This is a genomic window from Halorubrum sp. CSM-61, from assembly GCF_003781945.1.
Taxonomy (GTDB): Archaea; Halobacteriota; Halobacteria; order Halobacteriales; family Haloferacaceae; genus Halorubrum.
Genome location: NZ_RJJW01000004.1, coordinates 278,126 through 332,134, shown reverse-complemented (window position 1 = coordinate 332,134; position 54,009 = coordinate 278,126). Strand labels below are relative to the sequence as shown.

Genomic DNA, 54,009 nt, shown 5'->3' with positions numbered 1-54,009 from the left:
CGCTGCTCACCGTCACCACGTCGACGAGACCGGTCATGAAAACGGGTTCCGCGCCCGCGCTCTTAAAAACGCCGTCCGGCGACGCCCCGGCTCACGCTTCGACGATCTCGCGGAGGTCGCTCCCGTAGACGCCGACGGCAACCGCCAGCGTCGCGAGCGCGCCGACCGGGATCACGGCGAGCCAGCCCGACGTGCTCCCGACGCCGAACCGCGTCGCCACGCCGACGGAGACCCACAGGCTCGCGGCCGCGGCGAGCGCGAGGAGCCCGCCGGTGACGCGCCGGTCCTCCCGGCCGAACGCGACCCCCGCCGTCGCGCTGGCCGCGGCGAGGAGGTGAAAGCCGATCGCGAGCGGCCACGCCCGGATCGACGCCGGGAGCGCCCCGAACGGGCGCGGCTGCTCGAGGAAGTACGCCCACACCGGGTAGCCGCCGGCGGCGGCACCCGAGCCGGACGTACTCAGGAACCCCCAGAGGCTCACGACCGTGAGGTCGTCGCCGGGGAGCACGGCCATCGGGACAGCGAGGAGAGCGACGACGAGGAGCCACTCGCCCCGGCGGGTGACGCGGGCGACGCGACCGGAGCCACCGGAGCGTCGGGAGCGACCGGCGCGGTCGCTCGACTCCGGTCGGCGCTCCTTCGTCGCCTCCGATCCGGGCTCTCCGACCATGCGATCGCCTCGACGGGCCGGGGGTAAGTATCGTCCGGAGGCGGTCTCGGGTCCGGGGGACGGCAACGCTCTTTGTGTCGGGGGTCGCTTGCTTCGGTATGCGAGTCACCGTCGTCGGAAGCGGCTACGTCGGAACGACCCTCGCGGCCTGCCTCGCGGACGCGGGTCACGACGTGACCGCCGTCGATATCGATCCGGACGTGGTCGCGGCGATAAACGACGGGCGCGCGGCCATCCACGAGCCCGGCCTCGACGACCTGCTGGCGGAGCACGCGGGCGACCGCCTCCGCGCCACGACCGAATACGACGGCGTCCCCGACGCCGACGTGACGTTCCTCGCGATCGGCACCCCGTCGAACGAGGACGGGAGCATCGACCTCGGGGGGCTCACCGCGGCGGCGGAGATGACCGGCGAGGCGCTGGCGGGAGCGGGAAACGGCTCGAGTGCGGGAGACGGCTCGGGTACGAGCCCCGACGACCGCCACCTCGTCGTCGTCAAGAGCACGATCACGCCGCCGGGGGTCGAGCGGGTCCGCGAGGCCTTCTTCGAGGGCGCGGGCGACGCGGCCGACGGCGTCGAGCTCGCGACCAACCCGGAGTTCCTTCGGGAGGGGACCGCCGTCGACGACTTCCGGCACCCGGACAAGGTCGTGTTCGGCACCGACTCCGAGTGGGCGACGGAGCGGCTGGAGGCCCTGTACGAGCCGCTGCTCGCCGCGACCGACGCGGACGCGCCGGTCATCCGGACCGACCCCGAGACGGCCGTGATGATCAAGTACGCCAACAACGCGTTCCTCGCGTCGAAGATCTCGCTGGCGAACGACCTCGGAAACGTCTGCAAGCGGTTCGGGATCGACGCCTACGAGGTGATGGACGCGGTCGGACTCGACGATCGGATCGGGGCGCAGTTCCTGCGCTCGGGGGTGGGATGGGGGGGATCCTGCTTCCCGAAAGACGTCGACGCCATCCGCGCCGCGGCCCGCGAGGCCGGCTACGAGCCCGCGCTCCTCGACGCCGCGGTCGCGGTGAACGACGGCCAGCCGGAGCGCATGCTGGAGCTGCTCGACGCCCACGCCGACGTCTCGGGCGAGCGGGTCGCGGTGCTCGGGCTCGCCTTTAAACCGGGTACCGACGACGTCCGGAACTCCCGCGCGATTCCGGTCATCGAGGGGCTGCAGGCGCGGGGCGCCGACGTGGTGGGGTACGACCCCGTCGCGACCGAGAACATCCGGGAGCGGTTCCCCGAAGTCGAGTACGCTGACTCCGCCGCGGCCGCGCTCGACGGGGCGACCGCGGCCCTCGTCGTCACCGACTGGGACGAGTTCGCGGCGCTCGACGACGCGTTCGACGCGATGGCCGGTGCGGCGACGGAGGGGCCGGTCGTGATAGACGGGCGCCGGGTGATCGAGCGGCGCGAGGGGCTCACCTACGAGGGGCTCACCTGGTAGCCGGGGTTGTTCGTCCGTCTCCTCCCAATTTATATAGCCTGAGTGAAATAACCGAGTATGGCGGCCCTCCAAGCCCTCCGTCCGGCAGCCAGTGGCGTCGTTCGCAACCCCGTTCTGGTCCTCGTCACGGCCCTGTACGGGCTCTTTCAGCTCCCGAACCTGCTCGTGGAGTCGACCAGTCCGGTGCTCGCGGCGGCGATCTCGCTCGTCACGTTCGGCGCGATGGTCCTCTTCCTGCCGTTCTTCCAGGGCGGCGTGCTCGGGATGGCCGACGAGGCGGTCGCGGGCAAGACGCGTCTCGGTACGCTGATCGCGGTCGGGAAGGCGAACTACGTCCCGCTGCTCCTGGGCTACTTCGTCCTGCTGGCGATAAACGTGGTGTTCGGGTTCGTCGCGTTCATGGGCGTGGTCATCGTGGTCATCGGCGGGTCGGTCGCCGGGATGGACGGCGGAACGGGGGCCGGGATGGACGGCGGCACCGGCGCGGGCGTCGACGCGTCGGCTCTCGGCTTCGACCCCACGCTGCTTGCGGTCGTGGGCATCGTCGCGGTCGGACTGGTCTTGGCGTACCTCCTCGTCACCTTTTTCGTCCAGTTTTACGCCCACGCCGTCGTCTTAGACGACACCGAACTCGTCGACGGGTTCCGCCGCAGCGCGGGACTGGTCCGGTCGAACCTCCTCAGCGCGTTCGGCTACACCGTGCTGCTCGCGGTCGGCAGCGTGATCGTCGGCGTAGTGGCCGCGGCCGGGTCGCTCGTCTTCGGCCCGCAACGGCCCGCCGGCTCCCCGTTCGCGGAGGCCGTCTCGATCGAACCGACCCTGGCGATCGTCGCCGCGATCGCGATCGGCTACGTCCTCCTGACCGGGGTGGCCGGCGCGTTCTACGCGACCTACTCGGTCGCGTTCTACCGGGAGATTAGCGGGACCCGGGACGCGGCGAGCGCGAACTGACGCCGCCGGAATCTCGCCGCCCGAGACCGACTTTTTAAGCGATCACGAAGTAAATCCGATCTCGAACTCACGATGTCGCCCTCCGTCCCCGCCGCCCTCCGGTCGGTTCCCCCGTTCGATCGTCTCGCGCGGCTCGACCAACAGCAGTGGCTCAAGGTTCGGATCGCGCTCGCGACCGGGCTGGTGATCGCGCTCCCGTTCGCGTTCGCGTACACGTTCGTCTTCCTGATCAACGCGGTCGGACTCCCCCTCTTGGAGTGGGCGAACGAGCGACCCTACACGGGGGAGTTCTACGTCGACCCCGTCTTCCTCGCGGTCGTCGTGCTCGGCGGCCTCGCGCTCCAGTACCGGTACGGCCCCCGGACCGTGGTGCGCTCCGTCGGCGGGCGCCGGGTCTCCGCGGACGAGCGCCCCGAGCTCCACGCCGCGGTCACCCGCCTCGCGGCTCAGACCGACGTGCCGAAGCCGGACGTGGCCGTCGCGCGCACGGAGCTCCCGAACGCCTTCGCGGTGGGAGGACGCGAGAACGGCACCGTCGTCGTCACGACCGCGCTGCTGGAGACGCTCGACGACGACGAGCGCGACGCCGTGCTGGCCCACGAGCTCGCGCACCTCAAAAACCGCGACGCGAGCCTGATGACGGTCGCGTGGGTGTTGCCGACGGTCACCTACTACCTCGCCGTGCTCGCGTTCTACGTGCTGTACGGCCTGTTCAGGTTCCTCGGTGCGGGCGGCGGGTCGGGCGGCGACCGCGACGGGCGGGCGCTCGCGGTCGGGATCGTCGTGATCACCGTGAGCGCGCTCGTCACGCTCACCGTCTCCGCGATGTTCTGGTTCGGGAGCGTGCTGATCCACCGCGTGCTCTCGCGGTATCGCGAGCACGCCGCCGACCGCGCGGCCGCCGAGATCACCGGGTCGCCGGCGGCGCTCGCGAGCGCGCTCGACGCCCTCGACGAGTCGATGCCGGACGTGCCGGAGCGCGACCTCCGCGAGTTCGACGGCGGCGCGGAGGCGCTGTACGTCGCGCCCCTCGAGAGCCGCGCGTTCGGCGACAAGGAGTTAGTCAGTACCGACGTGTTCCCGGAGACGCATCCGCCGACCGGCGAGCGGATCGACCGGCTCCGCGAGATGGCGGGCGAGAAGGCGGGTGGGTCGGCGTGACCGATCGGAATCCGGCGAGGGGCGCCACCCGCCGGCGGTTCCTCGCGGCGGCCGGGTCCGGAGTCGCCGGCGCGCTCGCCGGCTGCGGCTACCGCCCCGGCGGGGGCGACCTCGCGTGGGAGTCGTCGCTCGACACCGGCGGACTCCTCGGACCCGGAGCGACGCGGTTCGCGGTCGCGCCGGACCGGCTGTTCGCGGTCCGGAACCAGTCCGGGCGCACGTACGACTTCGACGCGGAGACGTGGCGGAACGTCGAGAACGCGAGCGTGACCGCGGTCGACGGGTCGGGGACGACGCGGCTCGACGCCGAGACGGAGCGGCAGGCGGTCGCCCCGCCGGCCGTGACCGAGACGTCGGTGGTCGTCCCGGTCGAGGGCGGTCGAGTCACCGCGATCGACCGCGAGGCGGCGGGGTTCGACCCCGGCGCGCGGGAACCGACCGGCGGGACCGAAAGCGAGGAGGCCGAAGCTGACGACGTTCGCTGGCGGGCCGACGTCGTCGAAAGCGAGGGTGGCGAGTCGAACGAACCGGAAGGGGCGAACGAGTCGACGAGCTCGCCCGGAATCGACGGCGTCCGCGCGAGCGCCCGACTCGTCGTCGCGGTCGCCGAGACGGACTTGGTCGCGCTCGACGCCGAGACGGGCGATCCGGCCTTTCGGGTCACCGGGGCTTGGCCGGACGGGGACGGCTCGGCCGACCGCATTGCGGTCGACGGCGACGACGTGTGGGCCGGCGTCGCGGCGACCGGCTCGGAGGGGAGATCGGAAGGCGGATCGAACGACGGCGGCACCGTTTTCGCTCGCTTCGGATCGACCGGAGAACGACGGGTCACGCGCTCGCTCTCGGCCGATGCGGACTGGCTCGCCGTCGCCGGCGATACGATCGTGATGGGCGAGGCGGGCGACCGACTCGTCGGCTACGACCGCGACCTCGCCCGCCGATTCGAACTCCACGAGGGATCGCTGCCGGGCCGACCGCAGGTCGTCTCCGCCGACGGAAGTCGGTTCTACTACTCGACCGGCGGGACGGTGCGGGCGGTCGACGCGGCCGCCGGCGAACTCTCGTGGGAGCGTTCCGACCTTCCCGGCGGCCCGGTAGCGGTCGACCAGGAGGGGATGTACGTCGCCGAGAACGGGTCCGGTTTCGGGACGGAGAGCCAATCCCGGACCGTCGCCGTCGGCGCGGACGGGGAGGACCGCTGGCGGGCCCCGCTCCCCGAGGGCGTCGGCGTCGACGAGCTGTTCGCGGTCGGCGGCCGGCTGATCGTCGTCGACGACGGGGAGCTGTACGGGCTCCACGCGACGCCGGGCGAGCGATGGTCGCTGGTGGGGTAGCCCCGGCGGCGTGCCCCCGTAGAGACGGGCCTCATTCAGCCGATCTCCGCCCGAAACGGACGAGCGCTGGAAGGTCTTTGTCGACTGATTCCCGGTCTGTAGAAGCCGATCGAGGGGTTGCGATGACCGTCTACTCGGGAGACTCCGCCCGGTACTCTTTCAACAGTCGAACGAGCGGCTCCGCCTCGGAGAACTTCGGGCCCTTGGAGACGACCTCCGTCTCGGCGTCCCACTCGACGTATCCGGCGTCGGCCAGTTTGGGAACGTGCGTGTGGTACAGCGCTATTCGGTCCCTCTCGTGGGGAAACCGCCGTTCGAGGGCGGAGAGACTCGTCTCGCCGGCGTCGATCAGCGTCACGAGGATACGGCGCCTCGTGCGGCTCTTGAGCGTGTCCATCATGGTGTCGATGGCCTCCGGAGAGACGGCGTTCCCCTCGATCGCGTCGATACGCGTCTCCCGGAACGACGGCTCGTCTCGGCGGGCCAGCGTGTACTCCACCCACTGACTGTACAGCTCGACGAGCGCCTTCTCCTTGTCGTTGATCGGTTCGTCGCGGGGAGCGGTGTCCGCGAAACAGAGCGTCCCGTAGAGTTCCTCTCCGACCGAGACCGTCGTCCCGAGATAGCTTCCCAGCCCGAACGTCTCGTACGCCGGATCGCCTCCCCACCCTTCGGCGCGCGCGTCGTTGACGGCCGTCGTTCCTTCCGGGTCCGCGATGGTCTTCCGACAGTAGCTCTTCGAGAGCGGAACGGCGGTGTCCGATTCGAGGATCTCGTGGGAGCCGTGCACGGTCTCGAAGCGTTCCGTCTCGGCGTCGAGATCGATACGCGACAGGAACCCGTAGCGCAGGCCGAACTCTTTGGTTTCCGTTTCGAGCAGGCGTTCGAGCCTGGCTCTCGGATCGACGTTGGGTGCCAGCAGCGTCCGCCAGAGGCGCTGGAGATACGCCAACTCGTCGTCCGATTCGGACGTACAGATGTGATGTGTCATTGAACGGGTGGGGCCACGCCGGGCGGCGTGCGCTTTCCGACCGACTGTGACGGAGATTATATTTCCTAATGACATTTAATATGCAGTGCGTAATCGGGAGTCGGCGACTCGCCCTGCGGGAGCGTCCCTCACGGAATCGCCGGCGCACCGGCTCGGCCCGACCCCCTAGGCGTTCAGGAGGCTGTCGCCGTCGAAGTCGTCGTCGTGTTCGACGTCCATCAGATCGAGGATCGTCGGGGTCACGTCGAAGAGGTTCGACCCGTCGACGTCGAGGTCGGCGTCGGTCGAGTACAGCAGCGAGTTCTCGAACTTGTGCATCCCGTTGCGGGGCCCCTCGGTGAAGACCGCCTTCTTGCCGCTGAAACCGGACTTCAGGTCGAAGCCGTCCGCGGGGATGACGACGAGGTCGGGCGCGATCTCGTCGTGGTCGCCGTCGAAGACGGTCTCGCCTTTCACGATCCGCTTGCACACCCGCCGGCCGTCGGGGCCGGTGAGCGACTCGAGGTCGTCGACGAGCTCCTCGCGGACCGCCTCGTACTCCGACTCGGGGACGACGCCCTCCGGCTCGCGGCCCTCGAGGTTGAGGTAGAAGCGGCCGGGGATGAGCGAGTACGCGCGGGTGTCGTCGTCGATGTCGGTCAGGGAGTCGTGGTCGTCGTCCTCGTAGGAGAGCCACCCCTCGTCGGCGAGGAACTGGTTGCAGTTCACCTCCCACTCCAGCTCGGTGAACCCGTGGTCGGAGGCGACGATCAGGGTCGTGTCGTCGTCGAGCCCGTCGCGGATCTCGCCGATGTACTCGTCGAGGGTCCGGTAGAAGTCGAGGAAGTCGTCCTTGTGCTCCCCGTCGTTCTCGTAGTCGCCGAACAGGAAGTGGTTGACCCGGTCGGTGCTCATGAAGACGCCGAAGAAGAGGTCCCAGTCGTCCTGATCGAGGTAGTGGGTGAACACCTCGTGGCGGGCGTCGAGCGTCGCGTGCGCGTTCTCGATGAACTCGGTCTTGTCGTCGTCGTGGCCGAGCTTCGCGTTCACGTCGATCTTGTAGTTATGGTCCTCCAGCACCTGCCGGACCGACTCGTCGCTCGCGGCCGCGTCGAGCCCCGGCGAGAGGAACCCGGAGACCTGTCGCTGGATCCGGCTCGACGGCGGGAACGTGACGGGGACGTTGAGCACGGTCGCGTCGCGGCCGCCGTCGGTGACGCGGTCCCACAGCCGCGTCGCCGACACGTGTTTCCCCATCGGGACGTACGTCTCGTAGGAGTCGACCTCGCGGTCTTGGAAGCCGTACACGCCGGTCTCGCCGGGGTTCTCCCCCGTCGTGAGGCTCGGCCAGCACGCGCTCGACTCGGGCGGCACGATGCTCTCCAAGCGACCCGCCGAGCCCGACGCGGCGATGTCGGTCAGGTTCTCGAAGACGTCGGGGTGATCCTGCACGAGGTCGTACGGTACGCCGTCGATGCCGAGGAAGACCACGCGCTCGTCGTCGCCGCCGCGCAGCCGATCGAACAGTCCCATGCTCGGGGAGTGACTTCGAATCGACATATCCCTTGTGCTCTGGCGAGTACCGCCGCGATCCGCCGGTCGCGGTGAGTCGCGCTCCGTCTCCGTTCGCGGCGATTCCGGCCGGAGTCCGCACGCGCTGGCAAGTCACCGCCGAGGCAGAAGGCCTATTTCCCCTCCGGGAGACGTATTCGGCGTATGACCGACGACTTCCCGGCGAGCGTCGACGTCGACTACACCGACGGCGAAGACGAGGATCCGGCGGACTACCCGTCGCTACAACACAAGATCGAGAAGGCGATCGATGTCACGCGGCGCGGCCTCGAGCAGTACGACAACCCGGCCGTGATGTGGACTGGCGGGAAAGACTCCACGCTGACGCTGTACTTCATCAACCAGGTCGCCGAAGAGTTCGGCTACGAGAAGCCGACCGCGGTGTTCATCGACCACTTCCAGCACTTCGACGACATCACCGACTTCGTCGAGCGCTGGGGCGACGAGTGGGACATCGAGCTCGTGTACGCCCGCAACGAGGACGTGGGCGCGTACGTCGACGAGCACGGCCTCGAACCCGGCGACGACGTCCCGGTCTCCGCGCTGAACGAGCAGAACCAGCACCACATCCGCGACATCCTCGAGTACGAGGAGGACACGTTCCCGTTCCTCTTGGACACGTACGTCGGGAACCACCTGCTGAAGACGGTCGCGCTCAACAACGCCCTCGAAGCGCACGACATCGACGGCGTGATCTCGGGCGTTCGGTGGGACGAGCAGGAGGCGCGCGCCGACGAGACGTTCTTCTCGCCGCGTCACGACCCGGACCTGTTCCCGCCGCACGACCGCATCCAGCCCATCCTGCAGTTCGCCGAGGCCGACGTGTGGGACGCCTTCTGGAACTACGTCGTCCCCGACACGGTCGAAGCGTTCCCCGACGAGGGGTACGTCCCGCAGGCCGACGACGACCTGCCCGAGGGCGTCACGCAGGAGGACGTGCCGATCTCGCCGAAGTACTTCGCCGGGTTCCGCTCGCTCGGGAGCGAGGTCAGCACGGAGAAGACGACCGAGGAGCCCGCGTGGCTCCAGAACCTCGAGGACACGACCGAGCGCGCCGGCCGCGCCCAGGACAAGGAGGACCTGATGGAGCGCCTGCGCGACCTCGGCTACATGTGATCGGCGGGAGCGACCGAACTCGCTGACCGACCGATTTTTTACAACTCCAGTCCGCGGATCGAAACGCTCCCCTCGTCGCCCTCGCTCTCCTCCACTCGCCCGATCACGCGCCCGTCGGTCTCGTCGGCCAGCGATTCGGCCGCGTCGGGGTCGACGGCGGCGACGAAGCCGGTCCCCATGTTGAACGTCCGGTGCATCTCCTCGTCGGAGACGCCCCCCTCCGACTGCACGAACTCGAAGACGGGCTGGGGGTCGAACGCGTCGTCGACGACGTACCGGTTCGCGCCGAGCCGCGTCAGGTTGGTCCACCCGCCGCCGGTGACGTGGGCCGCGCCGCGCACGCCGTGTGCGCGCATCGGGTCGAGCAGGCCGGTGTAGATCCGGGTCGGCTCCAGTAACGCTTCGCCGACCGTCTCGTACCCCTCGAACGGGCACGGGTCGGTGTACGCGTGCTCGCGGGTCGCGGCCTCGCGCGCGAGCGTGAGCCCGTTCGAGTGGATCCCGGAGGAGCGCCAGCCGACGAGGGCGTCGCCCGGCTCGGCAGCGCCGTCGAAGACGGCGTCCTTCGCGGCGAGCCCGGCGCAGGTACCGGCCAGGTCGAGGCCGCGGATCACGTCCGGCATCACCGCGGTCTCGCCGCCGACGAGCTCCATGTCGGCGAGCTCGGCGCCGCGCGCGAGCCCCTCGCCGACCTGCTCGGCGAACCGCTCGTCCGGCTCGTCGACCGCGAGGTAGTCGACGAACGCCACCGGTCGCACCCCGGCGGCGACCAGGTCGTTGACGTTCATCGCGATGCAGTCGATCCCGACCGTCGAGTAGTCGCCGAGCGCCTCGGCGACGAGGAGCTTGGTCCCGACCCCGTCGGTCGCTAACGCGAGGTAGCGGTCGCCGATGTCGAGCAGGCCGGCGTAGTCGCCCTCGCCCTCGCCGACCGCACCGATCAGCGCCGCGGTCGCCGCCTCGCTGGCGTCGATGTCGACGCCGGCGTCGGCGTACGTGAGCTCGTCGCCGTCGTCGCTCGTCGGTTCCCCGGCGTCCCCGCTCGCGTCTCCGTCGTCTCCGGCGTCGCCCTCGGTCATGTGTGTCGAGGGACGCCCGCGGAGCAAAAGCGCACCGTTCCGGCGGAGGCGGTGGTGACCGAGGGCGTCCGACAACGCCCGCCTCAGAACGGCCCGCCGAAGCCGAGTCCGAGGACGAACACGAGCCCGACGGTCAGCAGGACCGAGAGGGCGAAGAAGCCGGCCCACACGCCCTTGCTCCACGTCATCACGGTCTTCCCGTCGAGGGGACCGTACGGGATCAGGTTGAACGCGGCGAGGAAGACGTTGATCGCGATCCCGCGGGAGCCGATCAGGGTGATCACCGGGCTCCCGACGACCGGGCCGAGAAGCAGCGCCGGCAGGAAGACGAGCGTGAGCAGGAGGTTGACGACCGGCCCCGCCAGCGCGATGTGGCCGTGCTCCTCGGGCGTCAGACGGCCGCGGTGGTGGACCGCGCCGGGCGCGGCGAAGATGAAGCCCAAAAGCGAGCTCATCACGGCGAGGAACAGCATGCTGTTGTCGGCCCGGAACTCGGCCACCTGGTCGTAGTGGACCGCGACGACCTTGTGGGCGATCTCGTGGAGGAGGAACGCGACGCCCGCGGTGAGCAGGCCGACCAGGAGCGGCGGGACGACCCCCGCCGCCAGCAGCCGATCGAAGCCGGCGGTGCCGTTCACGAAGAAGAACGTGAACGCCACGCCGAGCGCGAGCCACGCGACCAGCAGGTCGCGGATCTCGGTCCCGCTGAAGTAGAGGCCGGCGATCCGGCGGCCCCGAAGGGTTCCGCTCATGCGTGCACCTCGCCGGCGCGCCGGGTTATGCCCACCGTAACGCGACGGGTCGCGCCTCTCACCGCAACGCGCCGACTCATGCTCCACCCGTGACCGCGTTCCGGATCAGCTCCGCGCCGGTGCGTGCGCCCTCGATCATGAGCCGGCCCACCTCGTCAACGCCGCCCACGTCGCCGAACATCGCGGGGATGACGTACACCGCGAACAGGAAGCTCGCGACGATGCTGCCGATGTTCGTCATCGCGACCACGACGATGAGCTTGAACAGGGGCACGTCGAGCATCGACGAGACGAGAGCCGACGGCGACAGCGTCTCGTCGCCGAGGAGCTCGTTGAGCCGCCCGATGTCGCCGACGTTCACCGTCAGGCTCCGGAGCTCGACGTAGCCGGTGAACCAGCCGGGCGCGAGCACCGGGTTGATCGACGTCATCCACGCGACGGCGCCGCCGACCCCGGCCGAGGTCCAGCGCGCGCCCGCGAGCTTCGCGAAGGCGAACGCGAACGCGCCGTTGATCAGGAACCACGCGCCGAACAGCCGGAACAGGAACGCGTTCTCCACGCCGGCGAGCGCGAGCAGGACGAAGAAGCCCACGAACGCGACGGTGATCGCGTAGCCGACCGCCTTCTTCCACGGGAGCCCGCGCCCGCGCTCCTTCCCGACGAGGTCCTCCATCGGCGGGAGCGAGGCGGGGTCGGCGAGGTACCCTTCGATCCCCTCGCGGTGGCCCGCGCCGACCACGGCGACCACGTCGTGTCCGGCCTCGCGGAGGGCGACGAGCCGGTGGGCGATGAAGGCGTCGCGCTCGTCGATGAGCGCCTCCGCGCCGCCCGGGGAGAACTGCCGGAACTCCTCCATCATCATCGTCACCACGTCGGTGTCGGTCAGGTCCTCCATCCCGAGCTCCTCGATCCCGCCGTGTTCGGGTTCGCCGGTGCCCCGACCGAGAACGCTCATCGCGAGCGACGCGAGGGCGCCGAGCGTCAGGCCGAGCGAGATCCCGAGTCCGAGGCTGCCGACCGCCGTCACGGCGAACCCGCCGAGGTACGCCGCGACGAGTCCGTCGAGCGCGCCGACCGCGGCGGCGGCGATCCCGGCCGCGACGCCCAGCCCCGCCGCGGCGAAGAGGCGGCCGTCGGGCGAGAGCGCGAGCTTCCCGACCTGATCGACGGCGATCGCGACCCCGACCGCGGCGAGCACGCCGCCGGTGACGCTCGTCAGCAGCGCGTCGGTGACGCCGACGCTGCCGCCGAAGAGGCCGATCACCGGGCCGGCGAGGATCCCGACGAACAGCCCGACCAACACCCCGACCACGCGGGAGTCGGTGACGCCGAACGCGAGCCCGCCGACCATCCGCAGCTTCTCCGTGACCGACATCCGGGCCCAGAAGCGCTGGATCGTCGTCTGGATGTCCCGGTCGACTAACGCCACGTCGATGCCGAGCCCCTCGGCGACGTCGATGGCGGCCCGCATGTCGGCGCCGGGCTCGATGTCGAACCGGTCGCCGAGCTGGGTCTGGACGTACGAGAGCATCCAGTACGCGAGGAACTGGAAGACGGTGTTACCCCGCAGCAGGTCGCTCGCGTCGAGGTCGTCGGGGCTCTCGCCGTTCAGCTGGCGGTACCGCCCCTCGTCGAGTTCGACGGCGACCACGTCGGGCCGCTCGCGCTCGATCGTCTCCTCGACCTCGTCGACCGACCGCTCGGAGACGTGTGCGGTCCCGACGACCGTCACCGAGCCGGGGCCGTCGCCGCGGGGACCCGCTTCGACCGCGCCGCTCGCAGGGGCATCCTCGTCGGCGGTCGCCGCCGAGTCGCCGACCGCTGGCGACGAATCGCTCGCCGTCGGGGGCGGGGACGCGCCGTCGGATCCCCCTGGCGTCTCTGTCATTGCCACGACGTACTTCGTCGCCGCGTTTAGGGTTTGTGAGTCGGTGACCCCGCGTCGGCGCCTCGGCGATCCAACAAATTTGTATCCTCACGGGTCACAGAGACGAGTATGTCGCGGCTGTTGCCCTCCCTCCCCGACGCGACCCCCGAGGACCGCGAGCCCCGGGTGGTCGGCGTCGACGACGACGACGCGGACGAGCTCATCGCCGCCCTCGGCTCCGAGACGGCGCGCGAGATCCTCACGCGGCTCCACGACGAGCCGGCGACCAAATCGGAGCTCGCCGACGCCGTCGACACCTCGCTCCAGAACGTCCAGTACCACCTCTCGAAGCTCGACGGCGCCGACCTCGTCGACGTGGTCGACACCACCTACTCCGAGAAGGGCCGGGAGATGGACGTGTACGCCGCCGCCGACGAGCCGCTCGTCCTGTTCGCCGGCGGCTCGGAGGCGTCGAGCGGGATCAAGTCGGCCCTGCTGCGGCTGCTCGGCGGCTACGGGATCATCGGACTGGCGGCGGTCGCGGCCCAACGGATCCTCTCCGTCGCGGGACCCACGGCGAGCGTAACGAGAACTACGGACGGGGGCGCCGGCGGCGACGGCGGCGACGCCGCGACCGAAGACGCCGCGGACGGGCCCTCCGCCGAGACGGCGCCCGAGACCGACGGCGGCGGCGGGATCGACGGCACCGTCGAGTACGTCGTCGACCCGCTGGCGGACTACGCCGTCTCGCTGCTCGAGCCCGGCGTCGTCTTCTTCCTCGGCGCCGCGCTCGTGTTCACGGTCGCCTGGGCGTACTGGTACTGGGGCGACGGCTGACGGAGCGGCCGGGCCGGAGCGGCGGCGAGACGCCGCCACCGTTCAGGTGGGACAGCTATTCATGCCGCCGTCGCCACGATCCGGTATGGAACACGAAGCCGAGGTCGTCGGGGTCGGAGCGGGCTCCGCACCCGGCGGCGACGTGCCGGCGGTCATCCTGTCCGCGCGCGGCGAGTACGTCCCGATCTTCGTCAGCGCCGACCAGGCGCAGTCGATCGGGATGGCGCTCGAGGGCGAGCCGTTCGACCGCCCGCTGACCCACGACCTCCTCGTCGAGGTCCTCACGGAGTTCGGGGGCGCGATCGACCGCGTCCGGATCGACGATCTCCGGGACGGAACCTTCTACGCGAAGGTGGACGCGGAGCGCTACGAGGACGGCGAGCCGGAGGGGTTCGTCTTCGACGCGCGCCCCTCCGACGCGCTCGCGCTCGCGGTTCGGATCGACTGTCCGATCGTCGTCTCCGACGAGGTGATCGACGAGGCGGGGCGTTCGCAGGACTCCGTCCAGTTCGACGACGGCCCGCAGGAAGGGAGCTGAGGTCCGCCCACAACTTGCCAACGGCCGCCGGTCAGGGGGTTGAAGTCGCCCGCCGTTCCACCGACGGCATGGACGAGACGTCGACGGTCGCGGAGTCGTACACCGAGATGACCGAACTACTCTTACCGAACGACACGAACAACCTCGGGCGAGCGCTCGGGGGCGCGGTCCTCCACTGGATGGACATCTGCGGCGCCATCGCCGGGATGCGCTTCTCGAACAGGCAGGTCGTCACCGCCTCGATGGACCACGTCGACTTCATCTCCTCCATCGAGATGGGCGAGGTCGCCGTCATCGAGGGGTACGTGTTCAACGTGGGGACGACGAGCCTCGACGTGAAGGTCGACGTGCGCGCGGAGGACCCCCGGACCGACGAGGAGCGCCGCACGACGACCTCCTACTTCACGTTCGTCGCGCTCGACGACGAGGGCAACCCGGCGAGCGTCCCGGAGCTGACCTGCCCGTCGCCGGAGGAAGAGGCGCTGCGCGACGAGGCGATCGAGGGGCGCCGCGAACAGCTCACCGACATCGTCGAGCGGTATAACTTATAAATCGGCGACCACCTCGACCGAGCCGCCGGTCCATGCGACCGCGGCCTCGTGCGCCTCGCGGACCAGCGCGGCGAACTCGTCGAGGGAACCGGACTCCCCGACGGCGGCGAGGTGGCTCCCGCAGTCGCAGTCGGAGGCGCCAAATCCGTCGACCGGGCCCGCCGGGAGCCGGTCGGCGACCGCGCACTCCGCGTCGGCGCCGACGCTCCGGACGACGCGGTCGATCCGAACGTCAGGGTGACCGAGCAGGTGGTCGACGTGCCAGTGGCGCACGTCGTGCTCGCCGCGTGCGGTCCGGCGGTGGCGGTCGACGCGAGAGAACCCCCCGGCGCCGAGCGCGCTGCCCGTGTAGGCGTAGCCGCCGGGTTCGAACCGGTGTTCGCCGAGCGCGCCGACCTCGATCGTCGCGGGCGCGGCGAGTTCGACGAGGAGGGTGTAGGTGCCCCCCTCCGGATCGTCCGAACCAGCCACTGCACCGTTCCCGCTCACGGCAGCGCCTCCGGCGGATCGCTCGCCGCGCCGCGGAGGTCGGCGACGAGTTCGCTCGCGGCGTCGGTCAGTTCGGAGGCGTCGTGCACGTCGGCGGGGTCGCGGTCGCGCCCGGACAGGGCCCCCACGACGCCGGCGATCCGGTCGTAGTTGTCGCGGACGAGCCCGCCGACGATCCCGGGGGTGCCGGCGCGGTCGGCGAGCTCCTCGGCCGCCGAGCGGCCGGCGTACACCCGTCCCTCACCGGGGTCGACGAGCACCATCGCGAACGGGCGCGAGCCGAACTGCGCGTCGAGGAACGGGCCCACGGGATCGGCCGCCCACGGCACCGCGGCGACCCCGTCCAACCGCCGGAGCGCGACGGCCGCCACCGAGCAGTAGGGACAGTCGCCGTCGAAGATCAGCACCGGCGCGTCGGGGTCGGTGTCCATACGTACGGGTACGCGCTCCGGCGGCTTAAGCGACTGGCTGCAGGGGCTGCGGTATAAAAGGAATCGGTCGGGCGGGCGTCCCGGGGAGTTAGTGCGAGTGGCCGAGCGCGTCCTCGAGCGACTGCCCGAAGCGCTCCTCGAACAGCTCCGCGGCGGTGTCGTTCATCTCCGCGATGTCGTCGGGCACCTCGCCCTCGCTGTGGTGGGCGATGACGTGGGCCTGCTGGGCCATCGCCTGCACCACGACGTCGCTGACGACGCGGGTCGGCTCCTCGCCCTGCTGGCTGAGCACGTCGACGAGGCCGGCGGGCAGTTCGAAGGACTCCTCGTTACCGTCGGGGTCGGTGACCGTGTAGGTCTCGGTGTCTCCCATACCCGTCGGAAGGGGGCCGTACATAAGGGTCTGTGGAAACCGGTGCAGGCGGGCGCGGCGTTCGCGGGCGCTTCGGACCCCCCGTCGACCCGCCCTCATCCGTGCGCGGAGATCGCCTTCACGGAGAAGCCGGAGCCGACGATGGTCGCGAGGTACACCGCGATGGCCGTGACGACGATCGACCCGCCCGAGGGGAGACCGAGGCCGATCGAGACGGCGAAGCCGCCGATCACCGACAGCTGACCGAAGATCACCGAGAGGTACATCGTCTCGCGGAAGCTCCGGGCGATCTGAGAGGCGGCCGCGACGGGAACGACTAACATCGCGGCGACGAGGATGACGCCGAGCACCTGCATCGCGCCGACGACGACGACCGCAGTCAACACCACGAGCAGGGTGTTGTAGCCGGTGACGTTGAGCTGTGCGACCCGCGCGGCCTGCTCGTCGAAAGTGATGAACAGGAGCTGTTTGTACGTCAACGCCACGCCCGCGACGACGATCAGCGAGAGTACGCTCATCAGCCGTGCTCCGTCCGGCGTGACGACCGCGAGGTTCCCGAACAGGTACCCCCGGATGTTGACGCCGGTGAGCCCGTCGCCGTAGCTGATGATCAGCGTGCCGACCGCGAAGCTCCCGCTGAGCATGATCGCGATCGGCACGTCGCCGTAGGCGTCGGTGCGCTCGGTGAGCCACTGGACAACGAGCGCGCCGACGATACCGACGACGAGCGCGACTAACAGTAGCGAGCCGTCCCAGCCGGTCGAGGAGGTGACGAGGATGCCGATCGCGACGCCGGCGAACGCGGTGTGCGCGAGCGTCTCGCCGATGAGCGCCATCTCGCGGTGGACGAGGAAGGAGCCGACCAGCGGAGCGACGACGCCGACGAGCACGCCGGTCGCCATCGACTGCCACATGATCGGGTGCCGGAACACGTTCGTGCCGAACGCGGCGTCCATCCCGCGCCCGAGCGAGCGGAACGCGGCGTACAGGTCGCTCGCCACCGGGAGGTCCTGTGCCCAGTAGAGCAGGACGAACCCGAGCATGGCGACCGCGACGAGGCCCGTGACCCCGATCCCGGCGAGCTCCGCGGTCCGGCGGAGCCCTCGATCCTGACGGCTCCCGCGGTCGGAAGGGGTGTGCTCTCGGTCGTCAGTCGCCGATCCCTCGCTCATCAGTGGTGGTGGTGGACGACCTGTCCGGCCGTGCCGTACGCCTCCGCGAGGGCGTCGCTCTCGACGAACGACTCCGTGTCCCCGTGGTGGTACAGTTCGGTGTTGACGCAGGCGATGCGGTTCGCGCGGTCGGTGACGACGCCGATGTCGTGTTCGATGAGGATGATGGTGATCCCCTCGCCGTTCAGCTCGTCGAGGAGGGCGTAGAAGGCGTCGCGGGACTCGGCGTCGACCCCGACCGTCGGCTCGTCGAGCGCGAGCAGGTCGGCGTCGCTGGCGAGGGCGCGCGCGATGTACGCCCGCTGTTTCTGGCCGCCCGACAGCTCCGAGACGAGCCGGTCGGCGAGCTCGCCGATGCCGACCGTCTCGATCGCGTCGGCGACGGCGGCGCGGTCGGCCCGGGAGAGCCGCCCTCGCCCGGCGTGCGCGAACCGACCCATGGTGACGCACTCGCGGACGGTGACGGGCATCGCCCCGCCCCGGCTCGTCGCCTTCTGCGAGACGTAGCCGATCCGGCCGCCGTCGTCGAACTCGTCGACCGGGCGGCCGAACAGCTCGACGGACCCCTCGTCGGGCTCGTGGAGCCCGAGCATGAGGTGGAGCAGGGTGGTCTTCCCGGAGCCGTTCGGCCCGACGAGCCCGAGGAAATCGCCCTCCTCGACCGTCAGGGAGACGTCTCTCACGGCGACGGTGTCGCCGTAGGAGAACGTCACGCCGTCGAGGTCAACGATTTCGGTCACTGCGTGTGTCCGATCTGGGTCGCCCGAACGTTTAGCTCTTTTAGTCCGTCGCCGCGCCGCCGGGTCGGTCGACCGCCCGACCCGTGAGCCGGTGCCCGCGCCGCTCACTGCGCCCCGAACGCCCGCTCGAAGGCGGGGACGTTGACCTCGGTCATCTGTTCGAGGTAGCCGTACCCGGCGTCGTTCCACTCCCGCGTCGTCCCCCCGGCGGGCGTGACGGGGAGCGCCTCGGTGGCGTCGCTGTTCTCGACGATCGACTCGGCGAGCGTGGGCGACTCGAAGCGGTCGTACAGCACCGCGTCGATCCCCTCCGCGTTCACGAGCTCGATGGTGTCGGCGATCTCGTTCTGCGTCGGCTCGTTCTGCGGCGAGACGCCCACCGGCGAGTGGAGCCGAAGTCCGTAGCGCGCCTCTAAGTACTGAAACGAGTTGTGACCGGCCATGACCGCCACGTCGCGCGTGGCCTCGTCGGCGATCGACTGGAAGGCGGCGTCGACCGCCTCGAGCTCCTCGACGTACGCGGCCGCGTTGTCGGCGTAGTCGTCGGCGTTGTCGGGGTCCGCCTCGCTCAGTCCCGCCGCGATCGTGTCGACGACGTCGGCGGCGAGTACCGGGTCGACCCAAACGTGGGGATCGTACTGGGTGTCGTCGTGGCTGTGGTTTTCTTCCTCGTCGTGGCTGTGGTTTTCTTCCTCGTCGTGGCTGTGGTTTTCTTCCTCGTCGTGGCTGTGGTTTTCTTCCTCGTCGTGGCTGTGGTTTTCTTCCTCGTCGTGGCTGTGGTTTTCTTCCTCGTCGTGGCTGTGGTTTTCTTCCTCGTCGTGGCCGTCCTCCGGCTCGTGCGAGTGGTCCCAGTCGAGCAGGTCGTCTTCCAGTCCGGCGAGCCCGTCGATCACCGCGACCGTGTCGTAGTCGTCTTCGAGCGTCCCGGCCAGATCTTGGGCCCATCGGAACTCCGAGTTATCGAGGTAGACGAACGCGTCCGTCGACGCCACGTCCGCGGCGAGGTTCCCGTCGGGCGTCCACCCGTGGCCGAGCTGTCCCACGTCAACCGGGTCCTCGAAGGTCGCGTGGTCGCCGGCGATCTGGTTCGCCCAGTCAGTCAGGGTGAAGAAGGCGCCGTAACCGGCGTCGAACTCCCCCGATTCGCCGGTCGCGGCGTCGGAACACCCGGCCAGCGACGCCGCCGTTCCCGCGACCGCGAGTCCCGCACCGCGACGCAACACCGACCGCCGTGAGTGAGTCATACCGATCGATACCGCCGATTAACAGAAAAAGGTTGTTATTTCACAACTCTATCTTAATAACTTATGGTGCAAAGAGCGCCCTCGGTTAACAACTCGGCGCTCGGGAGTCCGACTGCGGGCGTTTCCGCTCACTCGGTGAGGTCGACGACCGTCGCGTCGGCGAGGGCCGCGAGCGTCTCCGGATCGATCGGGAAGAGCGCGCTCGGCGTCCCCGCCGCGCCGTGGACGGTGTCGTACTCCGTGAGCGTCGGGTCGAGGACGGTCGGGAGCGCGGCGTCGTGACAGATCGGCGGGACGCCGCCGATGCTCCAGCCGACGACCTCACGGATCCGCTCGGGGTCCGCCATCGAGGCCGAGGTCGCGTCGAACCGCTCCGCGACCGCGTCCAGATCGAGCCGGTTCGCGCCGCTCGTGATCGCCGCGACGAGCCGGTCTTCGTCGGCTCCGTCCGCGTGGCCGGCTCCGGCCTCGCCGCCCGAGAGCGACACCACGATCGTGGAGGCGATCGCGGCGGTGTCACAGCCGACGGCGTCGGCCGCGGCGGCCGCGGTCTCCGTCCCCGCGTCGAACTCCAGTACGTCGAGGTCGACACCGTATCGGTCCTGTGCCCGTTCCGCGAACTCCGCCGCGCGCTCGTGCATGACGAGGAAGAGGCTCGCGGCCGGGTATGAAGCTCTCGGCCGCGGCACGTATGGCGACCGATCGGAAGGCGGTCGCACCGACATCCCGCCTGCGAACCGGGCTGTCGACGCCCTACCGCGTCCGCAGCTCGTCTTTGTCCTTGATCACGCGGGCGTCGCCCTCGCCGGAGGTGACCTCGTTGACGAGGTCGTACAGGTCGTTCTGGAGTCCGGCGGGGAAGGTTAACACGCCCACCCACGAGCCGTCGTTCTGCCACTCCTCACGTTCGAGGTCGCCGAACTCGCGGATCTGGGCCTGCCCGGAGCCCGCGTAGTCGGCGGGGAGCTGGACCGCCATCGTCACCTCCTCGAAGCGGATCGGAATGACGGGGCGAAGGGCCTCGAGCGCGTCGTCGACCTGGTTCTCGACCGGCTCCATCGGGTCGACCTGAAAGCCCGCCTCTTCGAGCGCGCGCTCGATACGCTCGGGCGGGTGCGGCGAGTCGTCCATCTGCGGGTTCACCGCGTTACGCGTGATGGTGGTGACGAGCTGGTTGTGCTTCCGCTCCATCATCTCCTCGCGCTGCTCGGCGGTGATCTGGATCTCCCCGCGCTCGACGACCTCGGGGATGATCTCCAGCGCGTCCGTGGTGCCGAACACGGTCTCCAAGTCCTCCTCCGCCGGACGGTCGCCGCGGGACGCGTTCTCGAACACGTCCTCGGCGGCGATCACGTCCTCCAAGTCGCCCTCGAACTCCCCCCGCTTCATCGCGAGCGCGGCGTCGGGGTCGATCAGCACCTCGAACCGTTCGCCGTGCGACTCCAGTCGGGCCGTCACGGCCTCGTCGAGCGATATCATACCCCCCGCTACCACCCCTACGGTGAAAAAGCCTCCCGCGACGCGCCGCGAGTCCAATCGTCCCGTTCGGTCCCCGCCCTCCCGTGCGCCCCGAGCCCGCCGATCAGTCCCCCGCGGAGGGACGCTCGTCCGTCCACTCGTCTCGACAGGCCTGCGAACAGAACTGTCGGTGCACCGCGCCGTCGCCGTCGACCCACGTCACCGTCCGGCGATCGGTGCCGAGCGCCGGCCCCCCACAGGTCGCACAGCGCGGCGCGGACTCCTCGTCGACGTCCTCCTCGAGGTCGGAAGTCGGATCTACCATACCCGTCCGTACACCTCCGGACACTTGAACCTGCGAAGGGCGGCAGTTCTGGCCGAGCGCTCGAGCTCACCGACCGACGGGGCGGCCGTCGCCTCCGTCACTCCGTCGTCCCCCGTCGCTCCGTCCGCGTCCCCGCCGTCTCGCCGTCGACGCCGCGGTCCGCGAGGGGTGTTCGACCGCGAGCTCCGCGTTCGCCGGCGGGTCGGTCAGCGTTCGCTCGCGGCCGTCGGGCCACCGGACGTGCGCCCGGACCGGGGTCGCCCCGCCGAGCCCGAAGTGCGCCACCGGCTCCGTCTGACAGAGGCAGCCGCCGCCGGCGTCGACGGTGCGCCGCTGGACGCCGTCGGCCGTTTCGAGCCGGACCACGGCGCCCCGCGCGGGAGCCCCGTGACGGGTGGTCGGGCGGACGCGGACCCACCCGGCCGTCGCCGCCGCCGGGTCCTTGTACACCGATATCGGTTGCGCCGCGACCTCGCCGTGGACCACGATCAGCTCGAGGACGCCGTCGCCGTCGACGTCGGCCGCGACCGCACCGGTACCGAACCCGTCCGGCTCGGCCGCCGGGCCCGGATCGACCCGGTGCCAGCGCGCCCCGTCGTCATCGGTTTCTTCCCCGTTCTCGCCGCCGCGCGCGAAGAGCCGATTGGGCTCCCCCGAGGCGTTGAAGAACAGCTCCTCGCGGCCGTCGTTGTCGAAGTCGGCGGCGACGACCGTCCGGACGCGCCCCGTGTCCCGGAGTGCGGGCGGCGCGGCGTCGACGAACCCGCCGTCGGGCGCTCGGCGGAGGAGGCGGTTCGGCCCGCCCTCGTTGCCGACCGCGAACGCGAACCGGCCGCCCTCGTCGACGAGGGCGGCCCCGCGCGTGTCGCCCGCCGGGTCCGAGAGCGCCGCGTCGCCGTCGGCGGCGTCGTAGTGGCCGCCGTCGTTCCGGAACAGCCGGTTCGGCCCGCGCTCGACGCCCGCGAACAGGTCGCCCTCGCCCGAGCAGTGCGGGACCGCGAGCAGCGACCGACACCCGCCGTCGACCTCCAGCCCGACCGCGTCGGCCATGTCCGTGATCTCCCCGTCGTCGCCGAGCTCGTAGAAGGAGAGGGGGGCGGCGTACCCGGAGACGGCGACGCCGTAGCGTCCGGTCCCGAGGCGGTCGAGCGCGGCGACCGACCGCCCCGCGCGCACGGCGAGTCGGTCGGCGTTCACGTCGAGCGCGAACAGGTCGGTCCAGCGGTAGCGCTCGGACTCGAGCCGATTCAAGAGGAGGTCCGGGTCGCCGCCGCCGTCGACGCCCTTGGTACAGTTGTGAACGTACACCTCCTCGCAGCCGTCGGCGTCGAGGTCGGCCGCGCACACGCCCATCCCGTGTCGCGTCCCGTCGGCGACGATGCCGCAGGCCGTGTCGGCGAAGCGGTCGCCGTCGCGGGCGTACAGTCGGTTGGGCTCTCCGTACCCCGCGACGAACACGAGCGGTCCCTCCCGGCCGGGCGTCACCGCGACGCCGTAGCCCCGAACCGGGTCGTCGTCCGCGACGAGGTCGGACCGCTCCGTGAACATGGCCGTCCGTCACCGCTCGGAGAATAAGAACTCACGGGTCCGCTTGGAGGCGGGTTTATAAGCGAGCTTGCGATCGAGCGGGGTCGACGGCGACCGACGGCGCGGGAGCGCCGGCCACTTATAAACCGGCGCGCTCCGGCTAGCCGAGCACGAACACGAACAGCGCGATCCCGGCCGCGAGCGTCAAGAAGAGGACGCTCCGGCCGATGCCGGTCCGGATCTCGACGTCGACGCCGGCGCGCCCGAGCGTCTCCCGCGGATGCATCCCGATCCACTCGACGGTCGCGATCGCGTGCATCACCCAACGGTCGACGGCGGCCCACAGCTCGGTGACGCCCCAGATCGACCCGCGAGCGAGGTAGAACGCGGCGGGATACGTCACGGCGTCGACGTCCCGCATGTGGTGGGCGAGCCAGCCGAGCGGGCGCTTCAGCGCGAAGAAGCCGACGAAGCCGGCCCCCATCAGCCACGCCGACTCGGTCAGGTGGCTCGCGCTGTAGGGGTTGAAGTAGAACTCCTCGCCGAGGATGATCTCGGTGAACGGCATCAGCTCGATCAGCTGGTAGTAGAACACCCCGAAGAAGACGCAGGCCCCGCCGGCCAGCACCATCCCGGCGGTCTGGAACGCGGTGGCGTCCTTCGGCGACAGCGTCGCCGAGCCGTGGAAGAACACGTAGTAGCCGAGCTTGATAAAGGACATGAACGTCCCCACGCCGCCGAGGATGAGCAGCCACCAGAGTAACCCCTCCCCGAACAGCAACTCGAAGTTGTGGACCTCGTGGGCGGAGTCGATCACCATCCCCTTCGAGATGAACCCGTTGAACCCCGGGACGGCGGTAATCGAGGCCGCGCCGACGAGGTACACGAGGAACGTGACGGGCATCACCCGCCAGAGCCCGCCCATGTCCCTGATGTCCTCGACGTCGGTCCGGTAAATGACGACGCCGACCGCCATGAACAGGAGGCTCTTGTAGAGGACGTTGTTGAACAGGTGGGCGAACCCGCCGGTGACGGCGAACTCGCCGACGTACGTCGCGAGCCCGAGCCCGGCGAGCATGTAGCCGACCTGCGCCTGGATGTGGTACGACAGCAGGCGGCGCGGGTCGTACTGTAACAGCGCGAAAAAGGCGCCGTAGACGGCCATGAATCCGCCGAGGTACGCGAGCCACATGCCGCCCTCGGGGAACGCGCGGTACATCACGTACACCGCGGTCTTCGTCGTGAACACCGAGAGGAACACCGACGCCGCGACGTGCGGGCGCGGGTAGGTGTCCGGCAGCCACGTGTGCAGGAAGATGAACCCGCAGTTGACGCCGATCCCGATCGCCGCGAGCAGCGTCGCGGAGGCGTCGATTCCGGTCGTCGACGAGAACAGGAATATCTCGGCGGCCGGCACGCTCCCGAGCATCGCGGCGCCGTGGACGACGACAGCGCCGAGCAGGACCGTCCCGCCGATCCCGTGGAACAGCGCGTAGCGGTAGCCGGCCCGCACCGCCGCCCCGCCGTACTGCCACACCAGCAGCGTCGAGGTGACGGCCATCAGCTCCCAGAAGAAGATCAGGGTGAGCCAGTCGCCGGCGTAGATCGTCCCGACCGTCGAGGAGACGTAGATCAGCGCGAACGCGGTCACCCACGTCGGCGCCTCGGTGCCGTACGCGTACAGCACCGCCGCGGTCGCGAGGAAGCCGACGACGACCCCCATCAAAAGCGAGAACTGGTCGACGTTGAACCACACCACGTCGAAGCCGAGGAACTGCGTCGCGAGGTGCGCGCCCGTCCCCCCGTCGCCGAGCAGGACGGCCTGCACGAACGTGAACGCGGTCGCGAGCGCGGCGGCCGCGTGGCCGGACCGACGCGGGAGCGCGAGCACGGCGAGCGCGGCGACGGCGAGCAGCACGTACGGCGGCACCGAGGTGAGGACCGGGTTCACGGCCGCATCACCCCCTCGGGGAGCCGCGTGTCGACGATGAGCTCGATCAGCTCCAGGAAGCCCATCTCGTAGGGTATCACGCCGAGCAGCACCGCGAGGCTCATCGCGGTGAGGATCGGGGCGAGCGTGAACCACGTCGACTCGCGCCCGAGGAGGGCGTCGAGCCCCGCGATGTGCTCCCAGCCGCCCGGCGGCGGTCCGCCGGCGTGGCCGTGGTCGTCGTGGGTGTCGTGGTCTGCGTGGTTCATGTGATCGCCGTCGTGGTCGTCATGGGTCGTGTCGTCGCCGTGGTCGTCACGGTCCGTGTGGTCGTCAGCTCCGTCATCGTCGTCGCCGCTTCCCACGCCGAACGGCACGTCAGCGTCGGAGGGGCGCGAGTCGACCGCGTAATCGCCGGTGTCGACGCGCTCCGCGGGCTCGGAGAAGTCCCGATCGCTCGTGTCGAAGTCCGGTCGGACCACCCCGTCCTCGTCGGTCGGGAGGTCGTCCGTCTCCGCGTCGGGGATGTCGGAGTCGTCCGGGACCTCGGCGTCGTCGCCGGCGGACTCCGCGTCCCCGGCGTCGACCGCCGAGTCGCCCTCGGCGCTCTCGACGACCTCGTCGACGTCGTCCGCGTCTTCGTCTCCGCCTTCGTCGTCATCGCTACCGCCCTCGGGACGGCCACCGTCTGTCGCCGCCAGGGTCGACCGCGACTCCCCGCCCATCCGGAAGTCGACGAGCGGCTTCGCGTCGTGGGCGTCCTCCGCCTCGAAGAAGGCGGTGTAGATCACCGGCCAGAAGTACGCGACGTTGAGCACGCCCGAGAGCAGCAGCGCCCCGACGAGGTAGTAGGCCACCGGCGTCAGCTCGGCGCCCATCTGAATCCCGCCGATCAGCATGTAGTACTTGCTCACGAAGCCGGCGAGCAGCGGTATCCCCGCCATCCCGAGCGAGGCGACCGTAAAGGCCCCCATCGTCAGGGGCATCCGCTTGCCGATCCCCGCCATCTCGGAGATGTAGTCGGTGTGCGTCGAGACGTGGAGGTTCCCCGCACAGAAGAACAGGGTGAGCTTCATGAACGCGTGCGCCGGGATGTGCAGTAGCGCGCCGACGAGCCCGTACCAGCCGAACAGCCCGAGCCCGAGGATGATGTAGCTCAACTGGCTCACCGTCGAGTAGGCGAGCCGCTGTTTCAGGTGGTCCTTCCGTAAGGCGATGATCGAGGCCGCCGTCAACGTGATCGCTCCGATCGTCGAGAGGACGAGCCCGGCCGAGAAGCCGAGCGGGAGCGAGAGGTCGAAGACGAGCTCCGGGCCGAACACGTCGAGGACGACGCGCGAGACGCCGAACGCGCCGGACTTGACGACCGCGACCGCGTGGAGCAGTCCGGAGACGGGCGTCGGCGCGACCATCGCCTCGGGGAGCCACTGGTGCAGCGGCATGATGCCTGCCTTCACGCCGAACCCGATCGCGAGGAGGAAGAAGGCGAGCATCGCGAGGCCGGGGTCGGCGTTGGCGAGTTCCTCGATGCCGCCGGCGGTGAAGTCGACGTTGCCGGCGATCAGGTAGACGAGGGCGGTCCCCGCCAAGACGAGCACGCCGCCGCCGAACATCGTGTACGCGAGGTACTTCCGGCCCGCCGCGCGGGCCTCGTCGGTCTCGTCGTGGGCGACGAGCGGATACGTCGCGATCGAGAGGATCTCGTAGAACACGAAGATCGTCACGAGGTTGCCCGCGAACGCGATCCCCATCGTCGCCGACAGCGACACCGCGAACGCGGCGAAGTACCGCGTCTGGTTCACCTCGTCGTTGCCGCGCATGTAGCCGATACTGTAGAAGGACGTGACGATCCACAGCCCGCTCGCGAGGAACGCGAACAGCATCCCGAGCGAGTCCGCGCGCAGGACGAACTCGATGCCGGGCAGGAACGCGCCGAGCGACCACTCGAAGACGGCCCCGTCGAGGACCGCCGGCAGCATCGAGGCGACGATCGCGAACTTCGCGACCGCCGCCGCGATCGTCCACCCCTCGCGGACGTTCGGGGAACGGTGCGACGCGACGATGAAGAACGCCGCGACGAACGAGACGAGGACCGCCAGTAGGGGGCGTAGATCGGTTATGGGTACGTCAGTCATGCGAACACCTCCGTGAGGAACGGGTCGAACCACTCGAACAGCGCGTAGCCGCCGAAGCCGAGCGCGACCGTCGTCAGCGCAGCGAGGATCAGGATCGCGAGCGGCGCCGAGGACACGCGGTCCGGGACGAACCGCGACCGCGGCGCGTCGACGACGGGCGTGAGGGGACCGTCGCTCTCGGCCTCGGACCCGCTGGCGACGCCCTCCGCCGACGATTCGCGACCGCCGTCGGCCGCGACGCCGGCGTGGTCGCCGTCGTCGTGACCGGCGGCGCCGTGCTCGTCACCCTCGCCGTGCCCGTCCGGAATTCCGACGCCGGCGAAGTAGAACCGCTCTATCACCCGGGCGACGTACGACAGCGTGAACAGCGTGCTGACGAAGATCACGGCCGCAATCGCGATTCCGGCGGACCCGCCGCCCATGCTGGACTCGACCGCGCCGACGCCGATGTACCACTTCCCGAGGAAGCCGATCGACGGCGGGATTCCGACGAGGCCGAGTCCGAGCAGAACGATCGCTCCGGCCGTGTAGGGGGCGGACCGGGCCGCGCTCGCGAGGTCGTCGAGCTCTCGGGCGCCGTAGCCGAGCGCCAGCAGGCCGGCCCCTAAGAAGAGGCCGAACTTCAGCAGGCCGTGGCCGATCAGGTGGACGATCCCGCCGAGCAGCGCGGTCTCGTTGGCGAGCGCGACCGCGGCGACGATCATCCCGAACTGCGCGACCGAGGAGTACGCGAACATCCGCTTGAGGTCGGACTGCACCGCCGCGAGCGCCGAGCCCGCGAGGATCGACGCGCCGGCGACGGTCAGCATGACCGTCGTGATCGCGTCGTTGGCCGCGAGGAAGTCGACCGTGAAGACGGTGTACGACACCCGGATCAGCGCGTACGCGCTCGCGGTCGACACCAGCGCCGCGACGATCGTCGTCACCGCGTCGGGCGCGCGCTGGTACGCGTCCGGCTGCCACGCGTGGATCGGGAACACGGCGATCTTCAGCCCGAGCCCCGCGACGATCAGCGCGTAGCTCGCGCGGATCAGCGGGTCGGCGTAGCTCGCCTGCTCGACGATCTGCACCTGCATGTCGAGCATGTTCAGCGTCCCCGTCGCGAGGAAGGCGTAGCCGACGCCGAGCAGGTACAGCGAGGCGCCGACCGTCCCAACCACGAGGTACTTCAGCGAGGCGTACGCGCTCGCTCCGGATCGGTCGGCCGCGATGAGCGCGTACGTCGATATCCCGACGATCTCGAGGAAGACGAACATGTTGAACAGGTCGCCCGTGAGGACGAGCCCGGTGAGCCCGCCGACCAAGAGCAGGTACCCGCTGTAAAACGAGTTGCCGCGCGGTCCGGCCACCCGCGCGAACGGGAGCGTCGCCAGCGAGACGGCGGCGACTAAGACGAGCACCGCGACCGACAGCTCGTCGGCCACCAGCTCGATCCCGATCGGCGGCTCGTACGTTCCGAGCGCGTGCGAGAACGCTCCGTCGCGGGCCACCTCGAGGCCGATCGCGGCCGTGAGTCCGGCGAGAACCGTCGTCGCGGCCGCCGCGACCGGCCACCCCGCGCGCTCGTACTTCAGCCCGAGCGCGATCGGGAGCGTCGCCGCGACGATCGGGACGGCGACGGCGACCGGGAGGAGCACGTCACTCATCGGTCTCACCCCGGTCTGTGCCGCCGATCGCCGGCCGCTGAGGGAGCGACCCCTCGTCGCGCAGCAGCTCTCGGAGCACGTCGGTCCGGAGCGTCCCGTACTCGTCGTAGATGCGGATACAGAGCGCGAGCCCCACCGCGGTGAGGCTCACGCCGACGACGATGGCGGTGAGCACGATCACGTGCGGGAGCGGGCTGACGAACGTCCCCGTCTCGGCCGCGCCCTCGGGAACGATCGGGATCGCGCCGCCCTCGACGTACGCCGAGGTGATGAACAGCAGGAATATCGCCGTCTGGAACAGGTTGAGTCCGATTATCTTCTTCACGAGGTGGGGGTTGGCGATCATCATATAGATCCCGATACACAACAGCAGCGCGAACGCGACGTACGAGTGTCTCGTCGTCAACACGTCGAACGCGGATGCGGTCGCGGTCCCGGACGCGAGGGCGGAGGCGAGGACGGGAACGGAGCCGGCCGCGGCGTCGAGCGCGACCGTCATCGGTCACCCCCGGCGTCGGCCGCCCCCTCTTCGAGGGACCCGGTCTCGTCGATCGACCCGCCCTCGTCGGGGGCGCCGCCTCCGAATCCGCCGCCCTCGGAGCCGAACCCGTTCGCGAGCAGGAAGAACAGCCCCATGAGCACGCCGGCCACGATGGGGGCGATCCCGATCACTTCCACGCCCTCCATCCCGTACTTGACGGGGTCGAGGATCGGGATCGGGAGGAGGTCGTACTGGAGGAACGCCCCGCCGAGCGCGACCGGGACGAGCCCGATGCCGGCGAACGCGAGCGCGCCGCCGACAGCGAGCGCGACGACGACGGTGTTCGCGAGCCAGTCGCGCGTCGCCTCGATGCCGAACGCGAACGCGATCATGAACACCACGGCGGCCACGATCGCGCCGCCCTGGAACCCGCCGCCGGGCGAGCCGCTCCCGTGGAAGGTGATGAAGAGGCCGAAGGTGAACGCGAACGGCGCGACCACCTTCACGGTCGGCATGATCACTTGGCTCTCGGTGTAGGGGACTCCCTGTCGGTCCTCGGAGTCGAGCCGCCCCGTTCGCGGGACGGCGCGGTGCGACGGGAGGCCGGACTCCGCGTCGCCCACGTCGTCTTCCGTGGGGTCGTCTCGGTCGTCTGCCGGCGCCTCGGACGGATCGTCGATGGCTGTGTCGGTCATGTCGGTGTCGTCGACGCGGTCGCTCATGCGAACACCTCCCGGTGTAACACGATCAGCGCCGCGATCCCGCCGGCGAAGACGACGACCGCCTCGCCGAACGTGTCGAACCCACGGAACGCCGCCAGCACGGCCATCACGGTGTTCTCCACGTGGGTCTGCGCGTACGTCTCCGTCAGGTACCACTGGGTCACCTCCGGGTTCGACCAGACCGGCGCGTCGGGCGAGCCGATCGCCGGGATGTCGCCCATTGTGAGCAGCAGCCCGGCGAACAGGAACCCGGCGGCCCCCGCGGCGGGGAGGTTCACCGACTCGAAGACGGCGTCGTGGTCGATCCGGGTCGTCTTCGCGAGCGTCAACAGCAGGAGAACGGTCGTCACGCCGGCGGAGATCGCGGCCTCCGTCAGCGCCACGTCGGGGGCGCGGTAGAACGTGTACAGCGCGGCCATCCCGAGGCTGTACGCCCCGAAGACGATGACCGCCGCGAGCACGTCCCGGGCGAACGCGGTCGCGAGCGCCGTGAGCACGACGAACGCGAGCAGACTCGCCTCGATCGCGGTGACCTGCGCGACGATCGGGGAGAGCGGGGCGACGGAGGCGACGGAGCCGGTCGCGAGGGCGACAGCGCCCGTCATCGGCGCTCGTCCCCCTCGGTCCACGGCACGGTTCCCTCCTCGAAGGCGGCCCGAGCGATCGCGTGGGCCGCCGTCGGGTTCGTCACGAAGATGAAAAACAGCAGGAGCACGCTCTTGACCCCGGCCGCCTCCCACCCGATCGCGAGCGCGACCGCGGCCAGCCCGAAGCCGGCGCCGAGCGTGTCGGCCTGCGAGGCGGTGTGCGCCCGCGAGTACACGTCGGGGAGCCGGAGGACGCCCGTCATCGAGACGAACGAGAAGAACAGCCCGAGCAGCGTGAAGGCGACGACGAGCGCCACGCGGGCGGTCCCGAGCGCCTCCATCACAGCACGCCACCCCGCTCGACGGTGAACTTCGAGATGGCGATGGCCATAAGGAAGTTCAACAGCGCGTACACCAAGGCGATGTCGAGGAACGTCGGCTCAGAGAGCGCGGCGCTCAGGATGGCGAGGATGACGACGGTGTTCGTCCCGAGGACGTTCACCGCGAGCACCCGGTCCTGCATCGTCGGTCCCCTCACGGCGCGGTAGAGCATCCCGATCGCGAGCACGGTGAAGCCCGCGGCCGCGAGAAGCAGGAAGTCGCCGACCGTGTAGCCGGCGACGAGCGCGGCGTCGACGACGCTCATCCGTCGGTCACCTCGGTCGGTTCGCGGTCCTCGCGGTCTTCCTCGCCGGGGTCGGCCTGCGAGTCGCCGTCTCCTACGGATCCCTCGACGCCGCCGTCGGCGGCGGCGATCGGCAGCTCCTCGGTCGCGTCGGGACCCTGCAAGATCGCGCAGTCGTCGCGCTCGCGCGGCGTCGGGAGCCGCGCGGACGCCCGCCCGTAGTAGACGAACCGCGTCCATCGCTCCAGAGAGCCGTCGAAGAGCCCGTCGCGGGCCGACGGGATGAGCGAGTGGACGTACAGGTCGCTGTCGCGGGCGCGGACCGTCAGCGTTCCCGGCGTCAGCGTGATCGAGTTCGCGAGCGTCATCAGCGGGAGCCCGCTGCCGACGATCACGCGCATCCGGTTCATCGTCGGCTCGATCGGGAGCCGCGGGTCCAGTATCACCCGCGCGACCTCCACGTTCGCCTTGACGATCTCGAAGAGGAGGACGGGGACGTAGATGATCCCGCGGACCACCCGCATCGGCGTTCGCGGAATCGCGGGCTCGACGTCGATGCTGACCCGCGAGAGGGTGATCGAGACGATCGCCGCGGTCGCGATCCCGGTCACCCAGTCGAACCAGTAGAAGGGGTCGCCCAGGATCAGGTAGAAGGCCAGCGAGAAGCCGAACATCGCGACGGACCGCTTCCCGGTCGCCTCGCTTCGGAGCCGCTCGCGCCGGGTCGGGCGCGTCACCGGCGCCGTCTCGACGGCCAGCGAGGTGTTCGACAGCGCGAACTCCAGCGGCTGGAGCAGGGTGGTGTTACCGACGGGGCTGTACTCCGGATCGAGCAGCACCGCGTCGGCCCCGTGTTCCGCCGCGTAGGCGGCGAGCACCCGGACGTAGTCGTCCGGTCCGAACAGGTACTCGTCGCCGCCGATCAGCTCCGTGGTGACCGTCACCGGCGGACGCTCCCCGTCGAGGTCGTCCAAGTCGGAGTCCGCCCACGCCTCGGCGCGTTCGAGCACGCGTTCCGCCGACGCCGCGCGGTCCTCGGCGCCGGGGTCGCCGTCGCGCCACGACGCGATCTCCACGAGGTGGACCGTCGAGAACCCGTCCTCGACCGCCGCCTCGATCGCGTACGCGACCGTCTGGCGGAGGGTCGGCGTCGGTTCGACGGGCACGACGAGCCCGCCGGTCGGAGCGGACGGCGACTCCCGTCCCGGGCCGTCGCCGAGGCCGGACGGGTCGCCGGGACCGGCGTCGTCGGTCTCGTCACCGGTGGGCTCGCCGTCGGCGGTGTCGCTACCGGCGTCGGTGTCAGCCACCTACCACACCTCCGACGGGGCCGAGTTTCGCCGTCTCTATGCACATGTGTATCTCTGTCCCGATCCTTTCTCTACCGCCTCAAAACAGTTTGTATCCGCGACGGTTTCGAGGTGAACGAGGGGGAAAGGGGCCGTCGCCGCGGACCGGCTCGGTCGCTACGCCGACCGCCCGATCTCCGCGGCCAGCCGGTCGGCGATCCGCCCCGCGACCGCGTCCTTCGAGCCGACGGCCTCCTCCGGTTCGGTCCCCGCCTCGCCGACGAGGAGGACGCGGGTCTCGTCGCCGCCCATCACGCTCGCGTCGTTGGCGACGACGAACGCGAGCCCGACCCGGTCGCGGATCCGCTCGGCCTCCGCGACCATCGCGTCGTCGTCGCCGGAGGTCTCGGCCTTGAACCCGACGATCGGGAGGTCCGGGTACGCCTCGCGCACCGAGTCGATCAGCTTCGGCGTCGGCTCCAGCTCGACCGACAGCGGCGACCCCGACCGGATCTTCTCGTCGACCGCGTCGGCGGTGAAATCGGAGATGGCCGCCGCGGAGACCAGCGCGTCCGCGGTGGCCGCGGTCCGGCGACACGCCGCCATCATCTCCGCCGCGGTCTCGACCGCGACCACGTCGGCGTAGGGGACCTCCGGGCCGTCCTGCACCAGCGTCACGGTCGCGCCCCGGACGTACAGCGCCCGGGCGACCGCCCGGCCGGTCTTGCCCGACGCCCGGTTCGTCAAGATTCGGATCGGGTCGATCCGCTCTTTCGTCGCGCCCGCGGTGACCACGACGTGGGTCCCCGCGAGCGACTGCGGCGTCGTCGCCCGAGCGACCTGCGTCACGACGTCCTCCTCCGCGGCGATCTTCGCCTTCCCCTCCTCGATCCGGGGGTCGGCGAACCGAACGCCCCACGCCTCCAGCCGATCGAGCGCCTCCAGTACGCCCGGGTGGTCGTACATCGGCTCGTGCATCGCCGGCGCCATCACGACCGGCACGTCCGCGCCGAGCGCGGTCGTCGCGCAGGTCGTGACCGGGGTGTCGTCGATCGCGGCCGCGACCTTCCCCGCGGTGTTCGCGGTCGCCGGCGCTAAAAGGAGCACGTCGGCCCAGCCGTCCCGCCCGCACAGCTCGACGTGTTCGACGCTCCCGGTGATCTCGGTGACGACGGGTTCGTCGGTCGCGAAGTCGACCGCCCACGGGTGGACGATGTTCGTCGCCGCCGGGGACATGACGGCGCGGACGCTCGCGCCGTGGCGACGCAGCTCGTGGGCGAGTTCGACGACCTTCACCGCCGCGATGCTCCCCGAGACGCCGAGCGCGACGTTGACCCCCTGTAGCATTACCGAGAGGGTTCCGGCCCCGGCGGCTTATAAGGTGATGTTGCGGAACGCTCTCGCCGTCGGCGAGCAGACAAGCAGTTACTCCGCGATCTCGACGGTGATCTCGTCGCGCTCGACGGCCAGCTTGAACGTCGGCACGGTCCGGTAGACGACCTCGACGACGTTCTTCCGTTCGAGGCTCCGGAGGGCGCGCCGCACCTCGTCGACGTCGGGATCGAGGTCGAACGCCTCGCGGACCGCGTTGAGCACGGCCACGACCGACTGCGACCGCTCGTCGGGGCCCGCCACGACCTCGAACACCCGGGCCTCCAGCTCGGGGACGCGGATCGTCTCCGGCGCGCCGCCCTTGGCGACGGCGTCGGCCTCGATCCCGGGCTCGACGTCGACGAGGTCGTTCGCCTCGGCGGTCGACCGGATCAGGCTGTCGTCGTCGCGGTAGTAGTACTCCTTGAGGTGGTTCTCGAGGTACTGGTGGACCTCGCTGCCGCTGTCGAGCCCCCACGCGTCCTGCAGCTCGCCGTTCTTCGTCGGCTGGAGGCGGACGATGTCGGCGAGCCGGCTCCGCTCCTCGTCGGTCAGCGTCATACGTCCCCGTTCACCGGGGCAGGTATGGACGTTCCGGATCGCTGTCCGAGACGAGGGACCAGTCGTTCGACCCGATCGATCTGTCCGGTCGATCTCCCGGTCCGCGTTAGGAGTTCGTCGACTCGTCGTCCGAGGCGTCGGCCGTCTCCGACGCGTCCCCGAACTCGTCGTCGACGCCCCACCGCTCCTCGATCGAGTGGCCCTGCGAATCGGCCGCGTCGATCTCGGTGGACTCGGCCGCGGACTCGTCGGCCTCCCCGGCGGCGGCCGCCGAATCGGGGTCCGGTTTCGCCCCCGAAACCCGGTCCGCGACGAGCTCCGAGAGCGGGTCGACGGTCACGGTCAGCCGCGCGACGACGAAGGCGAGCGGGACGAGCGACGCGAGCAGGAACGCGGCGTCGTACGTCCACTCGAACCCGTCGAGGAGGGGGACGACCGCGCCGGCGAGCCCGCGGTGCGCGACCAGCACGGCCGCGAGCACGACGAGCCAGTAGGCCAACGCGGCCCCGTTCTCGGCGATGCGCTCGACGCGGTTTCCGGCGTCGGTCCGGTGGAGGGCGGCGCGCGTCAGCGCGGCGACCTTCGGCGCGGCGAACAGGAGGAGGGCGACGACCGCGACCGTCACCACGGCGCTGGCGACCGCGGCGAAGGTGACCGGCGTCAGCGGGACCAAGCGGTCGACGCCCGGCAGCAGCGTGAACAGGTACAACACGCCCACCAGCGCGAGCGCCCCGACGGCGATGCGACTGGCGGAGCGAACGGCGTCCCGATCGAACGCGTCCGTCGTCGATTCGGTTTCGGTCATGGTGCGCCCGGAGCGAGGGGCGGGAGGGACATAACCGACCGAGACGCTCAACGCGGTTTCACGCGGATTAAGAGCCGCCGGCAGCGACCTTCAGCTGGCGTCCTCGACCGCGCTCGCGGCGCGGATCACGGTCTCCTCGTCGAACTTCGGGCCGACCAGCTGGAGGCCGACCGGGAGCCCGTCCGCCTCGCCCGCAGGGACCGAGATCGCGGGGAGGTTCGCGAGGTTCGCCGGCGTCGTGTTCGCGTCCGCGAGGTACATCCGGAGCGGGTCGTCGAGGCTCTCGCCGAGCTCGAAGGGGAGCACCGGCATCGTCGGCGACGCGATCACGTCCACGTCCGCGAACGCCTCCTCGAAGTCCCGTCGGACCCACGCGCGGGCGTCTTGGGCCTTCTCGTAGTACTCGTCGTGGTAGCCCGCCGAGAGCGCGTACGTGCCGAGCAGGATCCGACGCTTGACCTCCGCGCCGAAGCCCTCCTCGCGCGTCTCGGCGAACGACTCGTTCCAGTTGCCGTCCGACTCGGCGCGGTTCCCGTACCGCACGCCGTCGAAGCGCGCGAGGTTCGAGGAGGCCTCCGCCATCGCGATGACGTAGTAGGCCTGTACCGCGTGCTCGACCGAGGGGAGGGAGATCTCGGCCGTCTCCGCGCCCTGATCTTCGAGGTCCGCGATCGCGGCCTCGACCGTCTCTACGACGCGCTCGTCGGCGCCCTCGAACAGCTCGGTGGGAATTCCGATCGTGAGTCCGTCGACGTCGCCGTCGGCGGCCGCGGCGTAGCTCGCGTCGGGGTCCGCGCCCTCGACCTCGCTCGGGTCGCGGGTGGTCCCGTCGCGCGGGTCCGGGCCCGCGATCGCGTCGAGCGCGGCGGCCGCCTCCTCGACGGTGCCCGCGATCGGCCCGATCTGCTCGAGCGAGTTCGCGTACGCGATCAGTCCGTACCGCGAGACGAGCCCGTAGGTCGGCTTGATCCCGACGACGCCGCAGAACGCGGCCGGACACCGCACCGAGCCGCCCGTGTCGGAGCCGAGCGCGACGTCGGCCTCGCCCGCGGCGACCGCCGCCGCCGACCCGCCGGAGGAGCCGCCGGGCACTCGCTCCGGGTCGACCGGGTTCTTCGTGGGGCCGAACGCGGAGGTCTCCGTGGTCGTCCCCATCCCGAACTCGTCCATGTTCGTCTTGCCGACGATCGTCGCGCCCGCGTCGAGCAGGCGGTCGACGACCGTCGCGGAGTACGGCGGGACGTAGTCGGCGAGCATCTCGGAGCCGCAGGTCGTCCGGATCCCCTCGGTGGAGATGTTGTCCTTGACGGCGACCGCGGTTCCCGCGAGGGGGCCGTCGGCGTCCCCGCCCTCGGCGTCGCCCTCGATCGTCTCCTCCGTGATGAAGGCGTTGTGGTCGACCGCCATCACGACACCTTCGGTCCGACGAAGTAGCCGTCCTCCGTCTCCTCGGCGTTCGACAGCGCCTCCTCCTGTGAGAGCCCCTCCTCGACTTCATCGGGACGCATCACGTTGACGAGCTCCTCTTCCCGATCCGTCTCGGGCACCTCGTCGAGCGCCTCGAAGTACTCCAAGATGTCGCCGAACTGGGCGGCGAACGTCTCGACCTCGTCGTCGGCGAGGCGCACCCGGGCCAGGTCGGCGACGTGACGAACCTCCTCGGCGTCGACGGCGGCGGCGTCGGAATCGGCGGGCGCGTCGGCGTCGCCCCCCTCATCCGCACCCGCGTCGCCCGTCGACTCGGACGTATCGCTCATACGTCGAGGTGTCGCGCTCCGGGAGTAAGGGTTTCGGAACGTCGCATCGGACGGCGTCGACCTGCGAAAAGCGGCGGCGTCACTCCTCGCCGGCCCGAACCGTCACCACCGGCACGTCCGACAGCCGGACGACCTTCTCCGTGACGCTGCCGAGCAGGTACCGCTCGACGCCGGTCCGGCCGCGGGTCCCCATCACGACGAGGCCGACGTCGTTCTCGTCGGCGTATTCGAGGATGGTCTCGTGGGGAGTACCCGACTCGACGGCGGTCGTCGTTTCGACGTCGCCGACCGACGCGCTCGCCTCCTCGACGAGCGTCTCGCCGTGCTCCACCATCGCGTCCCGCCGGTCGTTGGCGTCGTCGTACCCGCCGACCGTGCCCGCTCTCGCCTCCTCCATCGGGTCCTCGCTCAGCGCCGAGCCGTCCTCGGCGAGGAACCCGCCGCCCGTGCCGATCTCGACGTGCCGCGAGTCGACGACGCACAGCACGTGAACCGTCGCGTCGAACGCCGACGCGAGTTCGCGAACGTGTTCCGCCGCGGCTTTCGACCCGTCGCTCCCGTCCGTCGGATACAGTATCTGATCGTACATCGTAACACCGAACTGAAATTTCGGGAGGCAACGGTAAAAATACACCGCAGAGGTGCGATATCGGCCGATGCGGGCGCCGAACGGGTGCCGATCGGTGGCGTCCCGCTTTACAGCAGGTCGTTCGAGACGAGCCGGTCGACCGCCTCGCGGAGGCGCTTCTCGCTCGCGGCGTAGGAGATCCGCGCGTGGCCCGGAGCATTGAACGCGCTGCCGGGGACGCAGGCGACGGACGCCTCCTCGATGGCGGCCTCGCACCACGCCTGGTCGTCCTCGTCGACGGGGATCATCATGTAGAAGGCGCCGTCGCCCACGTCGACGTCGACGCCGTGCTCGTCGAACAGGTCGACGAGGAGGTCGCGCCGGTCGCGGAACGCGTCGCGCATCTCCGAGACCGACTCGTCGGTGTTCTCCAGCGCCTCGACGCCCGCGCGCTGGACGAAGTTGACCGCGCAGGAGACCGAGTGGGAGTGGAGCTTACCGGCCTGTCCGACGAACTCCTCGGTCGCGTGGAGGTAACCGAGCCGCCAGCCGGTCATCGAGTACGCCTTCGAGAAGCCGTTGATCGTGACCGTCCGGTCCGCCATCCCGTCGAGGCTCGCCAGCGAGACGTGCTCGGCGTCGTAGGTGATCTGCTCGTAGATCTCGTCGGAGATCACGGCGACGTCGTGTTCGACCGCGAGGTCGCGGACGCCCTCCAAGGCGGTCTCCGAGAAGACGGCGCCCGTGGGGTTCGACGGGGAGTTGACGACGAGCAGCTCGGTGTCGTCCGAGACCGTCTCCGCGAGCGCGTCGAGGGCGGGCTCCAGCTGGAAGCCGTGCGGGGCCAGATCGACCCGCGAGAGGTCGGCGCCGGCGAGCTTCGCCATCGCCTCGTAGGAGACCCACGCCGGATCCAAGAGGACGACCTCGTCCCCGTCGTCGATCAGCGTCTGGAACGTCTCGTACAGCGCCTGCTTGCCGCCGGGGGTGACGACGACCTCGTCGACGTCGGCGTCGATCCCGTCGTCGCGGAGCTTCGCCGCGATCGCCTCCTTGAGCTTCGGGATCCCGTTCGAGGAGGTGTACCCGGTGTGGCCGGCGTCGAGGGCGTCTTTCCCCGCCTCGACGACGTTCTCCGGCGTGTCGAAGTCGGGCTCGCCGACCGAGAGGTCGACGATGTCCGCCCCTTCGGCCTCCTTCTCCGCCGCCAGGTTCGATATCGCCAGCGTGGCGCTGGGTGCTACGCGTCCGATCCGCTCTGAGAAGTCGTATGCGTCGCTCATTGTGGTGTGGTAGATCGTGGGTGCCGGTCAGTCGAGCTCCGCCGCGAGGTCGATCGCGGCCTCGGCGGCGTCCGCGCCCTTGTCGATGCGCTCGCGCGCCTCCGCGCCGGACATCCCCGGGCCGCTCACGCCGAACGTGACGGGGGTGTCGCGGTCGAGGCTCACTTGCGTGAGCTTGTCGGCGGTCGCGCTCGCGATCACGTGATCGTGGTCGGTGTCGCCGGTGACGATGGCGCCGACTACCGCGACTGCGTCGACGTCGTCGCGGCGCGCGAGCCGGTCGGCCGCCAGCGGGCTGTCGTACGCTCCCGGCACGCTCAGTTCGTCGACGACGACGGCGTCGCGGTCGGCGGCCGCCTCCCGGGCGGCCTCGGCCATCGGCTCCGTGACGGAGTCGTTGAACCGCGCCACCACCAGTCCCAGCGAGACCATACGCCCGCTCGCATCGGGGACGGCAAAGGTCTACCGTTCCGGAGGAGGGTTGCCGGTCGAACGGGTTCGGGACCGGTGGTGGTAATCGGGTGTACTTATAAACGATAGAGGCGGTGGCGCGTGCCTGCGAGGCCGCCCTGCGGCCGAGTAGCACGCGCGAGGGAGTCGACCACTCGGAGCGAAGCGGAGAGTGGTCGACGAGGCTGGGGAGGCGTGAGGCTGCGGTTGCGGTCGGGTGGGACTCAAAGGGGCAGCCGCGAGGCGGGCGCAGGCGACGCAAGCACTGCAGGGAGCGAACGGAGTGAGCGACCGAAGCGCACAGCGAGCGTGCGCCCGCCTCGCGGCTGGGGCTTTGGAGGGCTTCACCGTCGGTCTGGTGTCGATGACTTATAAATGAGCGGCTGGGGCTTTGGAGGGCTTCACCGACGTACTCCCGACGATCGCTTATAAACAATCGTTCAAGCGTTCAAACCCGCACGACCTGAGATCGCAAACCCCCTACTTCGCGACGTTCGCCTCGAACTTCTCGCGCACCTTCTCCATCTTCGGTTTCGCGTGGAAGGTGCAGTAGGCGTCGTCGGGGTTCTTCGCGAAGTAGTCCTGGTGTTTCTCCTCGGCGCGGTAGAACGTTTCCAGCGGCTCGATCCCGGTCACCACGTCGTCGTCGTACTCCTCGTCGAGCGCCTCGACGTACGCCTCGGCGACCTCGCGCTGTTCCTCGTCGTGGGTGAGGACGATCGAGCGGTACTGGCTCCCCACGTCCGGGCCCTGGCGGTTGAGCTGGGTCGGATCGTGAATCTCGAAGAACGCCTCCAGCACTTCGTCGTAGGCGATCGCGTCGGGGTCGAACGCCACCTGCACGACCTCGGCGTGGCCGGTGTTCCCGGAGCAGACCTGTCTGTACGTCGGGTCCTTGGCGTGGCCCCCGGCGTAGCCGGAGGTGACCGAGTCGACGCCGTCGAGCAGTTCGAGCGCCGCCTCGACGCACCAGAAGCACCCGCCGCCGAGCGTCGCTGTTTCGAGCTGATCGGACATACTCGTCCGAAGGGCTCGGAGACGTATTAATCACGCGCGCTTACGACTGGAGGGCGATCGGGATGACGGGTTCGCGTTTATAAGTGGATAACTCCGGATCGACGGTGAACAACTCCAAAGCCCCAGCCGGTGAGGCGGACGCACGCTCGTTGCGGTCCTCAGTCGGTCGCTTCGCTCCCTCCTTGCGGTCCTTACGTCGCCTGCGCCCGCCTCACCGGCTGCCCCTTTGAGTCCCGCCCGACCGCACAGCACAGCCTCACGCCTCCCCAGCCTCGCGGCTCACGGCTCGCGGCTTCGCCGCTCGCGTTCGCCGCGTCCCTCGCGCGGCGCTCCTCGCGCCCTTATCAGGGCGCTCGGAGGCGCGCGCCACCGCGATCGGCTTACAAATCGCATCTGCACACTCAGTTTTTAAGCCACCAAACACCGACACCACCCTATGAACGAACTCGCGGACCTGACCGAAGATCTCGTCGCGATCCCGTCGCACGAGGACGAGACCGCTGCCGGCGACGCGATCGAGGAGTGGCTCCGCGCGGAGACCGACGCGCGGGTCGAGCGCGACGCGGTCGGTAACGTGATCGCTTATAAAGGCGCAACCAACGACTACGACGCCGACACGCTCGCCCTCGTGGGCCACCACGACGTGGTCCCGCCGGCCGACCGCCAGACCGCGGGGGAAGGAAACGCGGGCGAGTACGTCGTCGAGCGCCGCGACGGCCGGATCTACGGGCGCGGCGCGGCGGACATGAAGGGCGCGGTGGCGGCCTGCATGCTCGCGTTCCGCGACGCGGAGCCGCCGGCGGACCGAGAGCTCGCGTTCGCCTCGTTCGTCGGCGAGGAGGTCGGCGGGACCGGCGCGCGCCACGCGATCGACGTGGGGTTCGCCCCCGACCGCGCGGTCGTCGCCGAGGGGTCGACGAACTACTCGAAGCCGGGCGTCACCGACGTGGTCGTCGCCCACAAGGGTCGGCGCGCCTCGACGCTCGTCGCGGGCGGGACCGCGGCGCACGCCTCCGAGCCCGAGGCCGGCGAGAACGCGATCTACCGGGCGAGCGACGCGATCGACGAGGTCCGCGAGCTCGACGCTCCGGAGGCGACCGTCTTCGGCGAGTCCGTCTCCGGGTCGCTCGCGGTGACGATGGTCCACGGGGGCGAGACGTGGAACGTGATCCCGGAGCGCTGCGAGGTGACGATCGACGAGCGCACGGTCCCCGGCGACCGCGCCGATATCGACCGCGCTGCCGAGGCGGTCGACGGCGTCGACTGGGAGGTGGACCAGGACCTCCCGCCGATGGCCTGCGGCGACGACCCCTTCGCCGACGCCGCGCTCGCGGCGGCCCGCGAGGTCCACGACGACCTCGGGCTCGACGCGCCCGAACACGTCGTCAAGCCCCACGCGACCGACGCGGGCTGGCTCGCCGAGGCCGGGACGGACTGTCTCGTCTGCGGGGCCTCCGAGCCGGGCGAGGCGCACACCGAGGCCGAGAGCGTCGGGATCGACGTGCTGGATCGGTGCTACCGGATCTACGCAAACCTCGCCGAACGGGCGTTCTGACCCCGCCGAGACGCGGCGCATCGCGGGTCGTCGGGGAGCGCTCGCGATCCGTCGCCCCCGGGCGGTCGACGCCGCCGAGCGGCACGGTATGGAAGGGGTTTTATGCGCCCCGGTGGAAGTGTGCGCCACTATGGGAGACAAGTCGAAGGCTCAGAAAAAGCGTCTGGCGAAGGCGGAACGCCAGAACACCCGCGTCCCCGCGTGGGTCATGATGAAGACGGACATGAACGTCACGCGAAACCCCAAGCGGCGCAACTGGCGCCGGAACGACCTGGACGAGTAAATGTCGACGAGTGATTTCGAGGAGCGCGTCGTCACCGTCCCGCTCCGCGACGCCAACGACAAGCCGGTCCAGGAACGCGCCGACTTCGCGATGAAGATCGTCCGCGAACACCTCGCGCAGCACTTCTCCGTCGACGAGGAGGAAGTCGTCCTCGACACCTCGGTCAACGAGGCCGTCTGGGCGAACGGGCGCCAGAATCCGCCGAGCAAGGTCCGCGTCCGCGCGGCCCGGTTCGTCGAGGACGACGAGCCCGTCGTCGAAGCCGAGCACGCCGAGTAACGTGTTACGGGCGACCTTCACCGGCTCGTCGTACGTGGGCGTGTTCGCCCGCGCGATCGACGACCTCCTGTTGGTCCGGCCGGACGTCGACGAGGAGCTCGCTGAGGCGCTCGGCGAGGAACTGGGCGCCGAGCCCCTCCTCACGACGATCGGCGGGTCCAACACCGTCGGCTCCCTCGCGACGGGCAACGAGAACGGGATTCTCGTCTCCGCGCGGGCCAGAGAGCGCGAGAAGTCGCGGATCGCCGAGGCCGCCGACCGCGAGGTCGGCGAGCTCCCCGGCGAGATCAACGCGGCCGGGAACGTCGTCCTCGCGAACGACTACGGCGCCTACGTCCACCCGGACCTGCCGCGCGAGTCGATCGTGACGATCAGAGACACCCTCGACGTCCCCGTGGTCCGCGGCGACCTCGGCGACGTGCGAACGGTCGGCACCGCCGCGGTCGCCAACAACACGGGCGTGCTCTGTCACCCCCAATCGACCGAGTCGGAGCTGCAGGCGGTCGAGGAGGCGCTCGACGTGCGCGCCGACCTCGGGACGATCAACTACGGCGCGCCGCTCGTCGGTTCCGGGCTCGTCGCCACCGACGAGGGGTACGTCGTCGGCGAGGACACCACCGGTCCCGAACTCGGGCGCATAGAGGAGACGCTCGGATTCATCGACTGACCGGTTCAACCCTCGGCCGTCTACTGCGACCGAAACCCGCTCTCTGTCCGTCGGTTCTGCCTTCCTTTTAAGAACCGACGCCGAGTTGCGGGCGGTATGCCCGCAATCGAGTGTCGGTCCCTGACGAAGTACTACGGCGACGTCCGCGGGATCGAGGACGTGTCGTTCGCGGTCGAGGACGGCGAGGTGTTCGGCTTCCTCGGCCCGAACGGCGCCGGGAAGACGACCGCGATCCGCACCCTCCTCGGGTTCCTGTCGCCGACAAGCGGCGGGGCCTCGTTGCTCGGTCGCGACGCGACCGACCCGCGCGAGTCCCGCGCCGCCCGCGAGCGGATCGGCTACCTCCCGGCCGACCCGGGGCTCGACGAGGACCGCACGGCCGAGGCGTTCCTCGACCACCAGGCCGCGCTCCGGGGCTCCGGGAGCCGCGAGGCGTTGGTCTCGCGGTTCGGGCTCGACGAGTCGCGGCGGATCGGCGACCTCTCGCGGGGGAACCGGCAGAAGGTCGCCCTGGTCGCCGCGGTCATGCACGACCCGGACCTCCTCTTACTCGACGAGCCGACCTCCGGGCTCGACCCCCTCTTACAGGAGGAGTTCGCCGCGCTGGTGCGCGAGCGCGTTGCCGACGGCGCGAGCGTGCTCCTCTCCTCGCACGTCCTCGGCGAGGTGGCGGCCCTTTGCGACCGCATCGCCGTGCTCCGGGAGGGACGCCTCGCCGCGGTCGAGACGGTCGAGGACCTCCGGTCGCGGGGCGGCAAGCAGGTCCGCGTCCGCGTCGCCGAGGACGTCGCCCGCGACGTCTTCGAGGTCCGCGGCGCGATGAACCTCCGCGTCGGCGAGACCGTCTCGTTCACGTGGACCGGCGAGTACGACGCGCTGATCGACCTGCTCGACGGGTTCACCGTCCGCGATCTGGAGGTGGTCGACGCGCCCCTCGAAGAGGCGTTCATGACCTTCTACGACGGCGACGTGCCGGGGCCGGGCCGGCGGCACGAGGAGCGGAGGAGCGGAGGGAGCGCTGGGACCGACGCTGACAGCGGAGGCGGCAGGGCCGGCGAGGATCGCGACGCCGAACCGGCGGCCCCCGCCGCCGACACGGAGGCCAGCGGGGGCGACCGATGAGCGACCGCCCCGCCCCGTGGCTGGCGATCGCGCGGTACGAGGCGGCGGGGAGGGCCCGCGGTTCGGTCGTCCTGACCGGGTTGCTGTCGGGCTTCCTCCTGCTGTTTTTAGCCTTCTTCCCCTCGATGTCGACCGCCGACATCGACCTCGACGCCTACGCCGAGTCGCTTCCCCCGGCGTTCCGGGAGGCGTTCGGGATCGTCTCCCTCTCCACGATCGAGGGGTTCCTCGCGGTGGAGTTCTACCAGTTCGCGTGGCTGCTCATGGTCGGGCTCTACCTCGCGTACCTGAGCGGCGGGACGATCGCCGGCGACGTGGCCTCCGGGAGGATGGACCTCACGCTGTCCGCGCCCGTGGCGCGCCGCGACGTGGTGTTCGGACGATTCCTCGGGCTCGTGCCGCTCGTGCTCCTGTTGAACGTCGTCCTGCCGGTCGTCGCGTACGTCGGCGTGCTCGCGGTGGGCGAGGCGATCGCGATCGAGCGGCTCGTCGCCGTCCACGCGCTCGCGCTGCCGTACCACCTGTGCTGCGTCGCGTTCGGACTCGCCGTCTCGACGCTCGTTTCGCGCGCGAGCGTCGGCCAGCGGGTCGCGCTCGGCGGCCTGTTCGCGCTGTTCATGTTCGAGTCGCTCGCGGCCAGCAGCGAGTACGACCGGGCGGGGTCGATCAGCCCGACCGCCCACTACGACCCCTCCGCGGTCCTCGTGAACGCCGAGTACGACCTCGTCGGGGCGGCCGTCCTGCTCGCGGCGACCGCTGCGCTCGTTCTCCTCGCCGTCGTCCGGTTCCGGCGGGCCGACCTCGCCGGGTGACCCGCGCCTGACCGTCTCGTTTTTTAGGAAGATACTTCCCTGTCCCTGCCGGATCGGAGAACATGAGTACCTACACGGTGAGTGGACGGTTCCAGAGTCGAGACGGCTTCCAGCCGTTCACCAAGGACGTCGAGGCGGAGAACGAGGACCTCGCCCGCGAGCGCATCTACACCACGGTCGGGAGCCAGCACAGCCGGAAGCGCGCCCAGATCGAGATCGAGGAGGTGTCCGCGGCATGATGGGCGGCGGGCAACAGCAGCTCCAGCAGCTCTCCCAGGAGCTGCAGGCGCTCGACGAGGAGATCGAGGCGCTCGAGTCCGAAATCGCCGACTACCGCGAGGAGCAGTCCGACATCGACGACGCGGTCGAGGCCATCGAGACCCTCGACACGGGCGCGACGGTGCAGGTCCCGCTCGGCGGCGGCGCCTACGTGCGCGCCGAGGTCCAGGACATCGACGAGATCATCGTCTCGCTCGGCGGCAACTACTCCGCGGAGCAGAGCGAGGAGGACGCCATCGACGTGCTCGGGCGCAAGCGCGACGCGCTCGACGACCGCATCGAGGAGACGGAAGAGGAGGTCGACGAGCTCGAGAGCGAGAGCGACGAGCTCGAACAGCAGGCCCAGCAGATGCAACAGCAGATGCAGCAACAGCAGATGCAGCAGATGCAGCAACAGCAGGGCGACGAGGAGTAACGACCGACCGTGTTCGACGGACTGAAAGACAAGCTCTCCGGGTTCCGAGAGGACGTCGAGGAGAACGCCGAGGTCGAGGAGGCCGAACCCGCGGAGCAGGAAGAGTCAACGGGAGACGAGCCGGAGGCTACCGAGAGCGCCGCCGCCGAGTCCGCCGGGGACGACCGGCCCGCGGAGAGCGAGGCCGGAGCCGGCGAATCGTCCGCGGGAGTCGCCTCCGGGGACGACGACGCCGCCGTTGACGGCGAAGGCGACGACGACAACGAGCCAAGCACCTTCCAGCGCGCGAAGGCGTTCGCGACCGGCCGGATCATCATCGAGGAGGAGGACTTAGAGGAACCGCTGTGGGACCTCGAGATGGCCCTCTTAGAGAGCGACGTGGAGATGAGCGTCGCCGAGCGCATCCTCGAGACCGTCCGCGAGAAGATGCTCGGCGAGTCCCGAAAGCAGGTCGAGACGACCGGCGAGCTCGTCGAGTCGGCGCTTCACGACGCCCTCCTCGACGTGATCGCCGTCGGCCAGTTCGACTTCGAAGAGCGGATCGCGGAGGCGGACAAGCCCGTCACCATCGTCTTCACCGGCGTCAACGGCGTCGGGAAGACGACGAGCATCGCGAAGCTCTCGGAGTGGCTCGCCGACCGCGGCTACTCGTCCGTGATGGCGAACGGCGACACCTACCGGGCGGGCGCCAACGAGCAGATCCAGGAGCACGCCGACCGGCTCGACCGGGAGCTCATCTCCCACGACCAGGGCGGTGACCCCGCCGCCGTGATCTACGACGGCGTCGAGTACGCTCAGGCGAACGACATCGACGTCGTCTTGGGCGACACCGCGGGCCGGCTCCACACGAGCGATGACCTGATGGCCCAACTGGAGAAGATCGACCGCGTCGTCGACCCGGACATGACCCTGTTCGTCGACGAGGCGGTCGCGGGGCAGGACGCGGTGAACCGCGCGAAGGAGTTCAACGACGCCGCCGAGATCGACGGCGCCATCCTGACGAAGGCCGACGCCGACTCCTCCGGCGGCGCCGCCATCTCGGTCGCGTACGTCACCGGAAAGCCGATCCTCTTCCTCGGCACCGGACAGGGGTACGACGACCTCACCCTGTTCGAACCCGAGGAACTCGTCGAGAGCCTGCTCGGCGGGGACTGAGGCGGGTACTTCCGCCGTCGCGCTTTTCGGCTACCCCTCCCCGACCATCCGGTCCTCCTCGTCCCACTCGCGCTCGCGGAGCTCGTACTTCTGGATCTTTCCGGTGGCGGTCGTCGGGAGGTCGGCGACGAACTCCACCTCGCCGGGCGTCTTGTAGTCGGCGACGCGCTCGCGGACGAACGTCTTGAGATCCTGGGGCGTCGCGCCCGGGTCGTCGGGGTCGCCGCTCGTCGGGACCACGAACGCCTTCGGGGTCTCGCCCCACCGCTCGTCGGGCGCGGGGATGACGGCGGCGTCGGAGACGGCGTCGTGCTCGAAGAGGGTGTCCTCAAGTTCGATCGAGGAGATGTTCTCGCCGCCGGAGATGATGATGTCCTTCTTCCGATCTTGGATCGAGACGAAGCCGTCCTCGTCGACGACGGCCAGGTCGCCCATGTGGTAGTACCCTTCCAGCCGCTCCGAGAACGCCGCCTCGGTGGCCTCGGGCTTGTTCCAGTAGCGGTCCATCACCTGGTTGCCGCGGACGACGATCTCGCCGATCGTCTCGCCGTCGGCGGGCACGTCCTCGCCGTCCTCGTCGACGACGCGCACGTCGGTGCCGAGGTAGCCGATCCCCTGGGTCTTCTTGACCGCGAACCGGTCGTCGGAGTCGGCGTCGTAGTGGCGCTTGGCGTCCGACGTCGTCACGAGCGGTCCCGTCTCGGTCGCGCCGTACACGTGTTTGAGCTCCCAGCCGAACTCCTCCTCGACGGTGCGGATCGTCGCCTCCGGCGGCGCCGCGCCCGCGGTCGCGACGCGCACGTCGCTGTCGCCGGTCGTCGCGCCGCCGTGCTCGGCGTGGTGGTCGCCGAGCATGTTGAGCACCGTGGGGGCCGCACAGAAGTACGAGACGTCCTCCTCGCGGATCCGGTCGAACGTCTCGGCGACGTCGACGCCGCGGGTGCAGACGTGCCGGGCGCCCATCCCCGTGACCGCGTAGATGTGGCCCCACCCGTTGACGTGGAACATCGGGAGCGTCCAGAGGTAGACGTCGTCGTCGGTGATCTCCTGGTGGATCGCGATCAGGTACGCGTGGAGCGTCTCCGCGCGGTGCGTCCGACAGACGCCCTTCGGGTCGCCCGTCGTCCCCGAGGTGTAGTTGATCGTTATCACGTCGTCTTCGTCCATCTCCGGGCGCTCGTAGGCGTCGGGGTCCGCGTCGGCGAGCGCCTCGTCGAACGACTTCCAGTCGCCCGCGACCGCGTCGGCGTCGTTCGTGAGGAACGTCTCGGTCGGCACCTCCTCGCGGACCGCCTCGATGTTTTCGGCGTACTCGGCGTCGGCGTAGACGGCGTCGACGCCCGCGTCGGAGAGCATGTACGAGAAGTCGTCGGGCGTGAGTCGGTAGTTCAGCGGGGCGTGGACCGCGCCGACCTGCATCGCGCCGTAGGCGGCCTCCAAGTGGTAGTGGGTGTTCGGGTCCAACACCGCGACGCGGTCGCCCTTCTCGATCCCGCGCTCCTGCAGGGCCGCGGAGAACCGGTCCGCGCGCTCGCCCAGCTCGGCGTAGGTGTACCGCGTCCCGTCCGTGGCGAGAACGGCCTCCTCGTCGGCGTAGTGGCGCCGCGCTCGGTCCAGGAAGTCCGTCGTCAGTAGCGGTTTTCGCATCGGTTTATCACTATCTATGATGCATGAAAGCGTTTGCGGCCGATGCAAGGGAGAGACGGCCGAGCGAACACGTTCGGATCGCTCCCGTCCGCCTCGGGTTTTTAATCCGGCCTGTCCGATGTACCCGCATGAGCGACGAGACCGACCGAACTCCGTTCACCGACGGCTACGTGGTCCCGATCGCGGGACTGATGGCGCTGCTGTTCGCCCTGATGGCGGGGCTGACCGCTCAACGCGCGCTCTCGGGCGATCCCGCCGACGCCGTGTTGCCGGTCGGGTTCTCGATCGGCGCGCTCGCCGCGCTCCGGCTCCGCCAGCGGTACGCGGCGGCGAGTGTCGATTCGGACGGCGACGTCTCCGACGACGAGACCGCCTGACGGTCGCCGGCGATCGGGAGTGATAGCCTCGATCAATATATAAACGGTTCGTGGACGAATCGCACACGGGCGACGGGATCAGAACCCTTAACAGTCGCACGCGAGTTTGATACGATAGCGGGATGGGATAGCCAGGAGATTCCGCCGGGCTCATAACCCGGAGATCGGTAGTTCAAATCTACCTCCCGCTATTTTTTTTGTCGACGACAACAAACGCCGAGCGTGACGAGGCATGAACGACCTCGTCGACGAGATCGCCTCGGAGCAGTTTTGAATCAGGGAACGGGGCAGTGTGGAGGGACCGTGGTTCAGATCTACGGCGGACCAGACCGAGCATCTTGGAGCTTACCCCCGATGGGTGAGCATCGTAGACTCGTTAGAATTTCCACTTCTACCGTGGATGGCTGATGTTCAAGTAAAACCCACGGTTACCTAACTTGAGTGCATGACCGACACACAGGCTCTTATCAAAACGATTGATTTCCAACTCGATGTCCAGAGTGATAACGAGAGCCTGCTGTACGACGCCACACTCGAAGCTCGCCGGGTGTACAACGAAACGATCCGCCTTGCCAAACAAGGCGTAAACTGGGACGCGATCCCCGACCGAGTGGCAGGCAATTCCAATCTCATAAAAAACACAACTCAGCGTGTCGCCGCTAAAGCACTCGGCGCGATGGAGAACTACCACGAGTACGACGACTTCGGCCAGCCGAGCCACACCAAGGACGGCATGTACCCGCTTCGTGCGAACTACGAAGAGGGGTACAACCTGTCACTCGACGAAGGTGGAAATATTACGTTCCGCATCAGTGCAAAGCCATACCAGCATATCAAAGGAGTCCTCAAGGGATCTGATGCTCACCTTGATACACTCAAAACTGCACTAGAAAACGATGAGTGGAAAATTGGGACGGCAGAAGCTCTATTCCACAACGATGATCCTGAGTTACATGTTAACATTGCTAACACAGAACGGACTGTCCGAGGCAAGCACGACTCGCGGACCGTCGTTGGCATGGATGTGAACGAAGATAATGTGGCTCTCACTGCACTCTCTGAGAATGGCATTAAAAATTCGGTAGTTATTGACTTCCCCGAAATCAAATTTGAACGCCACCGCTACTTCACGATGCGAAAGCGCATCCAGAACGCGGGGAAAGAAAGTATCCACGACACGCTCGAAGGATGTGAGGAACGGTTCGTCCGCGACCGACTCCACAAAGTGAGTTATCATATCGTGGAGTGGATCCGTCAGTTCGAGAAACCGTGTATCGTCTTTGAAGACCTCAAAGAGATGCGCGATGGCATTGACTACGGCACGCGGATGAACCGACGTTTACACCACCTCCCGTTCCGCGCTCTCCAGTTCTATACGTCCTATAAGGCGTCGTTCAAGGGGATACCGACCACATGGATTAACCCTGAGTACACGAGTCAGCGGTGTCCGATATGCGGACACACAGAGCGTGCAAACCGTAACAAGAAACGATTCAAATGTCGGTCGTGCGGGCATCAAGACCATAGCGACCGTAGTGCAAGCGTCAACATCGGTGTGAAAGGCATCAAGAAACTCAATTGGAATGTGCCTGCTCTCAAAAGCCTCCCTCAAGTTCGGAAGGTGCGACGGCAGGCATCGGGGGCCGTGGACGCCCCGACCGTGACCCACCCGACCGTTCGAGACTACCAGACCGATGGTCGGTCGGGAGTGTACGATTAAACCACGGGAAGCCTCGGGGCAGCCGGAAGACTTCGCTTTCCGGGATGACGAGAGATCAATGGTCTCTCAAATCAGTTGTCTCCGAGGCAGTTCACCTCCCGCTACTTCTGGCAGACTGCTACCCTCCCAGCATCGTCTTTACTTTCCGGAGACGCCACCGAACCCGGAAGCGATTTCCGTCGCGCCGCCGTTCCGTCCCGTATGGACTACGAATCGAGCCTCGACCGCGCGATGGAGGAGGTTCCGGACCTCGGCGGCTCCGACGAGCGGCTGTCGGTCCCGGACCCGGAGGCGCAGAAGGACGGCGCGTTCACCCGACTGACGAACCTCTCGGCGATCGCCGACGCCCTGAGCCGCGACCCCGAACACGTCCACTCGAAGATCCAGCAGGAGCTCGGGACCGCCGGCCAGTACGAGGACGGACGGGCCCGCTACAGCGGGAACTTCCGCGAGCGCGACTTCCAGGCCGCGATCGACTCGTACATCGAGTCGTTCGTCACCTGTTCGGAGTGCGGCCTGCCGGACACCCGGCTCGAGACCGAGAACCGCACGCCGATGCTCCGGTGTGAGGCCTGCGGGGCGTTCCGACCCGTCGCCAAGCAGAACACCTCGAACACCCAGCGACAGGAGGAGGCGATCGAGTCGGGCAACACCTACGAGCTCGAGATCGTCGGCACCGGCCGCAAGGGCGACGGCGTCGCCGAGCGCGGCGAGTACACGGTCTTCGTCCCCGGCGCACAGGAGGGCGAGACGGTCAAAGCCTACATCAAGAACGTCTCCGGCAACCTCGCGTTCGCCCGCCGCGAGAACTGACGACGGACGGAGACGGGACCCGCTTTTCGGTCGTTTGCCGTTCCGCTATCCGGCGGTTTATCCGCTCGCTTCCGGAGCGTGAGCCATGGCGACTCGACTCCCCGACGACGCGCACATGGCCCCCGGTCAGGTGTACACGATCGAGCCGGAGCTGTACACCGACGAGTGCGGTTACCGCCACTCCGACACGGTGGCGATCACCGAATCGGGACCGGGCGGCTCACGAACTTCCCGCACGATATCGACCCGAACGTGACGATATCGACTCGAACGTGGTGTGATTATCGTACGCGGCCGACGACGACCCGATGACCCGTCTCCTCGGCGTGTTCTTGCTTCAGATCGTCTGCGTCGGGACTGGCGTCGAACAGCCGCTCGACCGAACACTCCCGGCAGACGACGTGGTACTGCGGTTTCTGCGTTACCGAACTCATGGAGACGACCACGGGCCGTGACGGTCTAGTTAGAAACATCATATCGGGTCGCCGGGACGGTTAGTCCGACGTTACCGCCGGGATCCGTCGGGTCGATCGGGGTCAGTCGCCGCCCGCCCGTCGCTCGAACCGATCGAGCGCGAGCCCGAGCATGTCCGGGCTCACGGGCTGGTACTCGTCGCGCTCGTGCTCCGGGAGGTACTCCCGGACGCTGTTCCACGACTCGCGGGCGTAGCGGGCGTCGAGGAGGACGCGGACCCCGCGCTCGTCCGGCCCGCGGATCACCCGGCCGACGGCCTGGCGGGCCTTCCGGACCGCGGGCACGGTGAGCGCGGTCTCGAACCCCGACTCGAACCGCCTGTCGTACGCCGTGATCACCGCTCGCGTCCGGGGACGCGCCGTGTTGATGATCGGGACGCCACAGACCACGGCGGCCGACAGCCGGTCGCCGCGGTAGTCGACGCCCTCGGTGAGCGTCCCCCGGAGACTCGTCACGAGCACCTTTCCGTCGCCCGCGAAGAAGTCGTCCTTCAGCGACTCCGTGGCGCGGTCGCCCGAGGACTCGTCGAGCAGCACCGGCTTGTCGAGCCGCTCCGAGAGCGACTCGGCCATCCACGTCGCCTCCGCGTAGCTCGGCGTCCCGACCAAGACGTTCCCCTCGCGGCCCGCCACCGCCGCGGTCGCGTCGAGGTGCGCGAGGCGGGTGTCGTTCTCCTCGCCGGGCGCGCCGCGGTTCTGATACGTGAACTTCGGCGCGTCGACCGCGAAGCTCTCGCGGTTCTCCTCGGGGAAGGAGAGTCCGTAGGTGCGCTCGACGACCGGGCGCCCTCGCTCCTCCAGGTGGTCGAGGCCGGTCACCTCGCGGAACACGTCCATCGGCTCCAGCGTCGCGCTCATCAACACGCCGCCGCCGAACTCCGCGAGCCGGTCGCCGATCGGCTCGCTCGGCAGGCAGTTGTACAGCGCGAGGCTTGCGTTGTACGCGCGCCGCCACGAATCCGGCGGCGCCGTCTCGTCCCACGTCCGCTCCAAGTCGATCGCGCGGAAGAACTCCTCGTGGTCCTCGCGGTACCACGCGTTGAGGGTGCGGCCGACGCCTGGCGCGGCGCGCTTCTTGTCCTCCTCCTCCAGCGAGTCGAGCACGCGCTTGACGACCGCGCCGACCTGCTCCGCGCGGGCCCAGACGCGGTCGCCGTACCCCTCTCGCTTCGCCCACGTCGTGATCCCGTCTTCGGCGGGCTCCTCCGGATCGCGGAGTGCGATCTCGTCGTCGTCGAGCTCCCGCATCGACGCCCGCCAGTCCGGGCGCTCTCGGTCCAGCCGCTCGGTCACCCGCCTGTCGAGCTCGCCGCGGAGGTCGGCGTAGAACTCCCGGACGGACTCGATCTCCTCGACGCTCACGTCGGCGTCCTCCAGCTCGCCGCGCACGAGCGCCGCGTCGTCCGACTCGGCGCCCGCCGTCTCGAAGGAGAGGGGCTGGACGACGCGGGTGAGCTCGTTCTCGGCGTCGCGGAGGCTGGCGTCGGCGACCCGGTCGCTCACGAGGTCCCGGACGCGCGGTTCGAGCATGTGGGCCTCGTCGCAGACGACGAACGTCGAGTCGTCTAAGAGCGCGCCCGTGAACGTGCCCGTCGTCACCGGGTCGAACGCGTGGTAGTAGTTGCCGATCACGACCTCGACCTCGGGGACGAGCGCGCCCATGATCGAGTGGGGACAGGAGCCGTGGCCGGCGGCGAGCCGGACCAGCTCCGTCGGTCCGACGTGGCCGAGCTCGGTCACATCGAACGGGACCGCCTCCGCGGGGTCGCCGTCCTCCGGAAGGTCGTCGAGGAAGCCGGCGTAGAACGGGCAGAACTCGGTGCTCTCGAACTCCTCGGTGTCCGGACGGTACGGGGTTGGCTCGCCGTCGACGGTGAGGTAGTCGGCGGCGGGCGCGTCGCTGCCGCTCGCGCCGGAGCCGGTCGCGGACCCCGAGTCCATCAGTCCGACCTGCTGGCTCTGCGCCTCGCTCACGAGGTTCGACGTCGTCGTCGCGCCGCCGTCGCCGACGAGGTTGCGGGTGCGCTCGCGGAGCCCCTCGCAGCGCTCGTACACGTTCTCGCGGTCGATCCCGCCGCGGTTCTCGCGGGCGTACGGACACACGTCGGCCTTGCCGACGAGGGTGAGCCCGGAGACCGGGTCGTAGCCGTCGGGGAGGTCCCCGTTGATCGTCTCCAGGTCCGTCTCGAACTGGCGCAGCTGCTGTTTGACGCTCGTGAGGACGAACACGCGTTCGAACTCCGAATCGGGGTCGCGCACGCGGTCGAGTCCGGCGGTGAGCGCGAGCATCGTCTTACCGGTCCCGCAGGCGCCCTCCAAGGCGAGGAAGCCGCCGTCCTCGGCGGCGTCGATCGCGGCGTCGATCCCGTCGGCCTGCTCGGGGTACGGCTCAGCGTGGCCGAAGATGTCGGTCCACGGCGGGGCGTCTGTCACTGTGGCGGCGTAGCTCCCGATCGGAGTTAAACCTTGAGAGAGCGGCGGCGGTGGGGCCCTTCTCGCTCGAGCCCGCCGCCGATCGCGACTACCCGACGATCTCGTGGAGGTCGGAGAGCCGGTCGATCTCCCACGTCGGCCAGACGT

General features: G+C 69.5%; 59 protein-coding genes, 1 tRNA gene and 1 pseudogene (2 of these 61 only partly in view). 22 read left to right on the top strand and 39 right to left on the bottom strand.

The window, feature by feature from the left end; genetic code table 11:
* Both EDM04_RS09615 and EDM04_RS09610 read right to left on the bottom strand, forming a co-directional pair.
* Positions 1-37 carry the start of a ZIP family metal transporter gene (locus EDM04_RS09615; RefSeq protein WP_123621504.1) on the bottom strand. 890 nt of this gene lie to the left of the window's left edge, so only the first 37 of its 927 coding nucleotides appear in the window; it begins with the start codon at positions 35-37; its stop codon lies off the left edge, out of view.
* A 54-nt stretch (positions 38-91) separates the two neighbouring features.
* Positions 92-670, bottom strand: a complete 579-nt coding sequence (locus EDM04_RS09610) for a TIGR04206 family protein (RefSeq protein WP_123621502.1) — start codon at positions 668-670, stop codon at positions 92-94.
* 98 nt (positions 671-768) lie between these two features.
* Here EDM04_RS09610 and aglM point away from each other — a divergent pair, with 98 nt between their 5' ends.
* The 4 genes from aglM (at position 769) to EDM04_RS09590 (ending at position 5,564) form a co-directional block, all read left to right on the top strand.
* The gene (gene aglM, locus EDM04_RS09605; protein ID WP_123621500.1) at positions 769-2,118 is read left to right on the top strand and encodes a UDP-glucose 6-dehydrogenase AglM; all 1,350 of its coding nucleotides are present in this window, start codon (positions 769-771) and stop codon (positions 2,116-2,118) included.
* Positions 2,119-2,175: 57 nt separating this feature from the next.
* Positions 2,176-3,069, top strand: coding sequence for a hypothetical protein (locus tag EDM04_RS09600; RefSeq protein WP_123621498.1), 894 nt, complete (start codon positions 2,176-2,178; stop codon positions 3,067-3,069).
* Positions 3,070-3,141: 72 nt separating this feature from the next.
* Positions 3,142-4,230: a M48 family metalloprotease gene (locus tag EDM04_RS09595; RefSeq protein ID WP_123621496.1), complete on the top strand. Its 1,089-nt coding sequence runs from the start codon at positions 3,142-3,144 to the stop codon at positions 4,228-4,230.
* Positions 4,227-5,564, top strand: a complete 1,338-nt coding sequence (locus EDM04_RS09590; RefSeq protein WP_123621494.1) for a PQQ-binding-like beta-propeller repeat protein — start codon at positions 4,227-4,229, stop codon at positions 5,562-5,564. Before EDM04_RS09595 ends, EDM04_RS09590 begins: the two co-directional genes overlap by 4 nt.
* Positions 5,565-5,694: 130 nt before the next feature.
* On the opposite strand, the gene EDM04_RS09585 is transcribed toward EDM04_RS09590, so the two are convergent.
* Together EDM04_RS09585 and EDM04_RS09580 are read right to left on the bottom strand one after the other, a co-directional pair.
* Positions 5,695-6,555, bottom strand: a complete 861-nt coding sequence (locus tag EDM04_RS09585) for a GAF domain-containing protein (RefSeq protein ID WP_241154884.1) — start codon at positions 6,553-6,555, stop codon at positions 5,695-5,697.
* Between the two features lie 165 nt (positions 6,556-6,720).
* Positions 6,721-8,067, bottom strand: coding sequence for an alkaline phosphatase family protein (locus EDM04_RS09580; protein ID WP_123621492.1), 1,347 nt, complete (start codon positions 8,065-8,067; stop codon positions 6,721-6,723).
* Between the two features lie 183 nt (positions 8,068-8,250).
* Here EDM04_RS09580 and EDM04_RS09575 point away from each other — a divergent pair, with 183 nt between their 5' ends.
* A complete protein-coding gene (locus EDM04_RS09575; protein ID WP_123621490.1) occupies positions 8,251-9,222 on the top strand; it encodes a phosphoadenosine phosphosulfate reductase family protein in 972 nt (323 codons plus the stop codon).
* Positions 9,223-9,260: 38 nt separating this feature from the next.
* On the opposite strand, the gene purM is transcribed toward EDM04_RS09575, so the two are convergent.
* The 3 genes from purM to EDM04_RS09560 all read right to left on the bottom strand — a co-directional run bounded on the left by purM (position 9,261) and on the right by EDM04_RS09560 (position 12,941).
* Complete coding sequence (purM, locus tag EDM04_RS09570) at positions 9,261-10,301, bottom strand: phosphoribosylformylglycinamidine cyclo-ligase (protein WP_123621488.1); 1,041 nt, start codon at positions 10,299-10,301, stop codon at positions 9,261-9,263.
* 83 nt (positions 10,302-10,384) lie between these two features.
* Entirely contained in the window at positions 10,385-11,053 is a 669-nt protein-coding gene (locus tag EDM04_RS09565) for a metalloprotease (protein WP_123621486.1), read from the bottom strand.
* A gap of 76 nt (positions 11,054-11,129) precedes the next feature.
* A complete protein-coding gene (locus EDM04_RS09560; protein ID WP_123621484.1) occupies positions 11,130-12,941 on the bottom strand; it encodes a TraB/GumN family protein in 1,812 nt (603 codons plus the stop codon).
* Between the two features lie 108 nt (positions 12,942-13,049).
* Between EDM04_RS09560 and EDM04_RS09555 the strand changes: the two genes are divergently transcribed.
* The 3 genes from EDM04_RS09555 to EDM04_RS09545 all read left to right on the top strand — a co-directional run bounded on the left by EDM04_RS09555 (position 13,050) and on the right by EDM04_RS09545 (position 14,846).
* Positions 13,050-13,757: a winged helix-turn-helix domain-containing protein gene (locus EDM04_RS09555; protein WP_123621482.1), complete on the top strand. Its 708-nt coding sequence runs from the start codon at positions 13,050-13,052 to the stop codon at positions 13,755-13,757.
* Positions 13,758-13,842: 85 nt separating this feature from the next.
* The gene (locus EDM04_RS09550) at positions 13,843-14,295 is read left to right on the top strand and encodes a bifunctional nuclease family protein (RefSeq protein ID WP_123621480.1); all 453 of its coding nucleotides are present in this window, start codon (positions 13,843-13,845) and stop codon (positions 14,293-14,295) included.
* A 68-nt stretch (positions 14,296-14,363) separates the two neighbouring features.
* Entirely contained in the window at positions 14,364-14,846 is a 483-nt protein-coding gene (locus EDM04_RS09545; protein WP_123621478.1) for an acyl-CoA thioesterase, read from the top strand.
* Here EDM04_RS09545 and EDM04_RS09540 read toward each other — a convergent pair.
* The 28 genes from EDM04_RS09540 to msrA form a co-directional block, all read right to left on the bottom strand.
* On the bottom strand, positions 14,841-15,335 hold the full coding sequence (locus EDM04_RS09540; protein ID WP_241154883.1) for a DUF123 domain-containing protein: 495 nt from the start codon (positions 15,333-15,335) through the stop codon (positions 14,841-14,843). The genes EDM04_RS09545 and EDM04_RS09540 overlap by 6 nt on opposite strands.
* Positions 15,332-15,766: a DUF393 domain-containing protein gene (locus EDM04_RS09535; RefSeq protein ID WP_123621473.1), complete on the bottom strand. Its 435-nt coding sequence runs from the start codon at positions 15,764-15,766 to the stop codon at positions 15,332-15,334. Before EDM04_RS09535 ends, EDM04_RS09540 begins: the two co-directional genes overlap by 4 nt.
* Positions 15,767-15,854: 88 nt before the next feature.
* Positions 15,855-16,139, bottom strand: a complete 285-nt coding sequence (locus EDM04_RS09530) for a hypothetical protein (protein ID WP_008004266.1) — start codon at positions 16,137-16,139, stop codon at positions 15,855-15,857.
* Between the two features lie 95 nt (positions 16,140-16,234).
* Entirely contained in the window at positions 16,235-17,311 is a 1,077-nt protein-coding gene (locus tag EDM04_RS09525) for a metal ABC transporter permease (protein ID WP_123621471.1), read from the bottom strand.
* A complete protein-coding gene (locus tag EDM04_RS09520) occupies positions 17,311-18,051 on the bottom strand; it encodes a metal ABC transporter ATP-binding protein (protein ID WP_123621469.1) in 741 nt (246 codons plus the stop codon). Before EDM04_RS09520 ends, EDM04_RS09525 begins: the two co-directional genes overlap by 1 nt.
* Before the next feature lie 104 nt (positions 18,052-18,155).
* A complete protein-coding gene (locus EDM04_RS09515) occupies positions 18,156-19,295 on the bottom strand; it encodes a metal ABC transporter solute-binding protein, Zn/Mn family (RefSeq protein ID WP_123621467.1) in 1,140 nt (379 codons plus the stop codon).
* Between the two features lie 128 nt (positions 19,296-19,423).
* Positions 19,424-19,936 carry a YbaK/EbsC family protein gene (locus EDM04_RS09510; protein ID WP_123621465.1) on the bottom strand — a complete coding sequence of 171 codons (513 nt, stop codon included), beginning with the start codon at positions 19,934-19,936 and terminating at the stop codon, positions 19,424-19,426.
* A 112-nt stretch (positions 19,937-20,048) separates the two neighbouring features.
* A complete protein-coding gene (locus tag EDM04_RS09505) occupies positions 20,049-20,774 on the bottom strand; it encodes a ribosome assembly factor SBDS (RefSeq protein WP_004050105.1) in 726 nt (241 codons plus the stop codon).
* A gap of 103 nt (positions 20,775-20,877) precedes the next feature.
* The gene (locus EDM04_RS09500) at positions 20,878-21,078 is read right to left on the bottom strand and encodes a hypothetical protein (RefSeq protein WP_123621463.1); all 201 of its coding nucleotides are present in this window, start codon (positions 21,076-21,078) and stop codon (positions 20,878-20,880) included.
* Between the two features lie 66 nt (positions 21,079-21,144).
* Positions 21,145-22,626 (bottom strand): CRTAC1 family protein, encoded by a 1,482-nt coding sequence (locus EDM04_RS09495; protein WP_123621461.1) that lies wholly within the window; start codon positions 22,624-22,626, stop codon positions 21,145-21,147.
* Between the two features lie 139 nt (positions 22,627-22,765).
* Positions 22,766-24,556 carry a Na(+)/H(+) antiporter subunit D gene (locus EDM04_RS09490; RefSeq protein ID WP_123621459.1) on the bottom strand — a complete coding sequence of 597 codons (1,791 nt, stop codon included), beginning with the start codon at positions 24,554-24,556 and terminating at the stop codon, positions 22,766-22,768.
* Complete coding sequence (locus EDM04_RS09485) at positions 24,553-26,670, bottom strand: cation:proton antiporter (protein ID WP_123621457.1); 2,118 nt, start codon at positions 26,668-26,670, stop codon at positions 24,553-24,555. Before EDM04_RS09485 ends, EDM04_RS09490 begins: the two co-directional genes overlap by 4 nt.
* A complete protein-coding gene (locus EDM04_RS09480; protein ID WP_123621454.1) occupies positions 26,667-28,316 on the bottom strand; it encodes a proton-conducting transporter membrane subunit in 1,650 nt (549 codons plus the stop codon). Before EDM04_RS09480 ends, EDM04_RS09485 begins: the two co-directional genes overlap by 4 nt.
* Complete coding sequence (locus EDM04_RS09475) at positions 28,309-28,815, bottom strand: cation:proton antiporter subunit C (RefSeq protein WP_206424446.1); 507 nt, start codon at positions 28,813-28,815, stop codon at positions 28,309-28,311. The genes EDM04_RS09480 and EDM04_RS09475 overlap by 8 nt, the downstream gene beginning before the upstream one ends.
* On the bottom strand, positions 28,812-29,519 hold the full coding sequence (locus EDM04_RS09470) for an MnhB domain-containing protein (RefSeq protein ID WP_123621453.1): 708 nt from the start codon (positions 29,517-29,519) through the stop codon (positions 28,812-28,814). Before EDM04_RS09470 ends, EDM04_RS09475 begins: the two co-directional genes overlap by 4 nt.
* Positions 29,516-30,124, bottom strand: a complete 609-nt coding sequence (locus tag EDM04_RS09465; RefSeq protein ID WP_123621451.1) for a DUF4040 domain-containing protein — start codon at positions 30,122-30,124, stop codon at positions 29,516-29,518. The genes EDM04_RS09470 and EDM04_RS09465 overlap by 4 nt, the downstream gene beginning before the upstream one ends.
* Complete coding sequence (mnhG, locus tag EDM04_RS09460; RefSeq protein WP_123621449.1) at positions 30,121-30,447, bottom strand: monovalent cation/H(+) antiporter subunit G; 327 nt, start codon at positions 30,445-30,447, stop codon at positions 30,121-30,123. Before mnhG ends, EDM04_RS09465 begins: the two co-directional genes overlap by 4 nt.
* On the bottom strand, positions 30,447-30,752 hold the full coding sequence (locus tag EDM04_RS09455; protein ID WP_123621447.1) for a cation:proton antiporter: 306 nt from the start codon (positions 30,750-30,752) through the stop codon (positions 30,447-30,449). The genes mnhG and EDM04_RS09455 overlap by 1 nt, the downstream gene beginning before the upstream one ends.
* Positions 30,749-32,041: a monovalent cation/H+ antiporter subunit E gene (locus EDM04_RS09450; RefSeq protein ID WP_123621445.1), complete on the bottom strand. Its 1,293-nt coding sequence runs from the start codon at positions 32,039-32,041 to the stop codon at positions 30,749-30,751. Before EDM04_RS09450 ends, EDM04_RS09455 begins: the two co-directional genes overlap by 4 nt.
* Positions 32,042-32,197: 156 nt before the next feature.
* Positions 32,198-33,367: a bifunctional phosphopantothenoylcysteine decarboxylase/phosphopantothenate--cysteine ligase CoaBC gene (gene coaBC / locus EDM04_RS09445; RefSeq protein ID WP_123621442.1), complete on the bottom strand. Its 1,170-nt coding sequence runs from the start codon at positions 33,365-33,367 to the stop codon at positions 32,198-32,200.
* A gap of 78 nt (positions 33,368-33,445) precedes the next feature.
* Positions 33,446-33,952: a DUF5797 family protein gene (locus tag EDM04_RS09440; RefSeq protein WP_123621440.1), complete on the bottom strand. Its 507-nt coding sequence runs from the start codon at positions 33,950-33,952 to the stop codon at positions 33,446-33,448.
* A gap of 106 nt (positions 33,953-34,058) precedes the next feature.
* Positions 34,059-34,757: a hypothetical protein gene (locus EDM04_RS09435; RefSeq protein ID WP_123621438.1), complete on the bottom strand. Its 699-nt coding sequence runs from the start codon at positions 34,755-34,757 to the stop codon at positions 34,059-34,061.
* Positions 34,758-34,847: 90 nt separating this feature from the next.
* Positions 34,848-36,164 carry an Asp-tRNA(Asn)/Glu-tRNA(Gln) amidotransferase subunit GatA gene (gene gatA, locus EDM04_RS09430; protein WP_123621435.1) on the bottom strand — a complete coding sequence of 439 codons (1,317 nt, stop codon included), beginning with the start codon at positions 36,162-36,164 and terminating at the stop codon, positions 34,848-34,850.
* Positions 36,164-36,514 (bottom strand): Asp-tRNA(Asn)/Glu-tRNA(Gln) amidotransferase subunit GatC, encoded by a 351-nt coding sequence (gene gatC, locus EDM04_RS09425; protein WP_123621433.1) that lies wholly within the window; start codon positions 36,512-36,514, stop codon positions 36,164-36,166. The genes gatA and gatC overlap by 1 nt, the downstream gene beginning before the upstream one ends.
* A gap of 79 nt (positions 36,515-36,593) precedes the next feature.
* Complete coding sequence (locus tag EDM04_RS09420) at positions 36,594-37,103, bottom strand: universal stress protein (RefSeq protein ID WP_123621431.1); 510 nt, start codon at positions 37,101-37,103, stop codon at positions 36,594-36,596.
* 107 nt (positions 37,104-37,210) lie between these two features.
* Positions 37,211-38,365: a pyridoxal phosphate-dependent aminotransferase gene (locus EDM04_RS09415; RefSeq protein WP_123621429.1), complete on the bottom strand. Its 1,155-nt coding sequence runs from the start codon at positions 38,363-38,365 to the stop codon at positions 37,211-37,213.
* Between the two features lie 27 nt (positions 38,366-38,392).
* Positions 38,393-38,797, bottom strand: a complete 405-nt coding sequence (gene ribH, locus EDM04_RS09410; RefSeq protein ID WP_123621427.1) for a 6,7-dimethyl-8-ribityllumazine synthase — start codon at positions 38,795-38,797, stop codon at positions 38,393-38,395.
* A 498-nt stretch (positions 38,798-39,295) separates the two neighbouring features.
* Positions 39,296-39,832 carry a peptide-methionine (S)-S-oxide reductase MsrA gene (gene msrA, locus EDM04_RS09405; protein ID WP_123621425.1) on the bottom strand — a complete coding sequence of 179 codons (537 nt, stop codon included), beginning with the start codon at positions 39,830-39,832 and terminating at the stop codon, positions 39,296-39,298.
* Positions 39,833-40,268: 436 nt separating this feature from the next.
* On the opposite strand from msrA, the gene EDM04_RS09400 reads away from it, so the two are divergent.
* The 9 genes from EDM04_RS09400 (at position 40,269) to ftsY (ending at position 46,399) form a co-directional block, all read left to right on the top strand.
* Positions 40,269-41,387 carry a M20 family metallopeptidase gene (locus EDM04_RS09400; protein WP_123621423.1) on the top strand — a complete coding sequence of 373 codons (1,119 nt, stop codon included), beginning with the start codon at positions 40,269-40,271 and terminating at the stop codon, positions 41,385-41,387.
* 130 nt (positions 41,388-41,517) lie between these two features.
* Entirely contained in the window at positions 41,518-41,670 is a 153-nt protein-coding gene (locus EDM04_RS09395; protein ID WP_004050128.1) for a 50S ribosomal protein L39e, read from the top strand.
* The gene (locus EDM04_RS09390) at positions 41,671-41,949 is read left to right on the top strand and encodes a 50S ribosomal protein L31e (protein ID WP_123621421.1); all 279 of its coding nucleotides are present in this window, start codon (positions 41,671-41,673) and stop codon (positions 41,947-41,949) included.
* Position 41,950: 1 nt separating this feature from the next.
* Positions 41,951-42,616, top strand: a complete 666-nt coding sequence (locus tag EDM04_RS09385) for a translation initiation factor IF-6 (protein WP_123621419.1) — start codon at positions 41,951-41,953, stop codon at positions 42,614-42,616.
* Between the two features lie 96 nt (positions 42,617-42,712).
* Positions 42,713-43,738: an ABC transporter ATP-binding protein gene (locus EDM04_RS09380; protein WP_123621417.1), complete on the top strand. Its 1,026-nt coding sequence runs from the start codon at positions 42,713-42,715 to the stop codon at positions 43,736-43,738.
* Positions 43,735-44,550 (top strand): ABC transporter permease, encoded by an 816-nt coding sequence (locus EDM04_RS09375; RefSeq protein WP_123621415.1) that lies wholly within the window; start codon positions 43,735-43,737, stop codon positions 44,548-44,550. Before EDM04_RS09380 ends, EDM04_RS09375 begins: the two co-directional genes overlap by 4 nt.
* 62 nt (positions 44,551-44,612) lie before the next feature.
* Complete coding sequence (gene rpl18a, locus EDM04_RS09370; RefSeq protein WP_123621413.1) at positions 44,613-44,789, top strand: 50S ribosomal protein L18Ae; 177 nt, start codon at positions 44,613-44,615, stop codon at positions 44,787-44,789.
* Positions 44,789-45,244: a prefoldin subunit alpha gene (pfdA, locus tag EDM04_RS09365; RefSeq protein WP_123621535.1), complete on the top strand. Its 456-nt coding sequence runs from the start codon at positions 44,789-44,791 to the stop codon at positions 45,242-45,244. The genes rpl18a and pfdA overlap by 1 nt, the downstream gene beginning before the upstream one ends.
* 9 nt (positions 45,245-45,253) lie before the next feature.
* A complete protein-coding gene (gene ftsY, locus EDM04_RS09360; protein WP_123621411.1) occupies positions 45,254-46,399 on the top strand; it encodes a signal recognition particle-docking protein FtsY in 1,146 nt (381 codons plus the stop codon).
* Between the two features lie 30 nt (positions 46,400-46,429).
* Here the strand turns inward: ftsY and EDM04_RS09355 are convergent, their stop codons facing one another.
* Complete coding sequence (locus EDM04_RS09355; RefSeq protein WP_123621409.1) at positions 46,430-48,046, bottom strand: long-chain-fatty-acid--CoA ligase; 1,617 nt, start codon at positions 48,044-48,046, stop codon at positions 46,430-46,432.
* 128 nt (positions 48,047-48,174) lie between these two features.
* Between EDM04_RS09355 and EDM04_RS09350 the strand changes: the two genes are divergently transcribed.
* The 5 genes and pseudogenes from EDM04_RS09350 to EDM04_RS09330 all read left to right on the top strand — a co-directional run.
* Positions 48,175-48,423, top strand: coding sequence for a hypothetical protein (locus tag EDM04_RS09350; protein WP_123621407.1), 249 nt, complete (start codon positions 48,175-48,177; stop codon positions 48,421-48,423).
* Positions 48,424-48,539: 116 nt separating this feature from the next.
* A tRNA-Met gene (locus tag EDM04_RS09345) sits at positions 48,540-48,614 on the top strand.
* Between the two features lie 254 nt (positions 48,615-48,868).
* Positions 48,869-50,143: an RNA-guided endonuclease TnpB family protein gene (locus tag EDM04_RS09340; RefSeq protein ID WP_123621405.1), complete on the top strand. Its 1,275-nt coding sequence runs from the start codon at positions 48,869-48,871 to the stop codon at positions 50,141-50,143.
* A gap of 201 nt (positions 50,144-50,344) precedes the next feature.
* A complete protein-coding gene (locus tag EDM04_RS09335; protein ID WP_123621403.1) occupies positions 50,345-50,956 on the top strand; it encodes a translation initiation factor IF-2 subunit beta in 612 nt (203 codons plus the stop codon).
* Between the two features lie 103 nt (positions 50,957-51,059).
* Positions 51,060-51,268 (top strand): annotated as a pseudogene (locus EDM04_RS09330) (hypothetical protein); the annotation flags it as partial.
* On the opposite strand, the gene EDM04_RS18510 reads toward EDM04_RS09330, so the two are convergent.
* From EDM04_RS18510 to EDM04_RS09320, 3 genes are all read right to left on the bottom strand, one after another.
* Positions 51,238-51,390 carry a hypothetical protein gene (locus EDM04_RS18510; protein WP_164471112.1) on the bottom strand — a complete coding sequence of 51 codons (153 nt, stop codon included), beginning with the start codon at positions 51,388-51,390 and terminating at the stop codon, positions 51,238-51,240. The pseudogene EDM04_RS09330 and the gene EDM04_RS18510 overlap by 31 nt on opposite strands.
* A gap of 102 nt (positions 51,391-51,492) precedes the next feature.
* Positions 51,493-53,862: an ATP-dependent DNA helicase gene (locus tag EDM04_RS09325; protein ID WP_123621401.1), complete on the bottom strand. Its 2,370-nt coding sequence runs from the start codon at positions 53,860-53,862 to the stop codon at positions 51,493-51,495.
* A gap of 88 nt (positions 53,863-53,950) precedes the next feature.
* Positions 53,951-54,009, bottom strand: the 3' portion of a protein-coding gene (locus tag EDM04_RS09320) for an HAD family hydrolase (RefSeq protein ID WP_123621399.1). Its footprint extends 598 nt past the window's final position; the window shows 59 of its 657 coding nt (coding positions 599-657); its start codon lies off the right edge, out of view; it ends in the stop codon at positions 53,951-53,953.

Bases quoted from the DNA above. Each gene is read 5' to 3' on its own strand.
- EDM04_RS09610 (WP_123621502.1), bottom strand. From the start codon at position 670: ATGGTCGGAGAGCCCGGATCGGAGGCGACGAAGGAGCGCCGACCGGAG.
- aglM (WP_123621500.1), top strand. From the start codon at position 769: ATGCGAGTCACCGTCGTCGGAAGCGGCTACGTCGGAACGACCCTCGCG.
- EDM04_RS09600 (WP_123621498.1), top strand. From the start codon at position 2,176: ATGGCGGCCCTCCAAGCCCTCCGTCCGGCAGCCAGTGGCGTCGTTCGC.
- EDM04_RS09595 (WP_123621496.1), top strand. From the start codon at position 3,142: ATGTCGCCCTCCGTCCCCGCCGCCCTCCGGTCGGTTCCCCCGTTCGAT.
- EDM04_RS09585 (WP_241154884.1), bottom strand. From the start codon at position 6,555: ATGACACATCACATCTGTACGTCCGAATCGGACGACGAGTTGGCGTAT.
- EDM04_RS09580 (WP_123621492.1), bottom strand. From the start codon at position 8,067: ATGGGACTGTTCGATCGGCTGCGCGGCGGCGACGACGAGCGCGTGGTC.
- EDM04_RS09575 (WP_123621490.1), top strand. From the start codon at position 8,251: ATGACCGACGACTTCCCGGCGAGCGTCGACGTCGACTACACCGACGGC.
- purM (WP_123621488.1), bottom strand. From the start codon at position 10,301: ATGACCGAGGGCGACGCCGGAGACGACGGAGACGCGAGCGGGGACGCC.
- EDM04_RS09565 (WP_123621486.1), bottom strand. From the start codon at position 11,053: ATGAGCGGAACCCTTCGGGGCCGCCGGATCGCCGGCCTCTACTTCAGC.
- EDM04_RS09560 (WP_123621484.1), bottom strand. From the start codon at position 12,941: ATGACAGAGACGCCAGGGGGATCCGACGGCGCGTCCCCGCCCCCGACG.
- EDM04_RS09555 (WP_123621482.1), top strand. From the start codon at position 13,050: ATGTCGCGGCTGTTGCCCTCCCTCCCCGACGCGACCCCCGAGGACCGC.
- EDM04_RS09550 (WP_123621480.1), top strand. From the start codon at position 13,843: ATGGAACACGAAGCCGAGGTCGTCGGGGTCGGAGCGGGCTCCGCACCC.
- EDM04_RS09545 (WP_123621478.1), top strand. From the start codon at position 14,364: ATGGACGAGACGTCGACGGTCGCGGAGTCGTACACCGAGATGACCGAA.
- EDM04_RS09535 (WP_123621473.1), bottom strand. From the start codon at position 15,766: ATGGACACCGACCCCGACGCGCCGGTGCTGATCTTCGACGGCGACTGT.
- EDM04_RS09530 (WP_008004266.1), bottom strand. From the start codon at position 16,139: ATGGGAGACACCGAGACCTACACGGTCACCGACCCCGACGGTAACGAG.
- EDM04_RS09525 (WP_123621471.1), bottom strand. From the start codon at position 17,311: ATGAGCGAGGGATCGGCGACTGACGACCGAGAGCACACCCCTTCCGAC.
- EDM04_RS09515 (WP_123621467.1), bottom strand. From the start codon at position 19,295: ATGACTCACTCACGGCGGTCGGTGTTGCGTCGCGGTGCGGGACTCGCG.
- EDM04_RS09510 (WP_123621465.1), bottom strand. From the start codon at position 19,936: ATGCACGAGCGCGCGGCGGAGTTCGCGGAACGGGCACAGGACCGATAC.
- EDM04_RS09505 (WP_004050105.1), bottom strand. From the start codon at position 20,774: ATGATATCGCTCGACGAGGCCGTGACGGCCCGACTGGAGTCGCACGGC.
- EDM04_RS09500 (WP_123621463.1), bottom strand. From the start codon at position 21,078: ATGGTAGATCCGACTTCCGACCTCGAGGAGGACGTCGACGAGGAGTCC.
- EDM04_RS09495 (WP_123621461.1), bottom strand. From the start codon at position 22,626: ATGTTCACGGAGCGGTCCGACCTCGTCGCGGACGACGACCCGGTTCGG.
- EDM04_RS09485 (WP_123621457.1), bottom strand. From the start codon at position 26,670: ATGACTGACGTACCCATAACCGATCTACGCCCCCTACTGGCGGTCCTC.
- EDM04_RS09480 (WP_123621454.1), bottom strand. From the start codon at position 28,316: ATGAGTGACGTGCTCCTCCCGGTCGCCGTCGCCGTCCCGATCGTCGCG.
- EDM04_RS09475 (WP_206424446.1), bottom strand. From the start codon at position 28,815: ATGACGGTCGCGCTCGACGCCGCGGCCGGCTCCGTTCCCGTCCTCGCC.
- EDM04_RS09470 (WP_123621453.1), bottom strand. From the start codon at position 29,519: ATGAGCGACCGCGTCGACGACACCGACATGACCGACACAGCCATCGAC.
- EDM04_RS09465 (WP_123621451.1), bottom strand. From the start codon at position 30,124: ATGACGGGCGCTGTCGCCCTCGCGACCGGCTCCGTCGCCTCCGTCGCC.
- mnhG (WP_123621449.1), bottom strand. From the start codon at position 30,447: ATGGAGGCGCTCGGGACCGCCCGCGTGGCGCTCGTCGTCGCCTTCACG.
- EDM04_RS09455 (WP_123621447.1), bottom strand. From the start codon at position 30,752: ATGAGCGTCGTCGACGCCGCGCTCGTCGCCGGCTACACGGTCGGCGAC.
- coaBC (WP_123621442.1), bottom strand. From the start codon at position 33,367: ATGCTACAGGGGGTCAACGTCGCGCTCGGCGTCTCGGGGAGCATCGCG.
- EDM04_RS09440 (WP_123621440.1), bottom strand. From the start codon at position 33,952: ATGACGCTGACCGACGAGGAGCGGAGCCGGCTCGCCGACATCGTCCGC.
- EDM04_RS09435 (WP_123621438.1), bottom strand. From the start codon at position 34,757: ATGACCGAAACCGAATCGACGACGGACGCGTTCGATCGGGACGCCGTT.
- gatA (WP_123621435.1), bottom strand. From the start codon at position 36,164: ATGGCGGTCGACCACAACGCCTTCATCACGGAGGAGACGATCGAGGGC.
- gatC (WP_123621433.1), bottom strand. From the start codon at position 36,514: ATGAGCGATACGTCCGAGTCGACGGGCGACGCGGGTGCGGATGAGGGG.
- EDM04_RS09420 (WP_123621431.1), bottom strand. From the start codon at position 37,103: ATGTACGATCAGATACTGTATCCGACGGACGGGAGCGACGGGTCGAAA.
- EDM04_RS09415 (WP_123621429.1), bottom strand. From the start codon at position 38,365: ATGAGCGACGCATACGACTTCTCAGAGCGGATCGGACGCGTAGCACCC.
- ribH (WP_123621427.1), bottom strand. From the start codon at position 38,797: ATGGTCTCGCTGGGACTGGTGGTGGCGCGGTTCAACGACTCCGTCACG.
- msrA (WP_123621425.1), bottom strand. From the start codon at position 39,832: ATGTCCGATCAGCTCGAAACAGCGACGCTCGGCGGCGGGTGCTTCTGG.
- EDM04_RS09400 (WP_123621423.1), top strand. From the start codon at position 40,269: ATGAACGAACTCGCGGACCTGACCGAAGATCTCGTCGCGATCCCGTCG.
- EDM04_RS09395 (WP_004050128.1), top strand. From the start codon at position 41,518: ATGGGAGACAAGTCGAAGGCTCAGAAAAAGCGTCTGGCGAAGGCGGAA.
- EDM04_RS09390 (WP_123621421.1), top strand. From the start codon at position 41,671: ATGTCGACGAGTGATTTCGAGGAGCGCGTCGTCACCGTCCCGCTCCGC.
- EDM04_RS09380 (WP_123621417.1), top strand. From the start codon at position 42,713: ATGCCCGCAATCGAGTGTCGGTCCCTGACGAAGTACTACGGCGACGTC.
- EDM04_RS09375 (WP_123621415.1), top strand. From the start codon at position 43,735: ATGAGCGACCGCCCCGCCCCGTGGCTGGCGATCGCGCGGTACGAGGCG.
- rpl18a (WP_123621413.1), top strand. From the start codon at position 44,613: ATGAGTACCTACACGGTGAGTGGACGGTTCCAGAGTCGAGACGGCTTC.
- pfdA (WP_123621535.1), top strand. From the start codon at position 44,789: ATGGGCGGCGGGCAACAGCAGCTCCAGCAGCTCTCCCAGGAGCTGCAG.
- EDM04_RS09355 (WP_123621409.1), bottom strand. From the start codon at position 48,046: ATGCGAAAACCGCTACTGACGACGGACTTCCTGGACCGAGCGCGGCGC.
- EDM04_RS09350 (WP_123621407.1), top strand. From the start codon at position 48,175: ATGAGCGACGAGACCGACCGAACTCCGTTCACCGACGGCTACGTGGTC.
- EDM04_RS09340 (WP_123621405.1), top strand. From the start codon at position 48,869: ATGACCGACACACAGGCTCTTATCAAAACGATTGATTTCCAACTCGAT.
- EDM04_RS09335 (WP_123621403.1), top strand. From the start codon at position 50,345: ATGGACTACGAATCGAGCCTCGACCGCGCGATGGAGGAGGTTCCGGAC.
- EDM04_RS18510 (WP_164471112.1), bottom strand. From the start codon at position 51,390: ATGAGTTCGGTAACGCAGAAACCGCAGTACCACGTCGTCTGCCGGGAG.